The organism is Massilia horti (assembly GCF_004614195.1).
GTDB classification, from domain to species: domain Bacteria; phylum Pseudomonadota; class Gammaproteobacteria; order Burkholderiales; family Burkholderiaceae_D; genus Telluria; species Telluria horti.
The window spans coordinates 1-56,548 of record NZ_SPUM01000152.1; the positions used below are offsets into that span (position 1 = coordinate 1).

The window sequence follows — 56,548 nt, forward strand, 5'->3', positions numbered from 1 at the left end:
AGAAATTCGACAACACGAATTGTACCGGGCGCCGGCATTTATTCACACCCTCGTAGGGTGCGCACCCCGTGCGCACGCGGTCATCGCATGCCGACTTGCGGCTGCCGCTTCTCTGCGCGACGTTCGCGAACCGCGTGCGCACAGGTGCGCACCCTACGGGGGTTTGCATACGCCTCCGTCCTCCAGCGTTTACCGTTTTCGCCACACCTGCCGCGTACCCTCATGCCCGCAATTGACACGCCTTCGCGCGCGGCCTACATTGAACTGAACCGCTAGCGCGGCCGTTTCACGCTTTCCCTTCGATGCATCCGGCATTGACCGGCTCTCACGCACAACAATAAGGAGGAAAAAGTGAGATTCATGCGCATCCTGTTGGCGCTGTGCCTGCTCGTCGCTTCAAGCCTGGCCGCCGCCACCAACTACACGCTCTGGATCAACGGCCGCACCGGCGGCGGCACGGTCGGCGACTACAACAGCTTCACCTACTGGGGCCCGGCGTCGACCGCGGCGGGCGTCAACAAGAAGGCGGTCAACTGGGACGGCTACAGCAGCATCGCCTCGCAAAGTGGCCGCATCCGCGATGCGCTCGACTGCTTCTGCACCGGCGCCAACTGGTGCTACATCGCGACCCACAGCGCGGGCGACCTGATCCTCGGCTACACGCTGGCCAACTACGGCGGCTCGGCACGCGTGAAGAAGGACGCGTCGCCAAATTCCTCGGGCGTGTGCGGCAATGCCGACGGCACCTCGCAGACCGGCTGGAACATCAAGTGGGTGCGCGCTGCGTCGGGCGCGGGCGGCGGTTCGGAACTGGCCGATGGCGGCGCCTGGGCCACCGGCAATGCGATCGACAACGACCTGAAGACCCAGACCGCACGCGCCATGTACAACCACAACCAGACCTACGGCATCTGGTTCTACATGTATGCAGGCGCCAAGGGCACGCTGTACTCGGGCATCCTGCCCGGCCAGGACGACGAGGCGGTGGCCTATCACAGCACCGGCGGGGTCTCGGGCAGCGCCGGCGGGGCTTACTGCAACCCGGCCGACTGGTTCTGCAATGACCTGACGCTGGGCACCGCGCCCAACGAAGGCGGCTCGCTCAAGTGGAGCTACCACTCGGTATCGTTCCGGGACGATGCCGAAGCCTACAACCATTACACCAACGGGAACTGGGCCGGCATCGTATCGGTGGTGCGAAGTGCGATGGTGAACAGTGCCCTCTAGACCTGAACCGGACGGCAAACCGGCGCGCGGCTGGCTGCGCCGTTACTGGCCGGCGCTCGCGCTGGGGCTGGTGGTGGCGATCGCCGCCTGGTTCGGCGCGCGTGGAGGCGACGCGCCGTCTCCCGCCGTGCAGGCGGCCGCCGTGGCGCCGGGACCGGGCCGGCCGTTCTTCGGTCCGGTCGCAGCTGTTCCGGGCCTGCCGCTGCCGGACGATCGCGCACGCCGGCGGCAGGTGCTGGTCGAAAATTACCAGCTGGCGGACCACACACTGTGCAGTTATCGTGAAAGCACCAAGTACCCGGCGCTCTCGCGGCCGATGGCGCAGAACCCGGACCAGGTCTATCCGAATAAGCCGGTCGACGAGATGAACCCGATGCGCAAGCAGGGCGGCGGCACCGATCCCAAGATCCTGCTGCAGACTTCGCAGTCGCGGGTGTACATGGCGGCCGGCGAATCGGTCGCGTTCTCGCTGCGCGCGGTCGACGCCACCGGCAACGTGCTGCCGCTGGTGGTCAAGCGCGCGCTCGCGCAGGGCATCACCTACGGCAGTAACCGGCCCGCGCCGCAGGTGCCGGTTTCTTTTGTGGACGACGGCACCGGCGCCGATCCGGTGCCGAACGACGGCGCCTTTGCCGCGGTGCTCACGCCCGCCCAGACCGGCCTGTCCGGCTTTCACGGCACCATCCGCACCGAGGTGCGCTACAACGTGGGCGGGAGCGACGGTCTGGTACTGTTCGACGTGATCTATTCCCCCGAACTGCCGGCCACCTGGATCGGGCCGGTGCGCGACGCAGTCGAGAACGGCTCACTGGTGTTCTACCTGAAGCTCGACGTGCGCCAGGCGGGACGCTACATCGTCAACGGCCGCGTCGACGATGCGCACGGCAAGCCGTTTGCGCTGGCCACCTTCAACGACCTGCTGGGGCCGGGCCCGAACGACGTGCGGCTGACCGTGTTCGGCAAGCTGATGCGCGACCAGGAAGCGGCGCTGCCGCTCCTTCTGCGCGACGTGGACGGCTATCTGCTCAAGGAAAACGCCGATCCGGACCGGGCGATGCTGCCGCGCCTCGAGGGGCAAGTAGCCACCAGCAAGAGCTACCCGCTGACCCGCTTTTCGGATGCGGAGTGGCAAAGCGAAGAACGGTCGCGCCACCTGACCGAGTTCAACAAGGACCTGCGGCTGGCGAGCGCTGCGCTGCGCGAGTTCGATCCGGACGCGCCCTTGCCACCCAGCGAATGCGGAGCGCGCCCTTCGGTCCGCTAGCTTGTCGCTTTCCTTCGTCTCGCCGCACCAAGCGGTGGGGTCCGCGCCACGCCGCCGCGCGCGCGATTGACGCGTCGGCGGTGCTCCAGCTAGATTGGATATTGCGCCGGCCGGCGGGCTTTTTTCCCCTCAGTCCCACTGCCAAGGAGAGTCCGAATGAGACGTTTCGTACGCGTCATGCGTGCGCTTAGCCTGCCGGGTCTGCTCGCTTTGTCATGCCTGGCGCATGCCACCAATTACACCCTTTGGATCAACGGCCGCAACAACCCGGCCGCGATAGGCCATTACGACGATTTCCGCTACTGGGGCCCGGCCACGGTTGATGCCGGCGTCAACAAGAAGGCCGTCAACTGGGACGGCTACAACAGCATCGGCACCCAGAGCCGCCACATCCGCGACGCCCTCGACTGTTTTTGCACCGGCGAGAACTGGTGCTACATCGCCACCCACAGCGCCGGCGACATGATCGTCGGCTACACGCTGGCCAACTACGGCGGCTCGGCGCGCAGCGTGAAGAACGCGGTCGCCAACGCCGACGGCACGTGCGGCGACGTGGCGGGCGCCCCGCCGCAGACCGGGTGGAACATCAAGTGGGTGCGCTCGGCCGGCGGTTCGGCCGGCGGCAGCGAACTGGCCGATGCCGGCCGCTGGACCACGGGCGAGCCGCTGGTGCACGAACACAAGGTGTCGACCGCGCGTGCCATGTACAACCACAACGCGACCTACAACGTCTGGTTCTACATGTACGCCGGCTCCAATGGCACGCTGTATTCGTGGCTGCTGCCGGGGCAGGATGACGAGGTGGTGGCCTACCACAGCTCGGGTGCGGTGGCGGGCAGCGCCGGGGGCTCCTACTGCAATCCCGGCGACTGGTTCTGCCGGGTCCTGAGCATGGGGGCGGCGGCCAACGAGGGCGGCTGGCCCAAGTGGGCCAACCACTCGGTGGCGTTTCGCGACGACCACGAGCGGTATTCGCATTACATCAAGGGGAACTGGGGCGGCATCACCGGCATGATGCTGCAGGATATCCAGAAGCTGGCGCGCTAGCATCCTGATTTGCCGGTGCGTTGACGAAGAAATGCGGCGAAATCAAGCTGAGACCAGCAACAAGGCACAGCCAGGCCGGGGCCTGGCGCGCCTTCGTGACGCGGTTTCACTCTGCTCGTCGCCGCATTATTTCAACGAGTCGCCTAACCGGCGCGTTCGCCCGCCAGTGCGCGCTTCTCCGCTGCCGTGAGCCGCTTGCCGGTGATGACCACCACCGGCATCGGCGGGCCGTTCGCCACCGCGTCGCGCTCGGCTGGCGCCGCGTTGTCGCGGATGATCCGCGCCGGCGGCTGCAGCAGGCAGGCGGCCGCGCACAGCAGACCGAAACTGAGCAGCAGCGCCACTTCGATGTGCTTGAGCAGGTCCATGGCTCCCTCCTTGGCTGGCGCCCATGGCGGGCGGGTATTTCCAGTTTGCATCGCCAAGCAGGGCGCGGGTTTGCGCTAGATCAAGGATTTCATCCGAAGAAACTTTTTGGGCAGTGCGCTCGGCCGCGCGGGACGGCAGCGTAAAATAGCGGTTTGATCCAGATTTTGAGAGCACAGCATGTCGATTCAATGGTTCCCGGGCCACATGAACGCCGCCCGCAGGGAAGCGGCGGAGCAGATGGAGAACACCGATCTGGTGATCGAGGTCCTGGACGCGCGCATTCCGGAAGCGAGCCGCAACCCGATGGTCGAGGAGCTGCGCACCTTCCGCAACCGGCCCTGCCTGAAAGTGCTCAACAAGACCGACCTGGCCGACCCGGCCGCCACCGCCGCCTGGAAAGCGTTCTACGACGCCCAGCCGGGCGTGGTCGCCTACCCGATGACGACCAAGAAGCCTGGCGATGTCGTGCGCATTCCCGAGATGTGCCAGGCGCTCGCGCCGCACCGCGGGGTGCCGACCAAGCCGCTGCGCATCATGATCATGGGCATACCCAACGTCGGCAAGTCGACCCTGATGAACGCGCTGCTAAAAAAGCGCGTGGCCAAGGTCGGCGACGAGCCGGCCGTGACCAAGACCCAGCAAAAGCTCTACCTGGGCAAGCACATCGTGCTGGTCGACACCCCGGGCATGCTGTGGCCAAAGATCGAGATGGCCAGCGACGGCATGATGCTCGCCGCCAGCCACGCGGTCGGCACCAACGCGCTGGTCGAGGAGGAGGTGGCGGCGTTCCTGGCCGAGATCCTGCTTGAGCGCTACCCGCAATTGTTGAGTGCGCGCTACGGCTTCAAGACCGAGGGACTGGACGGCATTGCGGTGATCGAGAACGTGGCGGCGCGGCGCGGCTTCCGGATCAGGGGCGGCGATTTCGACTACGAGAAAGCGGCGCACGTGCTGCTGCACGACTACCGCACCGGCGCGCTGGGCCGGATCAGCCTCGAGACGCCGGACACGCGCGCGGCGCGCATGGAACAGCACATGGCGGAGGTGGCGGAAAAGGAGCGCATTGCCGAAGAAAAAGCGGCGCAGCGCGCCGCCGACGCTGCGCGCGGCAAGCGCGGCACGTGAGAAGGCGTAGGGGACGCGGGGCCGCCGAGGACCTGTGCGCACGCGGTACGGAGCCAAAACAGAGCAAACGTTCGCGTACCCCCGAAGGGTAGGGTGGGCGGGTCCCCCGCCCACGCGTTCAAACAGAACGTGATTCACCGAACGCATGGAGCGCTGCCCGCGCGGGCTGTACCTCGAGTTCAAACAGAAGGTGATTTAACGAACGCGTGGCACCGTTGCCCGCGCCTGCTGGACGCTGGAGATGCCGGACACGCGCGCAGCAAGCCGGGACGTGAGTGTGGCGTAGGGTGCGCACCTGTGCGCACGCGGTGCGGAGCCAAAACAGAGCAAACGTTCGCGTACCCCACAAGATCGCGAGTGTCGTAGGCTGCACGGAGTTGCGAATGGCGTATTTTGCACGAAGCCAACACTGTGCAAGCGTCCGCGTGCGCACAGGACCCTACGAGAGGAACCCTCTGTGCACCCAAGCAGAATCAGCCCGCCGCCCGTCCAAACCTGAAGCTCGACACCGCCAGATTGCCGAAGAAGTCATCCTCGTGATACACCATCGCGCCCGGTTCATATTCCGCCGCGCCCAGCGCCACCATCAACGGCAACAGGTGATCTTCGTGCGGATGCGCCACCCGTGCCGACGGCGCCGCACTCCAGTTCAGCAGCGCGTCCTTGCGCTCGGCCGGCGGCAGGTCCAGCAGCACGTGCTGCAGCCAGGCGTCGAACTGCTGCGATGCCACCCGTCCGCCCGGCCCGAACTGGCGCAGGTTGTGGTACGACAGTCCGCTACCCACGATCAGCACCCCTTCCTCGCGCAGCGACGCCAGCGCACGCCCGGCCGCCATGTGCACCGCCGGGTCCAGGTCGTGCCGGATCGACATCTGCACCACGGGCATGTCGGCCTCCGGATAAATCGGATACAGCATCGAGAAGGTGCCGTGGTCGAGCCCGCGCTGCGGATCGGTCCCGGCCGTCATCCCGGCCGCACCCAGCAGCTCGGCCACGCGCGCGGCCAGAGCCGGGTCGCCCGGCGCCGGATACTGGATCTGGTAGGTATGCGGCGGGAACCCGCCGTAGTCATAGATCATCCCGGGTGCAGCGCTTGACGAGACCAGGAAATCGCGCGTCTCCCAGTGCCCGGTCACGCACAGCACGGCCCGCGGACGCACGCCGATCTGGCGCTTGATGTCGACCAGCGACGCTTCTAGCTTGTCATAGGCTGGTCCGACACTGTCCTTCATCCAGGGCCAGGGGCCGCCTCCGTGAGAGACAAAATAGGTGGGCAGGCGCTCGGACATGACAGTTCTCCTTGGTTCAGCATCAATCGTGTCATGGTAGCCGATAGCGCCTGTTCCTGCTGGCCGCGCTCAACCCGGCGCGTGTGCTTGCCGCGCGCTGGCCAGCTCCATCAGCGCGACCAGGCGCGCACTGCGCATCCACGCGATCGCGACCACCGCCAGTTGGGTGAGCACGAATGCCGCTGGCACGCCGCCGATGCCCAGCGCAGGCACGTTGATGCGCGCCACGGCCGCCAACGCCGCCAGCACCAGCCCGGCCACCGTGATCGCGACATAAGCGCCGAATGCTGCGAGCGGCTGCGCGCGCAGCAGCGCGAGACCGTTCCACCACGCGGCCACGGCCGACTTGCGGCGGCGGTCAATGGCGAGCATTGCACGGCCCGCGTCCAGGGTCGCGTGCGCCAGCAGCATCAGCAGCCCCGCGCCAAATGTGGCCAACAACGCCGCCCGCTGCGCATCGGCGGGCAGGATCGCTCGTTCGCCATACCGTCCGCCCGCAGCGAGCGCGATGCCGCCAAGCGCGCCCGCAAGCGCAAGCGGAACCAGCGCCCATACCAGCATGCGCAGCAGCCTGCCATACTCCAGCACGGCCCCGGCCACCAGCTTCGGCAACGTTGGCGCCTGCGGCGCGCGCGCCGCCGTGATCGTCGCGCCGGTCAACAGCGGCGAGAGCAGCAGCGTGAGGATGAGGGCGCTCACACTGCCCGTGGCGATGCCGGGGGTGCCCGACAGCGCTACGATGAGGTCGCCGAGCGCGACGCCGTCCAGTTGCCGCGCCAGCGCCTGTGCGTGCACATTGTGGCTCAGGTTCAGGTTCAGCAGGTGCCATACCGGCAGCGCCGCGACCAGCGTGGGCAGCAGCAGTGCGCCGGCCCACAGCGCCAGCAGGCGCCATTGCAGGACGCGGCGCGCCGCGCGCGCAGCCACGCCGGAGCGCAGGCGCACCCGTTGAGCGCGATCGGGCGCGGCTGCCGCCGAAGTAGGGGAATGGGAGCTCATCATACGGTCGCAATCAATGAAAGGATCAGTTGGAACAGCGCGGCATAGTCGCTCGTCCAGCGCAGCGCCGGGCGGTGGTCCGCTGCCAGGGTGCGGCTGTCGTCAAGCTTGCTGACGTCGAGGTAATGGATGCGCTGCGGGTCCAGTTCGGCCGACACCGCCCTGGCCGGCCTGACCCAGCTGAAGCGGTGCCATTTCTCGTCCATGTCCCAGCGCACCGTTTCGCTGCTGCCGTCGGCGAACTTGACGACCAGCGTCTGCGGCACCGGCGCGCCGGAGCGGCGCAGGGTGACAGTTGTACGGAACGGGAACGGCCCCATGCCCGGCTTCGCGTCCGGATGCGCCTTTTTCCACTGCTTGCGCTGTGCATCGATCCGCTCGTCGAGTGCCTTGCCGCCCTGTTCGATCCATTTGCCGCCAGCCTCGCCGGTGCCCGGCTGCGGCAGCTCTTCCACGCTGGTGATCTCGGCCACACGGTCGTCGACCTTCTCGGCCCGGTACATCTGCCGCGCGAAGAAGTCCTCGACTGTCGCGCGCTGGCCGCTCGCCTGGGCCAGCGCCTCGCGCAGGTCGGCCACGCTCGGATGGCGGAACTTCCAGCGCCGGTAGTATTCCTTGAAAGCGGCTTCAAACGCATCCTTGCCGATGCGCGCTTCCAGGTCGTGCAGCACCGTCGCGGTGCGCATATAGATCGGCCCGATTCCCTGCAGGCGGTCATACGCGTTCTGGCCAGGCGCATCGGCCGGCGCATCGCGCGGCGCGGCCATGCGGCTCAACTCGAAGTCCGTGAGCCTTGGCGCCACGCCGATCGCCGCCAGTTTGGACGAAGTGGCGTAAATGAGTTGTCCGCGTTCGCGCAGCAGGCGCCCTTCCCAATATTGGTTCACGCCTTCGTCAAGCATCGGCTCCTCGAATTCGTTGGACGCCAGGATCCCGTAGAAGTAGCCGTGCCCGAATTCGTGAATCGTCGTGATGTCGAGCATGTACTGCGACAGTGTGCCGGGCCGCACTTCGCCGAAGCCGTCGGCGGTGAAGAAGGTCGGGTACTCCATGCCGCTCGCTTCCGACGCGTTCAATGGCGGGATCACGACTGTCAGCGTGCGGTAGGGGTAGGGCCCGAGCGTCTTCGAAAAGTAGGCCAGCGAGTCCTTGGCCGCCTTCATGGTCGGCGCGGCGCTGGCCGCGTATTCGGGCGGGTAGATCACCCTGATTGCAACCAGTGGGCTGCCCGGCCCGGTCCACGTATCCTCCAGCGGCGGCGCGCTGCGGTTGTCCGCGGTCCAGGCGAAATCGTGCACGTCGCCCTGCACGTAGTGGTGGGTCACCATCCCGTCCTTCTCCACCGGCGCACCTTGCAGCTCGCCGGTGGCGCCCACCGTGTAGCCCTTCGGGACCGTGAGCCTGACGTCATAGTTGCCAAAGTCCGCGTAGAACTCTGAGTTAAGATGATACTCGTGCACGTTCCAGCGCGGGGCGGTGGCGCCGCGCTCGCCGGGCAGTTCCAGCACGCCGATCTTCGGGAACCACTGGCCGACCAGATGGAAGCTGCCGAAGTAGCCGGCGCGTGCCACCACGCGCGGCAACTGGGTCACGAAATCGGTATCGATCGTGGTCGACGCGCCCGGCGCCACCGCCTGCGGCAGATCGAAACGCACCACCGTGTGGTCAAGGGCCGGGCCGTTGTCGGGATGGACAAACCACCATGGCACGCGGCTGCCGCCCTGCGTCACGCTCTTGAGCGCGATGTGGCCCCATTCTCCCTCCCGGACCCCCAAGCCGCCGGAACGAAACCCGGTCGCGCGCAACCGCATCTCGGTAAAGAAGGTGCTGTCACCGCTCTCGAAAGCGTTCATGTACAGGTGCAGGTAGATACTGCGCACCGCCACCTTGCTGCGGTTGCGCCAGGTGAGCTGCTGCCTGCCCGTGACGGTGTGACGCACCGGATCGAGCGTGGCCGCGATCCTGTAATCGACCACGCGATCCGACAGCGTCGGTTCAATGCCGGTGCGCGCTCCGCCCCAAGCGTCCGGCGCGCTGGGCACCGTCACCGCCGCGGCCCCGGGCAGTGCCAGTGCAATCCCGTCCAGGCTGGGTGGCACGGCGGCGGAGCCGGGCGGCGGCTCGGCGTTCAATGCGGCCCCCGCCATGAGCAGTGCCATGATCGCCGCTGCGCCGACGATTGCCCACCTGATCGAAAATCCCATGCATGCCTCCGGCGATTGCAGATTGGAATTAACACCTCACTACACTATACGCAGATCAATAATAAAATAGCAAGTTCAGCGAGAAGCCAAATGCGTGGTCTTTGTTAGGTTTATAATCGCGCCGTTCTGGTGCCCGCACGCGTGCTCTGCGCGTGCAGTTAAACGGGAAACACGAAGCCGCCTTATCCAGCAAGGCTGCCAACGTGTGCTGCCCCCGCAACGGTAAACAAGCGTCGCCCTGTGGCGACTGGCCGCCTCGAACGCCACTGTGCTGTGCATAGGAAGGCGAGGCGGTCTGACTTGCGAGCCCGGATACCGGCCAGGACAGGTGGAAGCGCGTGCTGCGTCTTCCGTGGAATCCGGTTTGCGGGGACGCACGCCGGGGACACTTTTCAAAGAAAAAATTCAAATGAGCTCTGCTGTTCTTACGCGCAGCGCGCCGGTCGTCAAACCGCTCGCGCTGGCCTGTGCCGTTTCCCTTTCGTTCATCGCCGCCGGCGCCTTTGCCCAGGACCAGGCCAGCCCGATGGTGGTCATCACCGGTTCGCGCTTCCCCACCGATGCGGGCCAGGCCCCGATCGGCGCCACCGTCATCACCGCAGCCGACATTCGCCGCGCCGGCATCAACGACGTCGACCAGGCGATCCGCAAGGTCGGCGGCGTCTACGGCCGCCAGAGCCTGGACGGCTCGCCCGACTTTGCGCTTGACCTGCGCGGGTTCGGTTCCAACAGCGCCCAGAACATGGTGATCATGGTCGACGGCGTGCGCCTGAACGAAAACGAACTGGCCAGCACGATCCTGGCGACGATCCCGATCGACAGCGTCGAGCGCATCGAGATCAACCGCGGCGGCAGCAGCGTGCTGTTCGGCGAAGGCGCCACCGGCGGCGTGATCCAGATCTTCACCCGCCGTGCCGGCCAGGCCGGGACCCACGGCTCGATGTTCGCCGAAGCAGGGCAGTTCAACCAGCGCGACGCGCGCGGCTCGCTCACGCACCGCGTGGGCAACGTATCGCTGGACGCCGCGGTCCAGAAACAGCAAACCGACAACTACCGCGCCAACAACGACTTCACGCAGACCAGCTTCTCGGGCGGCGCCCAGGTGGCGTACGACGGCGGGCGCGCCGGCCTGCGGCTGGAGTCCGCGCGCCAGGATGCGCGCTTTCCGGGCTCGCTGTCGCTGGAGCAGTTCCAGGCCAATCCGCGCCGGACGACGTCGCCGAACGACTTCGGCTCTCTGGACCGCGACCGCATCGGCGCTTTCGCCGAGTACCGCGTCGGCGGCTTCGAGCTGGCCACCGAGCTGTCGCATGTTAAGCGCGATGTGAAGGCAACCTACGTGTCCGACTTCGGCACCACCCGGATCGCCTACGCCAGCCGCCAGACGCAGTTCTCGCCGCGCCTGCGCCAGTTGAGCGAGATCGGCGGCATGCCCAACGAACTGGTGGCCGGTGTGGACTGGACCCGCTGGCAGCGCAAGACCGATTCCGAGTTTTCGCGTGCCAACGCGCACCAGGACGCGAAGGCGCTGTACCTGCGCGACGAGCTGCGCTTTAACAAAGAGCGCGACGGCCGTGTGGCGCTCGGCGTGCGCCGCGAACTGTTCGACAAGGACTACGCCGACCCGCTCGCCTTCGACCCGGCGCCGGAACGCGGCACGCAGGGCCTGAACGCGTGGGAAGTGGAGGGCAGCTACGGCGTGCTGCCGCAGCTGAATCTGTTCGCGAAAGCAGGGCAGAGTTTCCGCGTCGCGAACGTCGACGAAAACAGCTACCGGGCCAGCAGCGGACTGTTGGCGCCGCAGACCTCGCACGACATCGAGCTCGGCGCCCGGTTGGGCGACGCTGGACGCCAGCTGACCGCGCGTGTGTTCCGCCACAACCTGCGCAACGAGATCTTCTTCGACCCGACGCAAAATGGCGGCTGGGGCGCCAATACCAATCTCGACCCGACCCGGCGCGAAGGCTTTGAACTCGACGGCCAGGCTGCACTGGCTGGCAACCTGCGCGCTAGCGCCCACCTGCAGCATGTGAAGGCCAGGTTCACCGAAGGCCCGAACGCCGGCCGCGAAATGGTGCTGGTGCCGAAGAACGTGGTGACGGCGCGCCTGGCCTGGCTGCCCGGTGACGGCCAGACGGCCGACGTCGGCGCGCAGTGGGTCGACAGCCAGCGCTACGGCAGCGATTTCACCAACGGCTGCGATGCCCGCATCCCGTCGTATACGACCTTCGATGCCCGCTACGCGCGCACGTTCGGTGCGTGGGAGTTCGCGCTGTCCGGCCTGAACCTCGCCGACCGCCGCTACTTCAGCAATGCGTTCGGCTGTAAGGCCGGCATCTACCCGAGCGACGGGCGACAGTTCAAAGTCTCGATGCGCCACGACTTCTGACGCCATGCAAGCAGTGCCCCCAGCCCCCCGCGCACGCGCCATCTCGACACTGATCCTGCTGGTCTCGGTGTCGCTGCTGGTGCTGTTCGGCGCGGCCATCGTCGGCTCGGTGGCGCTGCCGCTGCACGAGCTGCCGCCCGCGCTGCTCGACGTAGCGACCGGCCACGCCGACGGCTTGACTGCGACCCTGCTTGACCTGCGCCTGGGCCGTGCCTGCAGCGCGTTCGCCACCGGCGCCTCGCTGGCGCTGGCCGGGGTGATGATGCAGGCACTGGTGCGCAACCCGCTGGCCGACCCGTACGTGCTGGGCATCTCGAGTGGCGCAGCGGTCGGTGCGCTGGCGGCGCTGGTCGCCGGCGCGGCGCTGTGGGCGGTCGACCTGGGCGCGCTGGCCGGCGCGCTCGGCATTTCGCTGCTGCTGTACCTGCTGGCCCGCCACGACCTTGGCGGCGTTGGGCGCGACAAGATGTCGGGCGACACCACCACCTTGCTGCTGACCGGCGTGGTGCTGGCCTCGGCCTGCATGGCGCTGGTGACCCTGCTGCTGTCGCTGGCGCCCGAGTCGCGCCTGCGGCCGATGGTGTTCTGGATGATTGGCGACCTCGCCGGTGCCGGCTGGCGCAAGCTGCCCTGGGTGGTGCTGCCAGTCGTTCTGCTGCTGGGCTGGCGCCGCGCACGGGCGCTGAACGTGATGGCGCTGCACGCCGATGCCGCCGCCGCGCTGGGGGTGGACGTGGGCGCCTTGCGCCGTTTCCTGTTCATCTGTTCCGGGCTGCTCACGGCCAGCGCGGTGACCACCGGCGGCAGCATCGGCTTCGTCGGCCTGGTGGTGCCGCACGCCTGCCGCCAGGCGTTCGGGCCGGACCACCGGCTGCTGCTGCCGGCGGCGGCGCTCACCGGCGGCAGCTTCCTTGCGCTGGCCGACACGTTGGCGCGCACTGTGGTCGCGCCGCAGCAGTTGCCGGTCGGCGTGCTGACCTCGCTGATCGGCGTGCCGGTTTTTCTGATCCAGCTTCACCAACTGCGACTGCGCCGGCCATGATCGAAACCATCGACCTGACCCTGCGTGTCGGTGGCCGCGTGCTGCTGGAGCGCTTGTCGTGGCTTGCTCGCGAAGGCGAGTGCTGGTGTGTGCTCGGCCCCAACGGCGCCGGCAAGAGCACCTTGCTGCGCACGCTGGCCGGCCTGCGCGTGCCGGATGACGGACATGTGGCGCTGGCGGGCAGGCCGCTGCCGGACTGGCCGCTGCCGGCGCTGGCGCGCGAGCGCGCCTACCTGGCGCAGGCACGCGGCGACGCCTTTGCCTACCGCGTGATCGAAACGGTGCTGATGGCGCGCCATCCTTATCATGCCGACCGCTACTGGGAGGGCACCGACGATCACCTGGCGGCGCAGGACGCGCTTGCCGCGCTTGACGTGGCGCACCTGGCGCAGCGCGACGTGCGCACGCTCTCCGGCGGCGAGCGCCAGCGCGTTGCGATCGCGGCGCTGCTGGCGCAGGATACGCCGCTGCTGCTGCTGGACGAGCCGTCCACCGCGCTCGACCTGGCGCACCAGGTGGCCGTGATGGACCTGCTGGCGCGCCTGGCGCGCGAACAGCGCAAGGCCGTGGTCATGGTCGGGCACGACCTGAACCTGGCCTGGTCTGGCGCGACGCATGCGCTGCTGCTGATGCAGGGAGGCGGCTGGCGCGCCGGCCCGGTGGCCGAGGTGATGACACCTGGCCTGTTGAAAGAGTGCCTGGGCCATCCGATCGACGTGGTCGATTGCGAAGGCAGGACCATTTTCATTCCCGACAGGTTCGGGCGGAGTACAGGATGAAGAAGATTTTGCTGGCGCTGTGCGCCTTTGCCGCCGGCGTGGCCCATGCCGCCATCACCGTGGTCGACGATGCCGGCCGGACCGTCACGCTCGCCCGGCCCGCGCAGCGCGTGATCTCGATGGCGCCGCACGTGACCGAGCTGCTGTTCGCGGCCGGCGGCGGCGCCCGCATCGTCGGCGCCATGAACTACAGCGACTACCCCGAGGCCGCGAAGGCGATCCCGCTGATCGGCTCGAACAGCCAGATCGACCTGGAGCGCGTGGTAGCACTGAAGCCTGACCTGATCATCGTCTGGCAGAGCGGGAACACGGCGCGCCAGATCGAGCAGTTGGCTGGCCTGGGCATTCCCGTGTTTTACAGCGAACCCGTCAAGCTCGACCAGGTCGCCGACAGCCTGCTGCGCTTTGGCCGTCTGCTCGGCACCGAACCGGCCGCGCAGGCCGCCGCCCAAGATTACCGCGCCCGCATCGCCAGTCTGGCCGAGCGCTACGGCAAGCGCCCGACGGTGCGCGTGTTCTACCAGATCTGGGACCGCCCGCTCTATACCCTGAACGGCAAGCAGGTCGCGAGCGATGCGCTGCGCTTGTGCGGCGGCCAGAACATCTTCGCCGACCTCGCCGTGGTGGCGCCGGAGGTCAGCCAGGAAGCGGTGCTGGCCAAGGACCCGGAAGTCATCGTCAACGGCGACCAGTACGCGCCGGGCGACCGCGGTTTGGCGATCTGGAAACCCTATGCCGCGATGACGGCGGTCAAGCGCGGCAACCTGTTCACTGTCGATGGCGACCTGCTGACCCGCCCTGGCCCGCGCCTGGCGCAAGGCGCGGCCGGACTGTGCGAAAAACTGGAACTCGCTCGTCAACGCCGTCCTTAAGATAGCGTTAAAGTGAGGTAACCAATTGCAAAAAACGGCCGAGGCCCTACGAGTCAGGGCCGAAAAGGTGGTAATCTCGCGGTCGTTTGTTCAACCAACAAAGAAGGATAGCCATGCGTTTCCTGCGTTTTGCCCTCGTCGCCGCCAGCCTGATCGCCGGCACCGCTTTCGCGTCGCCGACCAATCCAGTCGACGGTGTTGATTACGTGACCATCAACCCGCCACAGCCGACGCAGGCTACCGGCAAGAAGGTCGAGGTGATCGAGTTCTTCATGTACCACTGCCCGCACTGCAATGCGCTTAACCCAAGCCTGGATCAGTGGGTCAAAAAGCAGGGCGACAACATCTCTTTCCGCCGGATTCACATGCCGGCTACCGGCGGGCCTAACGACCCGGAAGCGCATCTGTACCTGACGCTCGAAGCGATGGGCAAGGCTGACGAATTCCAGCCGAAGGTGTTCAAGGCGATGCATGTCGAACGTTTGCGCCTGAACAGCGACCAGGCGATCATCGACTGGGTCACCAAGCAAGGGGTCGACCGCACCAAGTTCCTCGACACCTGGAACTCGTTCGGTGTGACGACCAAGCTGCGCCGGCTGCCGCAGTTGATGGATGCATACAAGATTACCGGCGTGCCGACTTTGGTCATCGATGGCAAGTACCAGACCTCGCCGTCGCTGGTGTACAACTCGCTCAAGACCAGCAATGAAACCCAGCTGTTCCAGGGTACGTTCCAGGTGGCCGATGCCTTGGTAGCGAAGGCGGCAAAGACGAAATGAGCGACAAAGAACGCAGAATCCTCAAGATGTACGATGGGTCCCTGCCCAACGAGGAGGATTTGTTTGAGACCAGCCATGTGAACCAGCTGGCATGGACGCTGGTGGTGCTGCTCGGCGGCGTGATCGTGTGGCTGTGCATCGCCCTGGTTCACGCGGAAAACCAGCGCTTCGCCCTGGCCAGCAACAAGTGCCAGGATCCTCTGTTCCCTGGCAATGTGGACCACCAGTGCCTGATGACGGTCCAGTCGCGTGACCACTGGTGGCAGCACCTGGGCTACGCGGTCACGCATCTGACGCAGTCGGCGCCGGAAGCGCCGAACATGCGCCGCAAGTAATCCTTCCCTCCCGGCGCGGGCGTTCGGCCCGCGCCTTGGTCCCCTGTTTGCGCTGCCTTGAAAAAATGGTAATCTCGGTTCCCCGAATAACCATTGCCTCAAGGATACTTATGCGCTTCCTGCGGTTAGCTTCCCTCGTGCTTAGTCTGTTTGCCGGTGCGGCGCTTGCCTCGCCGGCCAATCCGGTGGACGGCGTCGATTACACGACGCTCTCCGCGCCCCAGCCGACCCAGGCCACGGGCAAGAAGGTCGAGGTGATCGAATTCTTCATGTACCACTGCCCGGTCTGCAACGCGCTCGAACCGGCGTTTGAGGAATGGGTACGCAAGCAGGGCGAGCGCATCGCGTTGCGGCGCGTGCACGTTCCATACACGGGGCCGAACGATCCGGAAGCGCACCTGTTCCTGACCCTGGAAGCGATGGGCCGGCTTGGCGACATGCACGAGAAGGTGTTCCATGCACGCCATGTCGAGCGCCAGCGCCTGAAGAGCGACGAGGACATGATCAACTGGGCGGCGAAGAACGGGATCGACCGGGACAAATTCGTCGAGGTCTGGAGTTCGTTCGGCGTGACCACCAAACTGCGCCGCCTTAGCCAGGTGATGCAGAACTACGGCGTGGACAGCGCGCCGACCCTGGTCATCGACGGGCGCTACATGACGTCGCCGTCGATGGTCAGAAATGGGGCCAGCGACCAGGCCCAGGTGTTCAGGGCCACCCTGCAGGTGGCCGATGCGCTGGTGGCGAAAGCCGCCCAGTCCAAGTAAAAAACGGGAAGACGACGGGGGCGCCCTTTAGCCCGCCTGCCGGTCCGGCAGCGTGATCACGAAACGCGCCCCGCCCAGGTTTGAGTCCTCGACCCGCAACGTGCCGCCGTGCAGCGCGACCGCCTTGTGCGCGATCGACAGCCCAAGCCCGAAGCCGCCGGTGGCGCGGTCGCGGCTGCGGTCGAGCCGGAAGAACGGTTCGAAGATGCGCTCGCGCTCATGTTCGGGAATGCCCGGGCCGTCGTCCTCCACGGTGATCTGGACGCTATCGGTGGTGGGGCGCCGCGCCGACAGCACGATGTCGTGCGCGGCATACTTGGCGGCGTTGCGTACCAGGTTGCCGACGGCCCGCGCCAGCAGGCGCGGGTCGCCGAACAGGCTGCCCAGATTCGGTGCCAGGTCGCAGCACAATCCGGGCGGGACCGGCTGCACGCTGTCGGCGCAATCGCGCAGCAGCGGCGCCAGCGGGAACAGCGCCATCTGCAGCGCCTGCTCGCTGTCCAGCCGCGCCATGCCGAGCAGTTCGTTCACCAGTTCGTCCAGCTCCGCCAGGTCGGCCCCCATCGCGCCGATGCGCCTTTGCAGCTGCGGGTCGTCGGTCTTCGCTTGCAACAGCTCCAGTCCGAACCCGAGCCGGGCGATCGGCGTGCGCAGCTCGTGCGACACCGAATGCAGCAGGTTCTTCTGCCCCACCATCAGTGCCTCGATGCGGCCGGCCATATGGTTGATGCGCTCGGCCAGCGGATAAATGCTGGCCGAACGCTTCATGTGGGCGCGCGCGGACAGCTTGCCGGCGCCGAATTCGTCGGCCACGTGCGACAGCGCCTGCAGCCCCTGCCAATGCGAGCGCGACCATAACGCGATCGGCACCAGCAGCGCCAGCGCCACGATCACGTAGCGCACCGCCTCCATCTTGAGCGCCAGGCCGATATCGATCGGCAGGTTCTCCGCTCGGAGGACATCAGCCTGGCTGCCGATGTAGCGCTGGCCGGTCAGGTCGACCCGCCGGAACATGGTCTTGTTGGCCGCGTCGAGCACCACCTCGCCGCGCTCGAGCGCCGCGCGCTGCCCGCGCGGCACGCTCTGGAGCGCATCGGCAAGCCCGATCAGGTCGAACCGCACGTCCGACACTTCGCGCACCTTGTTCAGGCGTCCCAGCCACTCGTCGGTGGGCGCCTTGTCCACGTATTGCTCGAGCAGGAAGATCTGGCCCGACGCCTGGCGGCGCGCGATGTCGTCCAGCGGCTCACCGAACAGGAGGCTGATCGCAAAGTAGATCACGAACGTCGCTGCGGTAATCGACAGCATCACGAGCAGGAAGAAGCGGAAAAAGATCCGGTTCACGTGCGCGCTCCGATTGACTTGCAGTTTTCCGTGATTGTGAGATACATTGTTAATTCCATTGCGACATTGTATCGGAGCAGCAACCCCTTCGTGTATTACAAATTGACGATAATTACTCGGCATCTCATGTGGAAAGGATGCATATGAAGACGTTTGGACGCGTGCTTGCGCTTGCCCCACTGGTCGGCGCCCTGGTGCTGGCGGGCTGCGGTGGTGGCGGTAGCTCAACTTCACCAATGCCGAGTCAGCAGTCCGCACAGGGTGTTGCGGTCGGCGAACCGAATCCCAGCGGGCCTGCAGGCGGCTCGACCGGCGGCCCGGCCGACGGCTCCCCGGGTGGCTCTCCGGGCGGTCCGGCCGACGGCTCTCCGGGTGGCTCTCCGGGCGGTCCGGCCGACGGCTCTCCGGGCGGTCCGGCCGACGGCTCCCCAGGCGGCTCAACGAACGACTCCCCGGGCGGCTCGATCATCAGCCCGGCCGTCACTGCCGAGTTCATCAAGATGGCGCAGGCGCGGAACTGCAGTGACGTGAAAAATCGCCTCTTTGTGATCGATGGCAAGCAGATGTTTTGGGATGTTGCCGGCAATTGCGGCGACGCCAGCTATTCCCGGGTGCTGTTCGGCGGCTCGCCTCAGGAGAAGCTGTGCTCGGTAGGCGACTCCATTGCCGGCCCGATCACTCGATGCGAAGATGAAATGTCGCGCGCACTGTTTGACACGATCGTCAAGAACCTGGACAACGCCGACCTCGGCCTGACCGGCCACAAGGTCGAGCAGGTGGCGTTCGTGCCCAAGGCTGGCACTGTCATCCCGTCCCACAACCTGGTCATCGCCCCCATCTCTGGCGTGAGCGACGCCAGGCAGGTCGTGATCAAGGACGCCGCCAGCTTCGCCAAACTGTGGGCCGAGCATGGCAGGAATCGCACCCCTGCGCCGCCGATGCCGTACGTCGACTTCAGCCGCCAGATGGTGCTGGCCGTGTTCGCGGGCCAGAAACCGATACCGTGCTACGGGCTTGCGATCAATCGTGCCGTATCGGATGGCGAAAAGATCGTGGTCGAGTATGACATCTTCCAACTGCAGACCTTTGTGGCTTGCGCCGAAGTGGAGTCGGCCCCGATGGAGATGATTGTTGTGGACCGCAACGACGTACCGGTCGAGTTCATGCGCGTCCGATTTGGCGAGGTGTCGTTCACCAACATCGACCAAACCGCCCATTCGGGCGTGACCGAGCCACGCGCCGAAGTGATCAAGGATATCGACAGCTGGACCAAGCTGTGGGCCGAGCACGCCGGGGCCGACGCGCCGGTGCCGATGGTGAACTTCAGCAAGCAGATGGTGCTCGGCATATTCCTGGGCACGCAGCCCAACGGCTGCTACTCGATCAGCATCGAACACCTGTACAAGTCGGGCAACGCGCTGTCGGTGATCCCCTATATCACGATGCCGGGCCCGGACAAGGTGTGCACCATGCTGATCACGACACCAGCGCAGTTGATCGCGCTTGACCGGAGCGACGGCGAGGTCAAAGTTACTCCAATAGCCGTGCCAGTGAGGTAACCTGATGTGGGAGGAGGGCGTGCAACAACGGGAAAAACTGTTTTCCTGACTCCCACAGCATTTACGATGAATTAGCTTCTCGATGCGCTCGGCCAGCCGATAAAGGCTGGCCGAGCGCTTCATGTGGGCATGCGCCGACAGCGCGCGAGTGCGCCTGCAACCCCTGCCAATGCGTGCGTGAGCCTGATCAGGTCGAAACCCACGTCCCACACTTCACACTTCGCGCATTTTCTTCAGGCGTCCCAGCCACTCGGCGGCCGGCGCCTTGTCCCCGTATTGCCTGAACTGGAAGTTACCGGAGTAGCGGCACGTCCCGGTATTACAAATTGACGACAATTACCCGACATCTCGGTGGGGATTCTAAGGCGGCAAGACCATATGATGAGCCCTGTATCGGGTTTCCGTTTACCCACCTGATGCGTGAAACGTGACGGTGGGTCTTTTTATTCCAGCAGCAATGACGATGGGGCGGCCATGACGCCGCCGTTAATGTAGAAAGGATGCATATGACGATGTTTGGACGCGCGCTTGCGCTTGCCCCACTGGTCGGCGCCCTGGTGCTGGCCGGCTGCGGTGGCGGCGACAGCTCAACAATGCAAAACAAGCAGGCCGGTTTCGCGGTCGGCGAACCAGATCCCTCTGGTGGCTCGATCATCAGCCCGGCCGTCACTGCCCAATTCATCAAGATGGCGCAGGAGCAGAACTGCAGCGACGTGAAAAACCACCTGTTTGTCATCGACGGCAAGCAGATGTTCTGGGATGTTGCCGGCAAGTGCGCCGACGCCAGCTATACCCGGGTGCTGTTCGGCAGCTCGCCTCAGCAGACGCTGTGCTCGGTCAGCGATTCCATCGCCGGCCCGAGAACCCTGTGTGCCGACGACAAGTCGCGCGAACTGTTTGACACCATCCAGAAGAACCTGGACAAAGCCGACCTCGGTCTGACCGGCCACAAGGTCGAGCGGGTAGCGTTCCTGCCCAAGGCCGGCACCGAAATCCCGTTCCAGCTTTTGGCCGCCGACACCATGTCCAGCGTGAGCGAAGCCAGGCAGGTTGTGATCAAGGACGCAGTTAGTTTCGCCAAACTGTGGGCCGAGCACACCAGCCAAATTCCTGCGCCGATCCCGTTTGTCGACTTCGACCGCCAGATGGTGCTGGCCGTATTCGCCGGCCAGAAACCGAATCCGTGCTACGACCTTGAAGTCAATAATGTTGCATCGGCTGGCGACAAGATGGTGGTCGAGTATGCCGTCACCCAGCGCCAGGCCTACCCGGCATGCGCCCAAGTGGTGACCACCCCGATGCAGATGATCGTTGTCGAGCGTAGCGAGGCGCCGGTCGAGTTCGTGCAAACCAGCGACAGCCGGGTGCCGTTCAGCACCATCAGCCTGACCAACAATTCGCATGTGACAGAAGCGCGCAAGGTGGTGATCAAGGATCTCGAGAGCTGGACCAAGCTGTGGATCGAGCACGCGGCTGCCGAGGCACCGGTGCCGCCGGTGAACTTCAGCCAGCAGATGGTGATCGGCATATTCCTCGGCAATCAGCCCGGTGGCTGCTACTCGACCCGCATCAATAGCGTGGGCAAGTCGGGTAACACCCTGGCGGTGTATCACCTCGACAGGATGCCGGCCGCGGGGGTGATGTGCACCGCGCAGGTCGTGACGCCGGCCCACCTGATCGTGGTCGACCGGACCGACGGAGAGGTTCAATTCACAACAGTAGCAATACCAGTGATGTAACCTGATGTGGGAGGAGGGCGCGTTACACCGTAGAATGTTGTTTTTCCGACTCCCACAAAACTGACGATGAAAACGCTTTTCGCCCTCGCGCTGGGCACCATGAGCTGCGCGGCCTGGGCCCAGACCCCGGCGACGAACCCGATGCCCGACGGCAGCCACGACATGTACGTGGGGCTGGGCGCGATCGCGGCGCCGCGCTGGCAGGGGGCGGAGAGCTCGAAGGTATCAGCATTGCCGGTGCTTCAGATCCAATGGAGCACCGGCCTTTTTATTTCGGGGATGAGCGCGGGCATCCACCTGTCGCAAAACCCCACGCTCGAGTTCGGTCCGCTGGTGGCGATCCAGCCGCGGCGCGACGAATCGGGCTTGGCAACCGGCGTGGGAGGCACTGGCGGCTTTTCCGGTGACGTCTCGACGGCCGGGCCCCCGAGTGTGATCGTCGGCACCCGCAATCGGTTGGCGGGCATGAATCCCATCCCGACCCGGCCGATGGGCGGCGGATTCTTCAATTACTATCTGGCTCCCCAGTGGCGCCTGACGAGCAGCATCCTGTACGGCGCCGGTAGCGAGCGTCACGGCGGCCTGCTTGACCTGGGCGTCCAGCGGCTCGTCTCGCCGCTGGCGCAACCGCACAAGTTTTCCTTTTCCGCCGGCGTGTCCGTGGCCAACCGCGCTTACAACCAGTCTTACTTTGGCGTCACCGTCCCTGAGGCGGTGGTCAGCGGCAGACGCGTGTATCCGGCCGCCGGCGGCCTGAAGGACGCGCATCTCGGCGTGCGCTGGAACTGGGCCCTGTCGCCCGAATGGATGCTCACGTCAAATCTGCTGGCGACGCGCCTGCTGGGCAGCGCCAGCAACAGCCCGCTCGTCGAGCGGCCCACCAACGTGACGGTTTCGACCGCCATTGCCTACCGGTTCTGACGATGCGCCTGGCCCGACATCTGATCGCATCCGTCGCCCTGCTGCTCGCAGCCGGGCACGCTGCTGCACAGGGGCACGGCATGTGGGTGAGCTACCGTGATGCGTACCGGGCCATGGTGGTGTTTGAAAAATACGGCGGCCCGAAGAACCTGATTCAGAGCGAGATGCAGGTAGCCCCAAGGGACCGCGATGGCGGCGGCGAGGCCCTGCAGCTCACGCTTACCGGCAAGTCCACCCAGTTGAACCTGCCGCTCGACCCGACTGGCCGCACCAGCCTTCCGCTGCTCAAGGCTGCCTACGACGAGAACGCGGTACTGGTATTGAGTGGCAAGGATCGCGAATTCGTGGTGCGTTCGCGCGTCTCGATCATGGTGCGCCGCGATGGTGTTTACGATGTGGCCGAACTGCGCCAGGCCTGTGAGCAGGCGCTGGGCTACGCGCGCTATGTGGACCGCTCGTTCGGCGGCAGGCAATGCGTTGGGGTGCGTTTCGTGTTCCCCAAAAAAGCCGACGCCAACGTACGCGTGCGCAAGGCGCAAGGGGACGAGATCGCGCTGCCGGTGGGCGAGGGGGTTGCTTTCCAGGGCGACGCGGATGCGGCGTTCCCGATCGTGAGCTACCGTTTCACGGCCGAGCGCGTGCAGTTGGTGACGAGCCGCGCACCGCTCGCGATTGTTCCGCTGTTTGAATAGCTCAGGGGCGCGTGGTCTTTGATGCCGGTGCGCACGCTGTTCGCGAAAGCCGGTAGCGAAACAGCAGTCGTAACGTGAATCAACCGCATGTCGAAGGCGTGACTATGCCTCGCCGAAACATGCGATAAAGAAACGCAAAACGCGATGCAATGTTGGCCAAGCGCCACCGCTGGCGCCTCTAACCGTGAATTGCGCTGCGTTTTGCGTGATTCATCCTACGGGGCGGCACGTCGCTTTGCAATGCCCGTTAGGGTGCGCACTCCGTGCGCACGCGGTCAACGCATACTGACTTGCGGCTGCCGTTTGGCTACGCTCCGTTTGCGAACCGCGTGCGCACAGGGCATCAAAGGCCCCGCGCCCCCTACGATGCTCGTTAGTTCCACGCCGACGGCGAAAACAAATACCCTTCACCCCATACCGTCTTGATCTTTTCCGAGGTGGTATCGTCGAACTTGCGGCGCAGCTTGGAGATGCAATTGTCGATGCTGCGGTCCAATCCGTCGAATTCAATCCCGCGCATTTTCTTGAGCAGTTCATCGCGCGACAGCACGCGTCCTGCCGCCTCGGCCAGCACCAGCAACAGCTTGTATTCGGTATTGCTCAGCACACAGGGCTCGCCGCGCCAGGTCACATTGCGGTCGCTGGTCGAAATGCGCAGGTTGCCAAACTCGAGCACCTGCACATCGCCAGCGGACTTGGCCTGTGTGCGGCGCAGCAGGGCGCGCAGGCGCGCCAGCAGCACGCGAGGCTGGACCGGCTTGTTGACGAAGTCATCCGCCCCCTGTTCGAGGCCGGACACTTCATCGTATGAATCTTCGCGCGCCGTCAGGATCAGGATCGGCACCTCGGACAATTCGCGAATCCGGCGGCAGACCACCATTCCGTCCAGCCCGGGCAGCATGAGGTCGAGCACCACGATGTCCGGGGTGCCCGCCTTGAAGCGCTCCACCGCCTCATCACCGCGCGTGACCAGGTCGACCGCGAATTCATAGCCGGACAGGTATTCGGTGACGAGCTCGGCGAGCCGCGCGTCGTCTTCCACCAACATCACTCGATACATGCTTTTCTCCTCGGGAAGACATTGTATAAGAGGAGTTGTCAATAAGCATATATTTCGACACCGATGGACAATTAATTACAATTTCACGACATTTTCCAGGGCTGAGGGAAGAAGACTGAGCAGTTGGCAGCCGGTCACGAGGATTCCGGCTGCTAGCGATGATCAGGGAATCTTGACCCGGATCGGCATCGGCACCGGTGCCTTCCGGTCTGGCATCGGCGCGCGGTCCGGCGGGGTCAAGCCTGTGACGAGATCCGCGATGCGTACCGAATTCCCAGTTTCAAAGCAACGGTTCGCGGCGATGCCTACCAGGCATGAATAAGCGCCAGCCCGCTCATCGGAAATGCGCTTGAATTTATCCGCCGGCGCATCGCCGAAAATTTCGTCGAGCATGACGTTATCGCCGCCGCCGTGGCCACCCGTACCGACCCAGGGCTCGATGTCGCGGGCGGCCCCGCGCAGCGGAATGATGCGCGTCGATACCTCATTGCTCTTGCTTTGCACCTGGCCCGCGCCTGCCGCCCCGGCCGATTCGACAATGCGGTGTTCCAGACGGCCCTTGGTGCCATTGAAGGCGATGTGATAGCCCTCCCATGCATCGTAGGCCGACAGCGCGTATTTGAGCTGTACGCCGTTGTCATAGCGAACCATCACGTTCATCGTGTCTTCGATATTGATTTCGGGACGCCATATGCATTGGTCGCGGAAGTAGCCGTCGTGCTGTTCGTTATCCAGATACAGTTCCTTCAAACCTGGATCGGCGGCCAGATCGAAGTAGAAATTACACTTGTTTTTTTCCGGGCAGGTCAGGCAGCGCTGGTGATGGCCTTGCAGCCCCATGCGCTTGGCCGTCTCGGGCGTGTAAAACTGACGCGAGCCGAAGGCATGCACCAGCTCAGGTTGCGCGCCCAGCCACCAGTTCACCAGGTCGAAGTGGTGGGTGGACTTATGCACCATCAGGCCACCGGAATTGGCCTTGTTGCTGTGCCAGCGGCGGAAGTAGTCGGCGCCGTGCACTGTATTGAGCAGCCAGGTAAAGTCGACCGACAGCACGTCGCCGATTTCACCGCTCATCAACAGTTCCTTCACCTGAGTACGCGGCGGGGTATAGCGATAGTTGAAGGCCACGCGAATATGCCGGCCGGTGCGCTTGACCGCGTCGAGGATACGCTGCGCCTTCTCGGCCGTTGTCGTCATCGGCTTTTCGGTGATGACATCGCAGCCGGCTTCGAGCGCGCGCACAATGTATTCGTCGTGTGTGGCATCAACCGTGGTGACGAGGACGAATTGCGGCTTCGTTTCGCGAATCATGCGGTCAAAGTCGGCCGCAGCATACGGGCGTGGCTGGCTGGCGCCGGTTTCCGAAATCCGCCTGACGGCACGCGCGACGCGGCCAGGATTGGTATCGCAAACGGCAACGATTTCATTACCGTCACGGTATTTTCCCGTGATGGCGTTCATGTACATCCGTGCCCGGTGACCGACTCCGACCACGGCGTAGCGTTTGCGCGAGGTAGCGGCGTATGCGCCGGTCGCCAGCATCAACCCGGCCGCGCCGGCTGCCTTCAGAACGGTACGCCGATCAATCAGGCCGAAATCTTTATCGCTCATTCTACGTTTCCCTTCACTTTTTAAGTTGTAGGACCGGGGACGGCCGCCGGGTGGTAATGCATCACGGCCATGCATGTCCGATATTTCTCCTCTGAATATGGTAGCCTTGGCGTGATGTGATTGGCAAGACCAATTTCTCAATTGGTTTGACCAGTCAGGCCAAAACGGGTGTCACTCGGCGGTGACCGGAACCCATGCGAAGCCGCCAGCCAGGCGACGCAGGCGGCCCAGTCCGGGCGCGGCGGCGTGGGGGCACACCAGCAGCGCATCGTGTTCGAGCGCCATGCGGAACAGCCAGTCGCGGGTGCGCGGCGTGAGGTCGGGGTCGGTATCGAAACAGCTCACCCACCCGGGATGGGAAAAATGCAACGGATGGTGGCACACGTCGCCAAGATAAATCGCCATGGCGCCCAGCGACTCGATCACGACGCTCATGTGCCCCGGCGTGTGGCCGGGCGTGGGCAGCAACGTCACATCAGGAGCGAGCTGGAGCGCACCGTCCACCAGCGTCAGCCGGCCCGCATCCGCCAGGCTGCGCAAGTTCTGGTCGAAATGGTGGATTTTCCCGTCCGGGCCGCTGAAGCGTTCCCAGTCAGCCCGGCCCAGGTAATAGCGTGCGTTGGGAAACGTGGCGACATGGCGCCGGTTCGCAGCCAGCGTGTTGCGGCTCGTGTGATCGCCGTGCGCATGGGTGTTCACCACGGCGGTCACCTGTTCGCGCCGATAGCCGCTGCGGTGCAATTCTTCGAGCAAGTGGCCGGTGCGGCCACCGTGCGTATCGTCGCCGTAGCCGGTATCCAGCAATATCAAGTCGCCCGCGCAGCGGAGCAGGGCATAGTTGTGACCGACATCGATCTTGCCTGTGGCGTCAGTCGGCACTTCCCGTTGCCATACGTCCGGCGGCACATTCGCAAAAAAATAGCGAGCAGGGAAGGGGAAGCTGCCATCGTCGAGCAGCGTCAACTGAACGCGGCCGACTGCGAGTTGTAGCATCGGACCTCCGGCGAAGTCCAGCTTTGAGGTGGTTTGCCCTGACTGGTTCCGGTTATTATGATCCGGTGACCGCCTGCAGCATTACCAACTGACACCGTACAACGCACATGGATCGACGCCATTTCCTTTCTCTTCTCGCTCTGTCTTTACCGCTCGGTAGCTACGGAATTCCGCTTACTGGCCGAGCTGAGGCGCGACCACGAGTAATCGTTTCGACCGACATCGGAGGCACCGATTTCGATGACTTCCAGTCGCTGGTACATCTTCTGGTATATAGCGATATGATCGACCTCGAAGGCATGATCGCTTCGCCTTGGGGAGAAGGGCGAAACCGCAAACGCCATCTGCTCGCGATCATCTCGGAATACGAAAAGGACTACTCAAATCTGCGCACCTGGTCCGCTCGCTATCCGACCCCTGATCGTCTGCGCAGTATTTCCAAACAAGGTGGTTCGGACCTGGCCGCCCCACCTGGCTGGGGAAAACCAACCGAAGGCTCTGACTGGATTATCGCCAGCGCGCGCCGGGATGATCCGCGGCCGCTGTGGGTTCTGCTATGGGGCGGTTTCGAAGACCTGGCGCAAGCCCTGCACGACGCCCCGGACATCAAATCGAAGCTGCGCGTCTACATGATCGGCGGCCCCAATAAAAAATGGTCCACCGCCGCCTACGATTACATCGCTCGCGAGCACCCGGATCTGTGGATCATCGAGAATAACTCCACTTATCGAGGTTGGTTCACTGGCGGCCAGCAGGCCGGCGATCTCGGCAATGCAAATTTTGTCGCCCAACACGTCAAAGGCGTCGGCGCACTAGGCGACTACTTCGCCAGCATTGCGCCGACGGTGAAAATGGGGGACACGCCTTCGTTCACCTACATACTCGGTTCCCATCCAGAAGATCCAGGTAAAGGCGGCTGGGGAGGGGAATTTGTCCGTGCTTGGACGCGGCCGCGCGTAACCTTCAACTCTTCACCAACGGCGAACGATGTTGTCGAGACCTTTGCCATTGTCGAACTGATTTACCGTCCTGCTGGGGCCGCACCAGCGCAAGCACGTGCCAGCCTGGTGATCGACAAACAAGAATTTGCTGGATACCCAGGGGACGACGGCGCTTGGCATTTCCTGTTTTCTCCCAAGGAGGCGAAAACCTGGTCCTACCGAGTCAGCAGCAATCATCCCGGCCTCGATGGCCAGACAGGAGGTTTCACCTCGCGCATGCCAGCGCCGGAAATGGCGTCGCACCCTTCCGATAAATACCCGAACTGGTGGACCGATAATCCGGCACCCGAGCTCAGCGAAGGGCAGGCTCAAGGCGCGAAGTCCATCAGCCGCTGGCGAGAAGAGTTCCTGCGCGACTTCGCTGCCCGCCTGCGCAGGGCACAAGCCCCGGCATAACCTTAAAAGTTTCTATGTCCGTAGCCGCAAACGATAGGGACCTGGGCGCCTGTAAATTGCTTATTCGTGTTCCACCAGATTCTCGATTCGACGATCGGGGATGAACCACATGATGGCGACCGCGACGTAGGTGGCGAAGCCGAGCCACGGGAGCAAGAACGCCAGGCCGATACCGACCAGGTAGAGGACAAGCGAGAGCTTGCCTTTCCGGTCCGAGCCGATGGCCTCCGCGAGTTTGCGGTTTTCCTGGAGACCGGCCGTCAGGCAGATCTCCAGGATGTTATAGGCGACGGCCGTCATGAAGAGGATGATGCCGTAGGCGGCAACCGGATCTGTGGCGAAGTGATTCTCCCCCATCCACCCAGTAACGAACGGAATGAGCGAGAGCCAGAACAGCAGGTGCAGATTCGCCCACAACACCACTCCGCTGATCCCATGGACGGCATGCAAGAGATGGTGGTGATTGTTCCAGTAGATTCCGATGTAGACGAAGCTAAGCACGTAGCTGAGAAAGACCGGCCACAGCGGAGCGAGCGCGGCCAAATCCGAGCCGCGCGGAACCTTCAGTTCCAGCACCAGGATGGTGATGAGGATGGCGATGACGCCGTCGCTGAAGGCTTCGAGCCGGTTCTTTCCCACTAATTTCCTTACTTAAATAGGTCGATGACCGAATCATCCCATTGGTGACCAAGGCTTGACCACGCTCCATCTATTCGAGCAGGTGGAAATCCTGTTCTGCAGAATCCTTGGCGTGTACTGAAATCAAATACCGCATGGGGATCGTCATTGATGAGAAGAACAACCTTTTGGCTGTCTTTCGACCATCCTATCTTAACCGTCGACGGTCTGCTGCGATCCGTGACGTTAGCGACGTTATAAATGTGAAGCGCGTCTTGAATCTGGTTGTCTTTGGCTTGAGTATCAAGAGCGTAGAAATACCCAGTGTCGCCGTCATCCTCGAATACGGTAGCGAAACGACCGTCGGGGGCTGGACCTTCAACCACGCTCTCTTGTCCGACAAAGACGACTTCTTCAGCAGCAATAATTATTGGCATGATTATCGGTCAGGTTAAACGTATTGAGGGGTAACTCCCATACTGGAGCTTGTTCAGTAGGTTCCGACGTACACAAAGCTGGGCACGTAGCTTAAGAACACAGAGTCGTTTGCCCAGGTTGATTGATCGGCGGTTGCTAAGCCGTGTTAACCATCTGGCGAAACATATGCCCAAAAAAAATTTCCCCAAGAATCATTTACTTAAGATTCTTAGGTCACCGGAGGTGTAAGGAACTCCGACAACACTCTCATAGCGGCCGCAAACGATCGGGAGGAGAGCATCCGTAAATTGCAAGCATAAACGGCATCGCAATAAAGAAAATCAGGGGTAAGAGATCCTTCAAGCCTGTCAGGAACGATTCAAGCCGATGAGTGCTGTGCCATTCGTTGCCGGGGAAGGCCCAGCCCAGGATGGTCAGTACTAACCAAAGGACCAGGGCGCAAGCCACAATATTTTTCAGCGTCAGGCGGCCGCGTTTGAGGAAGGAAGCCGCTACTGGCACACCGACTAGTCCAAGTAGCGGAAGCACATGAATCAGCGAGAGTATTGTCAGGTGAAAGGTCCAGTGGGGAACGATCGACCAGCGTTGCGCCTCCTGCAGGATGCCATCCGTCTCGCGGCCGCTGAATTCCGCGTAGCTGGAAACAAAACTCATGGCCACAAGACCGCAAGCGGCGCACAAGTAGGCAAACGCCAGCGGCTTGATGCCGACCACGGTAAAGATTGGGCCGAGCATTATTCGCCAGATGACGAAAGGGACCACAATCGCCGCGCCTATAAGAGCCAGCCCGGATGCACTTGTCAGCCAGTAAACGACCCAGTCCATTGTCACCCCAGTTTTAGTATGGTTTTTTGATTAACTATACACGCTACAACGAAACCAGGGAAAAAATTGCTGAGCAAGAAGTGATCATCACCATCCATGTATGTGGAGCTTCCCAGGCAAACAGGCCGACGATTGTTCCTGAATCGCGCCCTCGGATTCGCCTTGCGGATAGCTGAAAAACTCTTCCGACAAGTCAACGGATTGCCGTTCATCAACGTTAATTGCGCAGGAGTATCTTTCGTTGGTGAGCGTCTGGCCCGCAGGTGTTCGACTTGCATGGGCTCGGGCATCAGCTGAGCGGACTCCTTTCGCGGGTGCCAGCATAGGGCCGATCGGTCAGACAATGGGGGTGGGTGAGCGCATATTGAATAATTTTCGAAAACACCTGAATTTAAAAAAATAGGCGTAAAAAATAAAGTTTGGAGAAGCAAGTGAAATTTTCTAATTTAAAATTCGGGGTTCGGTTGGGCATCGGTTTTTCTGCTCTGATGTTGTTGACCTGTATTATCGGTATCTTTTCAATGGAGAGAATGTCGTCGATCAATGCTGCGACAAAGGACGTCGCCACGAATTGGCTGACGGGGACAAGGCTCCTGGGTGATTTTCAGGTGAGTATGAACCTGATTCGCCGCGCCGAGGCACAGCACATGATGTCTGTGACCGATGCTCAGTTTTCTGAGCAGGAAAAGCGCATTGAAGACGCGAAAATAAAAGCGGCAGAATTCTTCAAGGCTTACACTGATACAGTAACTTCAGATAAAGAACGCCAGTTGCTCGATGCGATTCGTGTGGCGAAGGAAAATTATCTCGCGGTTCAGGTCGAGCTCTTAAAGTTATCAAGGTCAACGGATGGCGTAACGGATGACTTGCGGGCCTTGTTCGGCGGCGCCTCGCTTAAGGCATTCAACGAATTGCTCGATGTAATTCAAAAGGATGTGGACTTCCAGAGCCAAGAAGCCGATGCGGCATATCGGATGTCCCAGGACGCCTACTCGCAAACGATGACTCTTGTTGTCGGTTTTATTGTCGCTTCACTGGTGATTGGCGCGCTCCTGTCGTGGAAGACCACCCAGTCCGTCACTCAGCCGCTGCATATGGCGGTGCAGTTTGCGGAATCGGTCGCAGCCGGCGATCTCTCTGCGAACATTACGGACGAAAGAACTGACGAGGTTGGGGCCTTGTTGAAGGCACTCTCCAACATGAACTCCAGCTTGTCGAGCGTGGTTAATACCGTTCGTCAAGGTTCAGAGTCGGTGGCCACCGCTTCGGCACAGATTGCCCAGGGCAACCAGGACTTGTCTTCAAGGACGGAGAGCCAGGCAAGCGCGCTGGAAGAAACTGCTGCGTCCATGGAAGAGTTGTCCACGACGGTGAAACAGAATGCCGATAACGCGCGTCAAGCTAACCAGTTGGCATTGCGAGCGAGCCAGGTTGCGCGCGAAGGCGGTGATGTCGTTTCGCAAGTCGTCGGCACGATGAAGGAGATTAGCGACAGCTCGAAGCGGATCTCGGAAATCATCACCGTCATTGACGGAATCGCTTTCCAGACGAATATTCTCGCCCTTAATGCCGCGGTCGAGGCAGCTCGGGCCGGAGAACAAGGTCGTGGGTTTGCCGTTGTCGCAGGGGAAGTACGAAGCCTGGCGAGCCGCAGTGCCGAGGCAGCAAAAGAGATCAAGCAGTTGATCACTGAAAGTGTGGGTCGCGTCGATTCCGGCACGGCGCTTGTTGACCGGGCCGGCAACACCATGACTGAAGTTGTTGGAAGCATTCAGCGCGTAACCGACATCATGGCCGAAATCAGCGCGGCCAGTGTGGAACAAAGCGCCGGGGTCAACCAGGTTGGCGAAGCCGTCGCGAATATGGATCAGGCTACGCAGCAAAACGCCGCTTTGGTGGAAGAAATGGCAGCAGCAGCGGACACATTGCGCGGACAAGCAAGAGACCTGGTGGCTACGGTTGCTGTGTTTAAGTTGGATTCCCAGAGTAGTTCACTGCAAAAAACTGCTTTGGTTCCTAAGCCAACAGCCAACGCTGCGGCGGCAAAGCAGCTGAACTCGCCGAAAGCTGGCAGGGGAGAATCGACGAAGGCTACCGTGAGGAAGGCTGTAGTCATGCCCACTCCCAAGAAAGCAATTCCAGAAGAAGCAGATTGGGAAACCTTTTAAGTAGCCCAATGGGCCCGCCGCAACTTGTTTCATAAGCGGCGGGCTCTTTGCTAATTCAACCTATCCGCTCGACCGTTCCTTTTTTTGGCGTTGCTTGTTCATGAAACAAGTCTGCCAAGTATTCTGACAATTCGTCTTCTGCAATGTCAGATGGAACAATGAAGTCGGCCGGCCTTCGTTTTCCATCCGCGCCCAAATGAAACGCTTGCCAGGCTCCTGCCGAGCCAGTTATGGCAATCAGTGTTCCAAAAACATTAAAACGAAACTCTCTCATCTCGCATTCTCCGATCCAGGCCCAGCACAGAGTAGACGTCTTCGCAAGCCCGTGTGTCAATTTACATCGGCTGCCAACCCCATTAGAGTGGACGTGCGTGCGGGGCCACCTGTGGAAGCAAGCCGTGCTCCTCCGGTGGCAACCGATGCCAGCGCGCTCGCTCGCGTGATGCCTCATGCCGGGCCGGCGTGGACCGGGCCTGAAAATGCCAGGTACTGGAGACTGATAATGCGAGGTAGCGAACCTCTCGATTTCCTGCCGCTGTGGGGTCTCTTCATCACTATCCTGGTGCTCCTGCTGATTTCAGTGGAAGCGGGCTATCAAATTGGAAAATTCAGGGGAAGCCGGGTACAGGAGCACGAAACGCCCGTTGGCGAAATGGTCGGGACCATTCTGGGCTTGCTTGCCTTTATTCTTGCATTCACTTTTGGGCTGGCTGCAACGCGCTACGATACCAGACGACAGCTCGTGGTCGACGAAGCAAACTCCATTGAAGCAACTTACTTGCGTGCAGGGATGCTCCCCGGGCAGCGCGAAGAAATCCGCGCGCTGCTGCGGGAATACGTGGACATTCGTCTCGCAACTGTCCGGTCAGGCAAAATTGCGGAAGGAATCCGTAAAGCCGAGGATGTGCAAAAGGAGTTGTGGGAACAAACGGTTCCGCTTGCGGAGAAAAACCCGAATTCGATCGTAGTCGGTCTATTCGTCCAATCGCTCAACGAGGTTATCGATATGCGTGGGAAGCGGGTTGCAGCTGGCGTAAGAAACCGAATTCCCCTTGCCATCTGGGTAGCGCTTTATGGCGTCGCCGTCCTTTCTTTTGCTGCGCTGGGCTACCATTCGGGTCTGATTCTAACCAGCAGGTCACCCGCAATCCTTGCCGTCGTCATTACATTCTCGGTGGTATTAGGGTTGATTGCGGATCTGGACCGGCCACAGGAAGGCACGCTTAAAGTGAGCCAGCAGCCGCTTGTCGAGCTACGGCAGTGGATGAATACACTTAACTGATTCACCGCGGGATTTAAGTGCTCTAGCGTTCCCCCCACCGTATGGGAGTTTTCCCGGATGAGCATAACGCTGCCCCCCTCCTGTGACCGCGCGCTCGCCGGCGCAGTGGGGGCGCGCGCGCCTGCCGATGTGCGACCGCACTGGGTGCTCGTTACCACGGTACTTGCGTCCAGCCTCGCCTTCATCGACGGCTCGGTCGTCAATGTTGGCCTGCCTGCAATCGGCCGCAGCCTCGGTGCCGCGGGCGCCGACTTGTCGTGGGTGGTGAACGGCTATCTTCTCCCACTGAGCGCGCTGCTCCTGATCGGTGGCGCCGCCGGCGACCGATTCGGCCGCCATCGCATGCTCAGGTTTGGCATCGGCTTGTTTGCGCTGTCCTCGCTGATGTGTGCGCTCGCCTCCAACCTTTACTGGCTGGTCGCCGGACGCGTGCTGCAGGGTGTAGGCGCGGCGCTGCTGATGCCCAGCAGCCTGGCAATCCTCGGCTCCGCCTTCAGCGGTGAGGCGCGCGGCCGTGCGATCGGAATCTGGGCTGCGGCGGGGGCAGTGGCGGGCGCTCTCGGACCGCTGTTGGGCGGATGGCTGATCGACCTGGCGGGCTGGCGCCTGATTTTCCTGATCAATTTGCCGATCGCCTCGCTCGCGCTGTACTTCGATGGCCGCTGCCTGCATGACAAGCCCGATCCCGCGCGCCCTGCGCTCGACCTGGCCGGCGCCACCCTCGCGGTGCTCGGGCTGGGATGCGTAACCTGGGGCTTGACGGTGGCGTCCGCCAGCAAGAGCGGCGATTGGCTTGGCCTGGCCGTACTGGCCGCCGGTATCGTGCTCCTTTACCTGTTCCTCGGTGCCGAGCATCGCGCGCGCGACAAGGCGATGCTGCCGCTGTCGCTGTTTGGTTCGCGCAATATCGTCGGGCTGAACCTGCTCACGTTCTTCCTGTACGGCGCATTCGGCGCGGTCCTGGTCATGGTGCCATTCGTGTTGATCAAGGTGGCCGGTTACTCGGCCACGGGCGCCGGGGCGGCACTGTTTCCGCTGCCGGTTGTGATGGCACTGGCGTCGCCGCTGCTGGGGCGTGTCGCCGGCAAAATCGGACCGCGCCTGCCGCTCACGTTTGGCCCGCTCATCGTTGCCGCCGGATTCTTGCTCGCAACTCGCATCGGCCCCGACAGCCGGTACTGGACTACCACGCTGCCGGTGGTGCTGGTCATTGCGCTGGGTATGGCTGCCGTGGTTGCGCCGCTCACCACCGCCGTCCTATCGACGGTGGAGCCGCGCTACACCGGGATTGCCTCGGGATTTAACAGCGCGGTCGCGCGTACCAGCGGCCTGGTCGCGACCGCGCTGCTGGCGGTGATTTTTTCACGCCAGGGCCACGCGCTGGTTGTCGCTTTCCATGCTGCGGCGCTGGTTGCCGCGCTGGCCGCGCTGGTGGCGGCCGTGTGCGCTGTCATGTTGATCGAACCCCCAGCCGTGCACGGGTAACGGTTACAGCTTTATTTCCAGGTTAAGGCCGGTGCGAGTATAGTCCGGCTGGAAGCTGGTTTGGCGGGAAAGGCCCTCAGCATTTTGATAAAGCCGTTCCGACGTATTTCTCGTGTTGAGGATGTTCGCAAGCGACAGCCGCAATTGGACGCGCGAATCGAATTTCCACAGCGCGTAGGCGTCCAGGGCACGCTTCGACTGTTGCCTCTGGCTTTGAAACTCGGAGATTTGCACCCAGCCACCTCCCTGATAAGCCAGGCTGGTGCCCAGGCTCAGGTCGCCCTTCTTGTTCTTGTAATCGACGCCGAGACTGGCAGACATCGGCGTCTGCGCATCGAGGCGGTTGTTGGGGCCGGGAACGGTGGACACCTGCGACCAGTTGCGGTGCACGCTCGCGCGCAAATCGACTCCGGGCGCTGTCGGGCTCAAGGCCTTGAGAGGGAATTTGAGCTCCGCTTCGAGCGAACGTACCTCGGCTGCTCCGTCGTTAAGCGGATGATACAGCCAGTGGTCTGGTGCATCCTCCTCCAGCTTGGTGCGAATGTAATCGGTAATCGAGCGCTTCGAAGCATTGATCGAAAATAGTGCGCCCGGCGCCCAGAAATGTTCATACGTAATATCGATGCCGTTCGCCAGTTCCGGCCGCAAGTTGGGATTGCCGCTGGAATCGGGGGCGAAACGGGTATTGAGCGGTGACTCGTAACGCTTGGCGGTGAGTTGCTCCAGCGTGGGCGCCTTGTACGTGCGTGTCAGCGCCAGCCGAAGCTGCCGGCCGCTTTTGCCGGGAAGCTTGTACAGCGTTTGTGCCACGGGGCTGAGCACGTGATTACGTGAGCTGGTGTTGGCAAGGCCCGTGCCTTGGCTGTCGGTTTGCACCCCTTCCCAGCGAGTGCCCAGGTAAATCGATAATTGCTTGTTTATGCTCCATTCGTCCTGCACAAAACCAGCCAGGCGCGTGATTTTTGGTTCGAAAGTCTCGACGAGATGGGTTGGCGCGGCGGTCCCCGACTGTTCGTTGCGAATGCGAGTTTCGTCGTTTTTTTGAATACTGGTATCAAGACCCGTCACGAGCGAGTGGTCCTCGAACAGGCTGCGGGTGAATTTGCCGCGCAGGGCATAGCGACTGATTCGGGTTGTGGTGTTCCAGTCCCGCTCCAGGCGCAGCGTCCGGTCTTTCGTAAACATTTCGCTTGGCTGATCATTTTCATTACGGCTGCGTTCGGCGGACATGGTGAGGTCCAGCTTTCCACCGACCGGCTTGGTGATCCAGTTGACTTCACCCCTGTACATCAACTGGCCGTTGGACGACCGGCTTTGACCCTCCACCCAATCGGGCGAGGGGAAAGTGCCAACCAGATTGTTGTTGCGCCAGCTGTATTCCGAGTGAGGGCGTACTGCCTGGAGACCGACCTGCACATTCAACTCGTCCCCGTTATCGCGCTTCCACGTTACGCGCGGGAACAAGCTTATACCTTCATATCTGAAATTTCCCTCGTCGGTGCTCTCGCGAGACTGAGACAATGTGCCGTCCGGCAGCACGAACTGGCTCGTACCGCGGGACCAGAAGTCACTGCGCCCCGTGAACGCGGCACCGTTCAGGAAATACGACAGGTTGCCAATTTTCTGTGCCCAGGTGCCGCTGGCGTTGTCGTGACGGCCTTGTGGCGTGCGCGACGTGCTAATGCGGACGTCTCGCTGCGGCTTGGCCACCACATTGCGCAGGATGATGTTGATCGTCCCGGCGATAGCCTGCATTGAATATTCCGCACTGGCCGCACGCACGATCTCGATCCGCTCGATCTGATCGGGCGAAAGGTTGTCCAGCGAGAATCCGGGGGGAGGGCGGTCGCCATTGACCAGGATTTGGGTATAACCGCCGCCCAGCCCGCGCATGCGAATTGAGTTGCCGGTGACGGTAACGCCGGGTGCGCGCTTGAGCACGTCGAAGACGTTGGTGTCGCCGTATTTCCGGATTTCTTCGGCATTCATCACCGTCTTGCTGGCGGTATCGTCGCGGCGCGGGTCGTAATCATTGGCCGAACCCTTGACCTCGACCGTCTGCATCGGCGGCTCGTCCTTGGATTGATCGGCTTCGTTGGCCGGCTTGGCGTCCTTCTGTTCCGAAACTGGCGTGGCGGGCTGTTCCTTTGACTGCGCCATTAAAACCGACGGCGAAAGAAGAAGCACGGCAAGGGCGATACGGGTTGGCTGGAAAGGCATTATTTACGGACCCAATGTATTGACCCCGTAGGTTAATTCAATATTAAAAGTCGGGCCATATTAATTGCTCTCTTTAAATAATTGATCAACAGGTTGAGCAGTTATTGCAGGATCTCGTTTTGGGGTAATCCGTTAACTTATGGAAAACGCTGAAACGAATTGGCGCGAAAGCTGTCTCACTCGCACAAGTTTGTTTGGAAGGTCAGGATAGATAAGAGTCGCAAGAAATAAGGTCCATGATGAGCGATCCAACCAGCCCACCGTCCTACCTCGGCCCCGAGGCTGCCAGCAGGTGGCACCAGATCTTTCCTACGCTCGACGCAGCGCAGCTTGCCCTGCTGCGCGAATACGGCCCACTCCGGTCGTACAAGGCCGGAACCGTGCTTTACAAGGAAGGTGACCGTCATACGCCGATGTATGTCATCGTGTCCGGCCAGATTGCGATCGAACGTAATACCGTCGACGGGACGCACCTGATTGCGACGGCGGGGCCCGGCATGTTCACTGGCGACATCGGCACGCTGGCCGGCCGCGCGCGGCTGGCGGACGGACGTGTGGTCGAAGACTGCGAGGCCATTGCGATCGATGAGGCTGCCCTGCACACGCTGGTAGTGGCCCAGGCCGAGCTCAGCGAGACGATCATGCGCGCCTTCATCCTGCGTCGCGTCCAGATCCTCGAGGACCCATTGGGCGGCGGCATCATCCTGATTGGATCGCGTCAAAAAAGCGATACGCTGCGCCTGCGCGAATTTTTTCACAGGAACGCCCAGCCGCTTGCCTATTTCGATATCGACCAGCATGCCGCCGCCGAGAGCCTGCTGGAGCGCTTCCATGTCACCGCAGCCGATCTTCCCGTGCTGGTTTCGGGGCAGGACCAGGTGCTGAAGAACCCTTCCAACCGGCTTGCCGCGGATGCTGCCGGCTTCAGCCCCGAGCGCATGCACGGCAAGCGGTACGACCTGGTCGTGGTGGGCGCGGGCCCGGCCGGGCTGGCAGCCGCGGTCTATGCTGCATCGGAAGGCCTCGCGGTAGCGGTGCTCGATGCCAATGCGCCGGGCGGCCAGGCCGGCGAGAGTTCGAAGATCGAAAACTACTTTGGATTTCCGACCGGGATCTCTGGGCAGGCGCTGGCCGGGCGCGGCCTGTCGCAGGCGCGCAAATTCGGTGCGGAGGTTGCGGTGCCGGTGGAAGTCATGGGGCTCGAATGCGCAGGCAGCGAGGAACCGCGTTACGCGATCAGGCTCGACACAGGCGAGCGCATCGATGCGCGGGCCGTCATCGTCGCGACCGGCGCGCGTTACCGCAAGCCCGATCTGGCGCGGCTGGAATCGTTCGAAGGATGTGGCGTGTACTATGCGGCGTCATACATGGAGGCGGCGTTCTGCACCGGGCAGGAGGTAATCGTCATCGGCGGCGGGAACTCGGCGGGGCAGGCGGCAGTGTTCCTGTCGCGGCATGCGCGTCACGTGCATGTGATGGTGCGCGGTCCGGGGCTTGCCGCCAGCATGTCGCAATACCTGATCCAGCGCCTGCAGGCCGCGCCCAATGTGACCATCCATCTGCAAACCGAAATTGTTGAGCTCATCGGGGACAAGGAACTGCAGTGCGTCCGTTACCGCCACGCGGGCAGCGCCGTTCAGGAGAGTGCGATCGCACACGTGTTCCTGTTTCTCGGCGCCGAGCCGAATACCGGCTGGCTGGATAAGAGTGTTGCGCTTGATGACAAGGGCTTTGTGCTGACCGGACCAGCGTTGCCTTCCGACAGATGGAAACTCGCTCGCGCACCGTATTTTCTTGAGACGAGCCGCCCGGGCATCTTCGCGGTGGGCGACGTACGCAGCAATTCAGTCAAACGCGTGGCGACCGCAGTCGGAGAAGGCGCGGCCGCGGTGCAATCGCTGCACGAGGTGTTGTCGTTCCAGAGCCGCGTGCACTAGCGACAGGGCGCGGCGGCAGTCCGTTCACTATTTGGGAACGTGTTCGCGCGCCTGCCTTCGCGCGAACAGGTTTCTGCTTGACTATTATTTCGAACCAACTATTCTGACTTTGTTCGGCTGGCAAGAGTGCCTAAGATGTCGTCTTGCGGCATCGCGAAGTTCGTCATAACAATCACGAGCGGGGGCAGCATGACAGTGCAAAGCAAAGCAAGCAAATTTGTCGCGGCCGTTCTCATCAGCTTGGCTTATGCAAGCGCCCTTGCGGCAGGGGTGGTCCTTCCGAAATACAACGTCAGCGTCAACAGTGTTTCTGTATCCGGATTTTCTTCCGGTGCCCACATGGCGGCGCAAATGCACTTTGCGTATTCAAAGACGATCAGGAAAGGCGCAGGCGTCGTGGCCGGCGGTCCTGTTTACTGCTCGCAAGGCAATGTCGCCATCGCCGCGGGACCCTGCATGGCAAATACCGCCTCGCGCAATCTCCCATACCTGGTTTCCGTGATCAATACCTGGTCTGGCAATGGCTACATCGACCCGACCAGCAATCTCGCTGCGTCAAAAGTGTATTTGCTGTCGGGAACGCTCGATTCCACCGTCAGGCAACCGGTGATGGACGATTTGAAAGCGATGTACGTGAATTACATCGCCGCCGCCAACGTCAGCTATAAAAACAATCTCGCGGCCGAGCATTCGATACCCACCGACTTTTTTGGAAACGGCTGCAGCATCAACGGCACACCTTACGTCAATAACTGCAACTTCGATACCGCAGGCGAAATCCTTAAATGGATCTATGGTTCGCTGAACGCGAAGAACGTGGGGCCTTTGAGCGGAAGTTTTATCAATTTCGACCAGGCTGTCTTCTGGGGCAATTTCAATCCCAACACACATGGCATGTCCAGCACCGGTTATGCCTATGTTCCGTCAAGCTGCGCGGCGGGGCAGGCGTGCAAGCTGCACGTTGCCTTCCATGGATGCCTGCAGAATGCTTCCACGGTGGGAACCGCGTTTTACGAGGATGCGGGATACAACCGATGGGCCGATACGAACAATATCATCGTCCTGTACCCGCAAGCGGCGCCGACCGCTGCAAATGCGGGCGGGTGCTGGGACTGGTGGGGCTACGATGACTTTAATTTTCCTGCCAAAAGTGGCGGGCAGATGGTGGCCATCAAGACGATGATCGACCGGATCGTCAGCGGCGACGCAGCGGCGCCATACACATGCAGCCATTGGTACGACAGCAATTACTGGCACGTCTATTATGGGCGGGCCTATATCGGCGGCGATGGGCAGGTCTACGCCGTCAATTCGAATCAGTACCTCGGCTATTATTCGACCCTGGCCTATACCGATGTGAGGAGAACGTCCGCTGGCTACTATGCCTACGGAAGTTGTTCATAGAACCGTTTTGGGAGCGTGAACAGGCCTGCAAGAAAAAAGGGGAGCGATTTGCTCCCCGGACCATCAGTAATGATAGCGACACGAAATGATCAAAAGTTCGTCATCAAAAATCGTGTAGACGAGGCTGTTATTCTCATCAATACGCCGTGACCAACAGCCGCTAAGGCTATGTTTCAACGGCTCAGGCTTGCCTTTCCCTGCAAAGGGATCTTTTTGGGCATCCTTGATCAGATCGTTGATGCGTTTGAGAGTTTTCTTGTCTTGTGATTGCCAGTAGATGTAGCTGTTCCAAGCTTCATCCGTGAACTTCAGGTTTCGCATGTTGCGGTTCCTCAGCGTCGGAAATGTTGATTAATTCCCGATGCTGCGCTTGACCGGATTGCGCCTGGGCGAGCGATTTGGCAAGGTGGGCTGCATTTGCAGGCGAACCCAACAAGTGCACAGTCTCCATGAGGCTGCTGTAGTAATCGAAGGACATGACAACCGCATCTGGCGCATCCCGACGCGCGATCACGGTTACATCTGCATCTTCAACAACCTGGTCGATAACAGCCCGAAGACTGTTGCGAGCATCGGAAAAGTTGATGATTCTCATTTGTTACTCCGTTCATTGATACTTTTTGAATTTTCGTAGTTGCCGTGTCGTCGTGTTGTCGTAGTCGTCGGTTTCTCGTAAGGGCCGGTTTGCGGTAGTTGTCGTTGTCGTCGGTTGGTCGTAGTCGTCAGTTTTCGAGTGTCAGCCTTGCAACATGAACGGTGAGACATGTACGATTACTCGTACAAGTGAGGTATAGCCCAACTAACGCAGTTTGCAAGCGTAGTTAGTAGAAAGCGAGCTGTGCTTGAGTACTACAGCTAACTTAAGCAAGGGCCAGGGGGCGGTCGCAAGCCAAGTACGAAGGTAGGCAGCGCTGAGCTGGCCTTGAATGCCGATATGTTTGTCCATGAAAAACAACGGCCCGCAAGAAGCGGGCCGCGAGATCAGACGTGGTGTTCCGACCTTTATTAAGCTGTTCCGAACTTAATTAAGGCGGGACATTGCCATGCTTAGGCAATGTTCTGGTTCACAAAGTCCCAGTTAACCAGGTTCCACCAGTTCTCCAGGAACTTGGGACGGGCATTGCGGTAGTCGATGTAGTAGGCATGTTCCCACACGTCGCAGGTCATCAGCGGCTTGTCGCTGGTGGTCAGCGGGGTGGCGGCATTGGAGGTGTTGACGATGTCGACACTGCCGTCGGCCTTCTTTACCAGCCAGGTCCAGCCGGAACCGAAGTTGCCAGCGGCCGACTTCGAGAACTCTTCCTTGAACTTGTCGAACGAGCCCCACTTGGCGTTGATTGCGTCAGCAACCTTGCCAGTCGGTGCGCCGCCGCCGTTCGGCTTCATGCAGTTCCAGAAGAAGGTGTGGTTCCACACCTGGGCGGAGTTGTTGAAGACGCCGCCCGACGACTTCTTGATGATTTCTTCCAGCGGAAGATTTTCGAACTCGGTACCCTTGATCAGGTTGTTCAGGTTGGTCACATAGGCTTGGTGATGCTTGCCGTAGTGGTATTCCAGGGTCTCTTCCGACATGTACGGCTGGAGAGCATTTTTGGCGTACGGCAGCGGTGGCAGAATATGTTCCATGTTTTGTCCTTGATTGGTTGGAAACGAGTTGCTTCTTCCGAAACGGCGCCTATTCTAAACCGGTTGGCGCAACGTTGCATATTTGGCTTCGCGTTCGACCGGCGGCACCGTGCCCGGAGCCGTTAGACCTCACTCCAGCAGACTTTGCACACCCGCCACGTTGACCTCGGCGCTGCCCTCTGCCAAGCGCACGTGCAGCTGCTGGTTCACCTTGATCTGGCCGGGCGCGCGCAGCACGCGGCCTTTGGCGTCGCGCACGATCGCGTAGCCGCGCTCGAGCGTGCGCTGCGGGTTCAGCAGTTCCAGCTGCGCCGCCAGTGCCTGCAAGGCGTCGCGCCGCTGCTTGATCTGGTTGCACAGGCTCGCGTTCAGATGGCGCTGCTCGGATGCGATCTTTTCGCGCAGCGCACGCACGTCGGGCCGGTGGCGCATCCAGCGCTGCTGCAACTGCGCAAGCACGATGCCCTGGCGTGCGAGCGGCGCGCGCACCGCATGGGTCAGCGCCGCCGCCATCGATCCGAGTTTCAGGCGCTGGTGCGCGATCTGGGCCGACGGGCTGAGCAGCCGCCGGCTGTAATTGTCCAGGTTCTGGTTGGCGTCGGACAGGATGCGCTCCATCGCCCGCTTGAGGTCCCACGCGTCCGTCTCGAGCGAGGCCAGCCAGTCGGCGCGCGCGGTGGCGGCCAGCTCCGCCGCCGCGGTCGGCGTGGCGGCGCGCATGTCGGCGGCAAAGTCGGCGATCGTGAAGTCGGTCTCGTGGCCGACTCCGGAAATCACGGGTATGCGGCAGGCGACGATCGCGCGCGCCACGCATTCCTCGTTGAAACACCACAGGTCTTCGATCGAGCCGCCGCCGCGGCACACCAGCAGCAGGTCGACCTCGGCCCGGGTTGAGGCCAACATAATCGCCTCGGCGATCTTGTCGGCTGCGAACTGGCCTTGCACGGGAGCAGGGTAGAGCACGATGTTCACGTGCGGCGCGCGGCGGCGCAGCGCGGTGAGCACGTCGCGCAGCGCGGCGGCCTGAGGGCTGGTGACAATGCCGATGCTGCGCGCGAACAGCGGCAGCGCGCGCTTGCGCTCCTGGTCGAACAGGCCTTGCGCTGTCAGCTTGTCCTTCAGGCGCAGGAAAGCTTCATACAGCTGGCCGACGCCGGCGCGCCGGATCGCCTCGACGTTGATCTGGTAGTCGCCGCGCGCACCGTACAGGGTGACCAGCGCGCGCACTTCGACCTTGTCGCCTTCACGCGGGATGAAGCCGGCGAACTGGGCGCGGCCGCGGAACATTACCGCGCGGACCTGGGCCGCCTCGTCCTTGAGCGTAAAGTACCAGTGCCCGGACCCGGCGCGGGTGAAGTTGGATATCTCGCCGCCGATCCATACCAGCGGGAACGAGCGCTCGAGCAGCCGCGCCACCTGCTGGTTCAGGGCGGTGACGGTGAGCACCGGCGGCGCGGTGTAGGAGGGATCGGCATCGGTTTGGGTCTGCATAGGGCTGGGTCCGGTTGTAAGCTGTCCACATGCGCGGGCGAGCGCAGGCGTGCGGCCATGCTTATGGCACAACTGGCGTAAAACGACAAGCGCTTTTCGTAAACAACTGATTTTCAAGGAAAAGTTGAGCTGCACTATTTCCGTGCAGAAGCAAAAAATCCTTTTGGATCAAGGGCTTCGGCGCGAGTCTTCACACTTGGCCACAATGTTATCCACAAAAGCTGTGTGAAACTCGTGATTGTTCGATACGCTGCGCGCTGCCTAAAAATCGGGCTGTCATGGTATTTCCTAATGGAATCAAGTACTTGGTTTGCGCTTGCCTGCCTTGCTCACAACGTTTTCCACAAAATGTGTGAAAAGTGGCGCGGAGCAGTCGTCCTGGCGTGCCGGAACAGGGGACAAGCGCCGGGATCGGGGCCGGGAGGGGGCGGAGACCTCGAACAACCTGACCATGCTGAAAATTTCAGCGCATCAATTTTTCCCTTTGGAATCAAAGGCTTTGTCCGGTCACAAGACCCTTGCGCACAATTTTGTCCACAAAAAATGTGAGAAACAGCTCGTTGACTGGGTGATGGTCGAGGGATTTGCCGGGTGCTCAAAAATCGGGCGAGCACATCAATTCCGAAACAAATCAAGCACTTGCGCCCCAGTTTCGATGCTTGCTCACACTGTTTTCCACAATTTGTGTGAAAAGCAGGACGACTTATCCAAGAAGCTGGCGAATCGGCAAGAAAACCGCCTGGGAACGGTGTGTCTGGGGATAAAAGCTGTGGAAAAGCCCGGTCTGATTAAAATTTGAGCAGGAAATTTTTCCCCTTTGAAATCAAGGACTTTTCCTCTGATCAAGGCCCTTGCTCACAAAATTGTCCACAAAAAATGTGAGAAACGGCACGTATGGAGTGAGGTCAAGGAAGCTCAAAATCGTGCCATATTTTTCATCGGAGAAAAATTTTCGAACAATATCAAACACTTGCAATCGTGTCTGGTGCCTTTCTCACAAATTTATCCACAGAATTTGTGTGCAAGTGGGGAGAAGTCAGGGGCATCGGACTGCCGGGATGTTGGCCGCGACAAACAAATATTTCGATCCGCGCCATTGCCTTATTTTTAAGCATCAAAAAATTTCCTTTATGAATCAATATACTTGCTGACCGACAAGGCATTTTGACACAATCTTATCCACAGAAATTGTGAAGAACTCTACTTGCCGCCGCGCTGCCAACACGCTACATTGCCGGATTAACTTGTAACCCATCAGGAGTTCGTTTTGCTCGCCATCCTACAAGCGGCCGGCTGGCCCATCTGGCTGTTGCTCATCGCGTCGATCGTTGCCCTGGCGCTGATCATCGAGCGCCTGATCTACCTGCGCCGCGAAAAGATCCTGCCGCGCCAGTTGCTCGAGGAAGTCATCCGCGTCTATCAGCATGGCAAGGTCACGCCCGACATCGTCGACAAGCTGGAACAGAATTCCCCGCTGGGCATGGTGCTGGCCGCCGCGCTGCGCAACGTCAACGCGCCGCGCGATGTGATGAAAGAGTCGATCGAGGAAGCGGGCAGGGGCGTGGCCAACGCGCTCGAACGTTTCCTGACCACGCTGGGCACCGTCGCCTCGCTCGCGCCGCTGATGGGGCTGTTTGGCACCGTGGTGGGCATGATCGAGATCTTCGGCGCCCAGAACGCCACCGGCACCAACCCCGCCCAGCTGGCGCACGGCATTTCCGTGGCGCTGTATAACACCGGCTTTGGCCTGGCGATCGCGATGCCGGCCCTGGTGTTCTACCGCCACTTCCGCGCGCTGGTCGACAGCTTCATCCTCGACATGGAACTGCAGGCCGTGAAGTTCGTCGACGTCGTGCACGGTGCCCGCAAATGATCGACTTTCGCCGCGGCCGCAAGCGCGAAGATCCGGAAATCAACCTGATTCCGTTCATCGACGTGCTGCTGGTGGTGCTGATCTTCCTGATGGTCACCACCACTTACAGCAAGTTCACCGAACTGCAGATCACGCTGCCGACCGCCGATGCCGAAAAGGCGCTTGAAAAGCCGTTCGAGATCAACGTGACGGTCGATGCCAAGGGCAATTACACGGTCAACAGCGTGCCGGTGTCCTTCCATAGCGTGCAGGGGCTGGCCGAGGACCTGAAGGCGGCCACGCGCACCGGCGCGGACGGCCAGCCGCTCGCCACGCCTGCCGCCAGCCCGGTGGTGGTGGTCAATGCCGACCAGTTCGCGATGCACCAGATGGTCATCAACGTGCTGGAAGCGGCGCGCCTGGCCGGCATGGACAAGCTGACTTTCGCCGCGCAGACCGGCGGCAAGAAGTAAACTGCGGCTCGGAGATCCGCCAACCCATCTAATGCCTGCAACCCGATCCCTCGAATCGACGCTGACCCGTGCCTGGATGCACCGCGGCCCGCTGGCCTGCGCGCTGTGGCCGGTCTCGCTGCTGTTCCGGCTACTATCAAGCCTGCGCGCCCGCCTGTACCGCTCTGGCCTCTTCAAGGCCGAGCGGCTGCCGGTGCCGGTGATTGTCGTCGGAAACATCTTTATTGGCGGTACCGGCAAGACGCCGCTGACGATCTGGCTGGTCGAAGCTTTGCGCGCACGCGGCTTTACCCCCGGCGTGATTTCGCGCGGCTACGGCAGCAGCGCCGACAGCGTGCGCGAGGTGGGCGCCACATCCAGCGCGCAGGAGGTGGGCGACGAGCCGCTCCTGATCGCGCGCCGCGGGCAGTGCCCGGTCATGGTCGGGCGCGCCCGCGCCGCTGCCGCGCGCGCCATGCTCGCGGCCCATCCCGGGGTCGATGTGCTGATCGCGGACGATGGCCTGCAGCACTACGGACTGGCGCGCGACATCGAGATCGTGCTGTTCGACGCCCGCGGCGTGGGCAACGGCTGGCTGCTGCCGGCTGGCCCCTTGCGCGAATTGCCATCGCGCCGGCGCGACTTTACCGTGGTGAACGCGCCCGCGCTGTCCTCGCGCCTGGCCCGGGACGTGGGAGGTGCGCCGTTTCGCATGCATTTGGCCGGCCGCTATGCCGAGCGCCTGGCGGCGCCAAGCGAGCGCGTCACGCTGGCCGAGCTGAAAGGCCGGCGCATCGTGGCCGCCGCCGGTATCGGCAATCCGGGGCGCTTTTTCGCCATGCTCGACGCCGCCGGCCTGGAGTTTTCCGCGTTGCCACTGCCTGATCACCATGACTTTCTCGACGCGCCATTCGACGGGCTCGATGCCGACGCCATCCTGATCACTGAGAAGGATGCAGTAAAATGTAGGCAGATAGAAAACCTGAAGAACGATCCGCGGCTGTGGGTCGTCCCGGTGACGGCGCAGATCGACGCCGCGCTGGCCGAACAAATTGTGGAGAAATGTCGTGGACGCTCGACTGCTTGATATCCTGGTCTGCCCGCTGTGCAAGGGACCGCTCGAATACGATAAAAAGGCGCAGGAACTGATCTGCCGCCCGGACCGCCTGGCATTCCCGATCCGTGACGGCATCCCGATCATGTGGGCCGACCAGGCGCGCAAGGTCGAACCGTCCGTATGAGTTTTACCGTCATCATCCCGGCGCGTCTTTCCTCGACCCGATTGCCGAACAAGCCGCTGGCCGACCTGGGCGGCAAACCGATGGTGGTGCGCGTGGCCGAACGCGGGCTTGAATCCGGCGCTGCGCGCATCATCGTCGCCACCGACCATGCCGACATCGCCGCCGCCTGCGCCGCGCATGGCGTAGAGGCATGCATGACGCGCGCCGACCACCCGTCCGGCACCGACCGCATTGCCGAGGTCGCTCAGAAGATCGGGCTGGCGGACAACGAGGTAGTGGTCAACCTGCAAGGCGATGAACCGCTGATCGACCCGGCCCTGCTTGCCGCCTGCGCCGCGCGCATTGCGCCAGGCGTGCCGATGGCCACCTGCGCCCATCCGATCGATTCCGCGGCCGACGCCTTCAACCCGAACGTCGTCAAGGTCGTGCTCGACAAGGCGGGCAGGGCGCTGTACTTCTCGCGCGCCACGATTCCCTGGCACCGCGACGGGTTTGCCGCCGCGCGCGATGTGCTGCCGCCCGGCTACACGCCGCTGCGCCACATCGGTCTTTACGCATACAGCAATGCTTTCCTGCAGCGTTATCCGAGCCTGGAGCCGTCGCCCCTCGAGTCGGTCGAAGCGCTCGAACAGTTGCGCGTGTTGTGGCACGGCTACCCGATCGCGGTACACGTGACCGGCAGCGCCCCGCAGGCGGGCGTGGACACCCCGGAAGATTTAGCAAGGGTAAGACTCCACTTCGCATCTTGATCCGGGCGGAAATATCTGCCTCCCGTTTCTGCGCTAGCTCAATTGATCAAATGGCAATCATTCCGAAATTGGCGTTTCAGTTAACTTTTGTGGTAAGTTTCGTACCAGGATAGTCAGATATGCATCAATTACGGTTGTCTGCCAACACAATATTCGTCTTCAACAAAAATCCGTTTTAGGAAACACTTCATGCGTCTCATTCTGTTAGGAGCGCCCGGGGCCGGCAAGGGTACCCAGGCTAACTTCATCAAGGAAAAATACAATATCCCGCAGATTTCGACCGGCGACATGCTGCGTGCTGCGATCAAGGCCGGCACCGAGCTGGGCCTGGCTGCGAAAAAGGTGATGGATGCGGGGCAACTGGTGTCCGACGACATCATCATCGGCCTGGTGAAGGAGCGCCTGCAGGAACCGGATTGCGCCAACGGCTACCTGTTCGACGGTTTCCCGCGCACCATCGCCCAGGCGGACGCGATGAAGGACAATGGCATCCAGGTCGACTACGTGCTGGAAATCGACGTACCGGACGAGCTGATCGTCGAGCGCATGTGCGGCCGCCGCACGCACCAGGCATCGGGCCGCGTCTACCACGTCAAGTTCAATCCGCCGCAAGTGGCGGACGTGGACGATGTCACCGGCGAGCCGCTGATCCAGCGCGATGACGACAAGGCCGAGACGGTGGCCAAGCGCCTGGCGGTGTATCACAACCAGACCGAAGTACTGCTCGGCTACTACAACAAGTGGGCCCAGTCGGGCCTGCCAGGCGCGCCGAAGTATCGCAAGATTTCCGGCGTGGGACCGGTAGAACAGGTCCGCGACGCGGCATTCGCTGCGCTTTCCGAATAAGCGACGACAAGCGGACCCGAGGGTCCGCTTTTTTGTCGGCCGGGATGACGCCCGCCGTCCGCCGCAGCTCGTTTTGAATCAATGTTTTGCAGTACGCAGTAAGGTTGGCTGACTGCCCATAAGGGCAGCGGTCTTTCGAAGTGTGTGTTTGTGTTACTTGATCTAGAACTAAGGGGACGAAATGGCTGCAAATCTGTTGGGTTTTGCGATGGCCTGCGGCATCATCGCGGTGATCTACGGGCTCTGGTCGCGCAGTTGGATCCTGCGCCAGGACCAGGGCAACGAGCGCATGCGTGAGATTTCGCTGGCGATCCAGGAAGGCGCCGCGGCTTATCTGGCGCGCCAGTACACGACTATCGGCATGGTTGGCGTTGTGCTGCTGATCGCCATCTACCTGCTGCTCGGATGGCCTACGGCGCTCGGCTTTCTGATCGGCGCGGTGCTTTCAGGCGCCTGCGGTTTCATCGGAATGAACGTGTCGGTGCGCGCCAACGTGCGCACCGCACAGGCCGCCTCCAAGGGCATGAACGAGGCGCTGGCGGTGGCCTTCAAGGGCGGCGCCATCACCGGCATGCTGGTGGTCGGGCTGGGCCTGTTGGGCGTGACCGGCTTCTTCTGGATGCTCACCAAAGGCGGCGCCAGCATCAATTTGCATGACGCGATCAAGCCGCTGGTGGGCCTGGCCTTCGGCGCGTCCCTGATCTCGATCTTCGCGCGCCTGGGCGGCGGCATCTTCACCAAGGGCGCCGACGTCGGCGCCGACCTGGTGGGCAAGGTCGAGGCCGGCATCCCCGAGGACGATCCGCGCAACCCGGCAGTGATTGCTGACAACGTGGGCGACAACGTCGGCGACTGCGCCGGCATGGCCGCCGACCTGTTCGAAACCTATGTCGTCACCCTGATCGCGACCATGCTGCTCGGCGCTCTGATGGTGGCCGGGGCCGGGCTCGAGGCGGTGCTGTATCCGCTGATGCTGGGTGGCGTATCGATCATTGGCTCGATCGTCGGCTGCTCAATGGTCAAGGCCAAACCCGGCAAGAAAATCATGTCGGCCCTGTACACCGGGCTGTGGTGGGCCGCCGGCCTGTCGCTGATCGGCTTCGTGATCGTCACCTGGATGCTCTGGACCGAGCCGGAGATGCGCTACCGCATGCTCGGCTGTTCCATCGTCGGCATCGTGCTTACCGGGCTCATGGTGTACATCACCGAGTACTACACCGGCACCGAGTTCAAGCCGGTGCGCCATATCGCACAGGCCTCGACCACCGGCCACGGCACCAACATTATCGCCGGCCTGGGTGTGTCGATGAAGGCTACCGCGTACCCGGTGCTGGTCGTATGCGCCGCGATCCTGGTGGCCTACCAGATGTACGGGCTGTACGGGATCGCGGTGGCGGCCACCTCGATGCTGTCGATGGCCGGCATTATCGTCGCGCTCGACGCCTACGGACCGATCACCGACAACGCCGGCGGCATTGCCGAGATGAGCGGCATGCCCGAATCGGTGCGCGCCATTACCGATCCGCTCGATGCGGTCGGCAACACCACCAAGGCCGTGACCAAGGGTTATGCCATTGGCTCGGCAGGGCTAGCGGCCTTGGTGCTGTTCGCTGACTACACCCACGCGCTCGAGTCGGTCGGCAAGACCATGTCGTTCGAGCTGTCCAACCCGATGGTGATCGTGGGCCTGTTCATCGGCGGGCTGGTGCCCTACCTGTTCGGTGCGCTGGCGATGGAGGCGGTGGGACGCGCGGCCGGCGCGGTGGTGGTCGAGGTGCGGCGCCAGTTCCGCGACATCGTTGGGATCATGGCCGGCACCGGCAAGCCGGAATATGACAAGGCGGTCGACATGCTGACCGCCTCCGCCATCCGCGAAATGGTGGTGCCGTCGCTGCTGCCGGTGGTGGTGCCGATCCTGGTCGGCATGCTGCTCGGACCGGCCGCGCTGGGTGGCATGCTGATGGGGACCATCATCACGGGCCTCTTCGTGGCGATCTCGATGACGACCGGTGGCGGCGCCTGGGACAACGCCAAGAAATACATCGAGGACGGCAACTTCGGTGGCAAGGGTTCCGAGTCGCACAAGGCGGCGGTGACCGGCGACACCGTGGGTGACCCGTACAAGGATACGGCCGGCCCGGCGGTGAACCCGCTGATCAAGATCATCAACATCGTGGCCTTGTTGCTGGTGCCGCTGCTGCCCGCCACCGGGTGGATCGCGGTGACCGTGCCCGAGATCGCCAAGGCGCCGGCACCGGTGGTCAGCCAGGCCAAGCCCGCACCTGCGGCTGTGGTGGAGGCGGCGGCGCCGGCGCACTGACCTCGGAGGTAGGGGGGTAACCGGGAGAGGCGACAGCGCGTCGCCTCAACGACGTAGGGTGCGCACCTGTGCGCGCGCGGTACGTGTGCGTACCCGAGTCAACGATATTCAACCGTACCGCGTGCGCACTGGTCCTCGGCGGCCCCGCGCCCCCTACGGCCTGCCCGTTGCCGCTGCCGCAGAGAGCGCTTGCGCCAGCGACGGCGCATCGTAGCGCCCTTCATAGTGTTCGCCATTGATGAAGAACGTCGGCGTGCCCGCCGCGCCGCTGAGCACCGCCCCGCGCAGGTCTTCCCTGATTTTCGCCAGAAACCGGTGGCTGCGCATATCCTCGACGAAGCGCGTCATGTCGAGCACGAACGGGTCGGCCAGCGCCGCGAGCATGTCGGCGCCGAGCGTGTCCTGGTTCTCGTAGATTGCGTCATGCACCGGCCAGAACTGGCCCTGCGCGCCGGCCGCCTCCGCAGCCTCGGCCGCAAGTTCCGCCAGGGGATGGACCTGGATCAGCGGCATGTTGCGGAACACGAGTCGCATCTTGTCACCCAGCACCGTCTGTACCTCCTTGATCACAAAATACGCTGCTTTGCAGTACGGGCATTGGTAATCTCCATACTCGACCAGCGTGGCCGGGGCATCAACGTGTCCCTGAATGTGATCGCTCTCATTGACTGGAATTGCCAGGCTCATGATTTTTCCTTCCCAATCTGGATCCGGAGACTAGGACGCTCCCAACATGCCCAGGTTCGCTGCTGACCGGGAGGTTTCGCAAGAAGGTCAAGCGCCTGCGTGCGCCCGCTTGAAGTCGCAGGACCGGAGCATATACTGCGCATGCGGTGTGGCCATCCAGGGAGGGCGTCATGGCACGCAAATATATCGATTGCCGCGAAGTTCCGAGCGAAAAGAAATGCAGCATCACGATTTCCGCTGACAGCGAGGAGGAACTGCTCGAGGCCGCTGCGCAGCACGCCGTGGCCGTGCACGGGCACCAGGATACGCCCGAATTGCGCAGCCAGTTAAAAGGCGCGATGCACGAAGGGCGCCCGCCCGAATGACAACTGGTGCACCTGGAAAATGACCACCCGACGCCGTCTCCTGCAAACCTCGATCGCTGCCAGCGGACTATTGGCTGGCTCGTCCAGCGGTTTCGCCGGCGCGGCGGAGCGGGAAAAGACAGTCACCGCGAACGAAGACCTGATGCGCGAACACGGCGTGCTGCGGCGCGCCCTGCTTGTGTATGGTGCGGTAGCCGATCGCCTTATGCGCGACGCGGCATCGGTGCCGCCCGCGCCTTTGCTCCGGACTGCGCGGCTGTTTCGCCAATTTGGCGAGGACTACCACGAGCGCCGCCTCGAGGAAAAATACATTTTCCCCGCCGTGCGCAAGCTTTCCGGACCGGCAGCGCGCTATCCGGACGTGCTGGAGATGCAGCACAACCGCGGCCGCGAATTGACCACTTACGTGATGCAGCTCGCACGCCAGGAACGGATTCCCGCGGCGCAGGCCCGTCCGCTGGCGACGGCTCTACAGCAATTCAACCTGATGTACGAGAATCACACCGCGCGCGAGGACACGATTGTTTTCGTCGCATGGAAGGACTCGCTTTCCGGCACCGCCTACAAGGAAATGGGAGAACGGTTCGAAGCGATCGAAAAGCAGGTGTTCGGGCACGACGGCTTTGAAGACGCGGTCAAGACCATTGGCGAGATTGAAGGCGAGCTGGGGCTGACCGACATCGCGCAGTTCACGATGCCGGCTCCGCCACGGATTTGATGCATCTTACGCGATTTGGATCTCGACCCGTTTCCCCAGCGCGTTGGCCGCCTTTTCGATCAGTGAAATGTCGGTTGGCCGTTCCAGCTCGAACAGGCGCTCGACGTCATCGATCGGCCGCCCGAGCCGCCTTGCCAGCTCGGCAATTCCGATATCGCTGGCCAGCATCGCATTCCACAGCAGGATCTTGGCGGTAGGGAGAGCGCCGAGCAGCACGCCCGGCTGGTCGTTGTTGGTGCGCGATGGGAGCGGGACCGGGCGCCCATCGCCGATGCACAATTCCAGGGCGTGTTCCAGTGCGCCTTTGGCGCGCGACAGAACGTCCTCGCGGTCCTGGCTACTGACCGCAGCCAAGGGAACGTCGGGAAAACCGACCTGTAGCGTACCATTAGGGTCGGAGGTGACGGTAATCGGATAATTGAGCATGATGTCGTAGCCTTGCAGGTAACACGAACTGCATCGCGAAACCGGGCGCGCAGGAATGCTGGCGAGCCCGCCGTACTTCATCAATTTGCTTTGTACCATGAACCCGGCGTCAGGCGAAGCCCCCCGGCAACAAAAAGTCGGATTTTTTCCCTGCGCCCAATCCTTCTCGCGGGCAGGGAATGGATTTTGGAATCGAGGTGGGCGATGAATCCTGCAAAACCGCTTGCAGCCGTTCTCCTGGTCCTGGCGGGACTGGCGGCTGCCCTGGCACAGGACGAACAGGGGACGGCCAAGCCGACCCCGGTGGCGCCAGCGGACAGCGCGACGACTGTGGAGCAGGCCGCCAAGCCGCCGCAGCAACGAAAAAGTCCGCCGCGCCGTCGTTCGGTGCAGCAGATTGTCGGCCCCGAGCCGCGCGTTTCTGCCGAACCGCCGCCGGCACTGACCTACGGTCCCGCGCCGTCAGGCTTCCCTGGCGCCCCGCCCACCAGTCCGGCGCCGGTCACGCCAGCGCCGGTTCCCCTCAACAGCTGCAACGGCAATTTCTGTACCGATGCCAATGGCGGCACCTACAACGCAGGCGTGGGCGGTGCCGCTGTCAACAGCCAGGGCAAGCTGTGCAACCGCGTCGGCAACACGATGCAATGCTTTTGAACACCTCTTAACGTAACCGTGGTGTTTCTGGCCAAAAGTTCGCTACAATCGGCGCGGTTGACGTTTACGTAAACGTTAAAAGAACCTGAGAGAGGAGAACCATGGACATTCGCAACAACGTATTCATCGTGACCGGCGGGGCATCGGGCCTGGGCGCCGCCACCGCGCGCATGCTCACCGAGGGCGGCGCCAAGGTCGTGCTGGCCGACGTGCAGGTCGAAGCGGGCGAGGCGCTGGCGCGCAAATTGAACGGGCGCTTCGTCAAGTGCGACGTCACCAGCGAGGCCGATGGCAAGGCGGTGGTCGAGGCGGCGCTGGCCCTGGGCACGCTGCGCGGCCTGATCAACTGCGCCGGTGTCGCGCCGGCGGTCAAGACGGTCGGCAAGGACGGCCCGCATCCGCTGGACGTGTTCCAGCGCACGGTCAACATCAACCTGGTCGGCACTTTCAACATGTGCCGCCTGGCTGCCGACGCGATGTCCAAAACGGAAGCCACCGTCACCGGCGAACGCGGCGTTTTGATCAACACCGCCTCGGTCGCGGCCTTCGACGGCCAGATCGGCCAGGCGGCCTATGGCGCGTCCAAGGCGGCCGTGGCCGGCATGACGCTGCCGATGGCGCGCGACCTGTCGCGCAACGGCATTCGCGTGATGACCATCGCCCCCGGCATTTTCGAAACCCCGATGCTGATGGGTATGCCGCAGGAGGTGCGCGATTCGCTGGGCAAGATGGTGCCGTTCCCGCCGCGCTTGGGCATGCCGGGCGAGTACGCGCAACTGGTGCGCGCGATCATCGAAAACGTCATGATGAACGGCGAAACCATCCGCCTGGACGGCGCGATCCGCATGCAGCCGAAATAAACGCTGCCGTACATTTTGACAATTTGATGTAGGATGCCGGATGGTATCGGGCGCACGGCCTCGGCCGTGCGCCTTTTTGTTTCCGGAGAATCCATGATCAAGTTGAAGCTGCTCGCGCTGGCGACGTCCCTTGCCGCAGCGCTTGCCATACCGTCGTTCGTCGCGCCCGCGTGGGGCCAGGACACCGCGCAGCGCGCCCCAGAAGTTGCCACCGGCTATGTCGACAAGCCCGGCTGGCCTGCGCGCAAGTACATGGTGGCGGCCGCCAATCCGCTGGCGGTCGACGCGGGCTACCAGATGCTCAAGAAGGGCGGCAGCGCGATCGACGCCGCGATCGCCACCCAGATGGTGCTGACCCTGGTCGAGCCGCAGTCTTCCGGCATCGGCGGCGGCGCCTTCCTGGTCCATTACGACGGCAAGAAGGTGCAGGCGTTCGACGGCCGCGAGACCGCCCCGGCCAAGGCCGACGAGCACCTGTTCCAGCACCCGGACGGCACGCCGATGTCGCGCACCGAAGGCATCGTCGGCGGCCGCTCGACCGGAGCGCCGGGCGTGCTGCGCATGCTGGAGCTGGCGCACAAGCAGCACGGGCGGCTGCCGTGGAAGACGCTGTTCGAGCCGGCGATCCGCTTGGCCGAAGACGGCTTCGCGGTCAGCCAGCGCCTGAACGGCCTGCTGGCCTGGGACCCGTATATCCGGAAGGATCCGGCAGCAAGCCGCTACTTCTACGACCCGGCCGGCAAGCCCTGGCCGGTCGGCCACATCCTGAAGAACCCGGAGCTGGCTCGTACCCTGCGCGAGATCGCCGATGGCGGCGCGGACGTCTTCTACAAGGGCCGCATCGCGCGCGACATCGAAGCCAAGGTCCGCTCGCATCCGACCAATCCGGGCCTGCTCACGGCGAGCGACATCGCCAACTACCGGCCGAAGGAGCGCACGCCCGTGTGCACCGACTACCGCGTCTGGACCGTGTGCGGCATGCCGCCGCCATCCTCGGGCGGCATCGCGGTGGCGCAGATGCTCGGCATCCTCGAAACGAAGAACATCGCGGCGCTCGCGCCTGCCAACGGCATCCCGGGCGCCGAGGCGGTGCACCTGTTTTCCGAGGCCGGGCGCCTGGCCTACGCCGACCGCGACCGCTACGCGGCCGACACCGATTTCGTGCCGCTGCCCGGACGCGGCGTGCCGGCCCTGCTCGACAAGTCCTACCTGGCCCAGCGCGCCAGCCTGATCGGCCCGCGCGCGATGGGCGTGGCGCCGCCGGGCAACCCGCCGGGCCTGGATGTCGCCTGGGGCATGGACAACTCGATCGAGGCCCATTCGACCTCGCACATCTCGGTCGTCGACGCCTACGGCGAGGGGCTGGCGATGACCACCACCGTCGAAGACGCGTTCGGCTCGCGCCAGATGGTCGACGGCTTCATCCTGAACAACCAGCTGACCGACTTTTCTTTCGATTCGCGTGACGCCAACGGGCCCATCGCCAACCGGGTCGAGGCCGGCAAGCGCCCGCGCAGCGCGATGAGCCCGACCGTGGTGTTCGACAAAAAGACCGGGCAGCTGGTGCTGACCGTCGGCTCGCCCGGCGGACCGGCGATCATCAACTACGTGGCCAAGGTCCTGGTCGGCACCCTCGACTGGCGGCTGGACGTGCAGCGCGCGATTTCGCTGCCCAATTTCGGCAGCCGCAACGGTCCGACCGAGCTCGAAGCAGGGCGCTTCCCGGCCAGCGAAATCGAGGACCTGAAGGCGCGCGGCCACAAGGTGCGCCTGACCGAACAGAACTCCGGCCTGCACGGCATCGAGCGGCTAGGGATCGACGGCGTGCAACTGTGGTTTGGCGGCGCCGATCCGCGGCGCGAAGGCATCGCCAAGGGCGACTGAGAGCAATAATTTCCCGCAAGATCGGCAGATTTTGCTACGCTTGCGGGATGGTTATTGAACGGAAGACGGGGCTGATCCTGACGGGAGGCGGTGCGCGTGCCGCCTATCAGGCAGGGGTGCTGGCAGCGATCGCCCGCATCCTTTGCGAGGCCGGTTGGCCCTCAACCAAAATTCCGTTTGACATCATCTGCGGCACC

The 56,548-nt window shown here is 62.6% G+C and carries 54 protein-coding genes and 1 riboswitch (1 of these 55 cut by a window edge); of the genes, 35 read left to right on the forward strand and 19 right to left on the reverse strand.

Features of this window, described 5'->3' with window-relative positions; translation table 11 throughout:
* The first annotated feature begins 360 nt into the window (after positions 1-360).
* The 3 genes from E4O92_RS24225 to E4O92_RS24235 all read left to right on the forward strand — a co-directional run bounded on the left by E4O92_RS24225 (position 361) and on the right by E4O92_RS24235 (position 3,538).
* A complete protein-coding gene (locus tag E4O92_RS24225) occupies positions 361-1,227 on the forward strand; it encodes a hypothetical protein (protein ID WP_135192255.1) in 867 nt (288 codons plus the stop codon).
* Positions 1,217-2,491, forward strand: a complete 1,275-nt coding sequence (locus tag E4O92_RS24230; protein WP_135192205.1) for a choice-of-anchor X domain-containing protein — start codon at positions 1,217-1,219, stop codon at positions 2,489-2,491. Before E4O92_RS24225 ends, E4O92_RS24230 begins: the two co-directional genes overlap by 11 nt.
* A 156-nt stretch (positions 2,492-2,647) precedes the next feature.
* A complete protein-coding gene (locus E4O92_RS24235; protein WP_206076937.1) occupies positions 2,648-3,538 on the forward strand; it encodes a hypothetical protein in 891 nt (296 codons plus the stop codon).
* Between the two features lie 143 nt (positions 3,539-3,681).
* On the opposite strand, the gene E4O92_RS24240 is transcribed toward E4O92_RS24235, so the two are convergent.
* On the reverse strand, positions 3,682-3,906 hold the full coding sequence (locus tag E4O92_RS24240) for a hypothetical protein (RefSeq protein WP_135192206.1): 225 nt from the start codon (positions 3,904-3,906) through the stop codon (positions 3,682-3,684).
* Positions 3,907-4,084: 178 nt separating this feature from the next.
* Between E4O92_RS24240 and ylqF the strand changes: the two genes are divergently transcribed.
* Positions 4,085-5,032: a ribosome biogenesis GTPase YlqF gene (ylqF, locus tag E4O92_RS24245; RefSeq protein ID WP_135192207.1), complete on the forward strand. Its 948-nt coding sequence runs from the start codon at positions 4,085-4,087 to the stop codon at positions 5,030-5,032.
* 473 nt (positions 5,033-5,505) lie between these two features.
* Here the strand turns inward: ylqF and E4O92_RS24250 are convergent, their stop codons facing one another.
* From E4O92_RS24250 to E4O92_RS24260, 3 genes are all read right to left on the reverse strand, one after another.
* Positions 5,506-6,321 carry a DODA-type extradiol aromatic ring-opening family dioxygenase gene (locus E4O92_RS24250; protein WP_135192208.1) on the reverse strand — a complete coding sequence of 272 codons (816 nt, stop codon included), beginning with the start codon at positions 6,319-6,321 and terminating at the stop codon, positions 5,506-5,508.
* Positions 6,322-6,390: 69 nt separating this feature from the next.
* Complete coding sequence (locus tag E4O92_RS24255) at positions 6,391-7,323, reverse strand: hypothetical protein (RefSeq protein ID WP_135192209.1); 933 nt, start codon at positions 7,321-7,323, stop codon at positions 6,391-6,393.
* Positions 7,320-9,524, reverse strand: a complete 2,205-nt coding sequence (locus E4O92_RS24260) for a M1 family metallopeptidase (protein ID WP_206076938.1) — start codon at positions 9,522-9,524, stop codon at positions 7,320-7,322. Before E4O92_RS24260 ends, E4O92_RS24255 begins: the two co-directional genes overlap by 4 nt.
* 110 nt (positions 9,525-9,634) lie before the next feature.
* Positions 9,635-9,862, forward strand: a riboswitch (cobalamin riboswitch).
* Between the two features lie 71 nt (positions 9,863-9,933).
* Here E4O92_RS24260 and E4O92_RS24265 point away from each other — a divergent pair.
* The 7 genes from E4O92_RS24265 to E4O92_RS24295 all read left to right on the forward strand — a co-directional run bounded on the left by E4O92_RS24265 (position 9,934) and on the right by E4O92_RS24295 (position 16,487).
* Positions 9,934-11,913 carry a TonB-dependent receptor family protein gene (locus tag E4O92_RS24265; RefSeq protein WP_135192210.1) on the forward strand — a complete coding sequence of 660 codons (1,980 nt, stop codon included), beginning with the start codon at positions 9,934-9,936 and terminating at the stop codon, positions 11,911-11,913.
* Between the two features lie 4 nt (positions 11,914-11,917).
* On the forward strand, positions 11,918-12,955 hold the full coding sequence (locus E4O92_RS24270; RefSeq protein ID WP_135192211.1) for a FecCD family ABC transporter permease: 1,038 nt from the start codon (positions 11,918-11,920) through the stop codon (positions 12,953-12,955).
* Positions 12,952-13,734 carry an ABC transporter ATP-binding protein gene (locus E4O92_RS24275; protein WP_135192212.1) on the forward strand — a complete coding sequence of 261 codons (783 nt, stop codon included), beginning with the start codon at positions 12,952-12,954 and terminating at the stop codon, positions 13,732-13,734. The genes E4O92_RS24270 and E4O92_RS24275 overlap by 4 nt, the downstream gene beginning before the upstream one ends.
* Positions 13,731-14,606 (forward strand): cobalamin-binding protein, encoded by an 876-nt coding sequence (locus tag E4O92_RS24280; protein ID WP_135192213.1) that lies wholly within the window; start codon positions 13,731-13,733, stop codon positions 14,604-14,606. The genes E4O92_RS24275 and E4O92_RS24280 overlap by 4 nt, the downstream gene beginning before the upstream one ends.
* Before the next feature lie 113 nt (positions 14,607-14,719).
* Entirely contained in the window at positions 14,720-15,385 is a 666-nt protein-coding gene (locus E4O92_RS24285; RefSeq protein WP_135192214.1) for a thiol:disulfide interchange protein DsbA/DsbL, read from the forward strand.
* Positions 15,382-15,720, forward strand: coding sequence for a hypothetical protein (locus tag E4O92_RS24290; RefSeq protein WP_135192215.1), 339 nt, complete (start codon positions 15,382-15,384; stop codon positions 15,718-15,720). Before E4O92_RS24285 ends, E4O92_RS24290 begins: the two co-directional genes overlap by 4 nt.
* A gap of 137 nt (positions 15,721-15,857) precedes the next feature.
* Entirely contained in the window at positions 15,858-16,487 is a 630-nt protein-coding gene (locus E4O92_RS24295) for a thiol:disulfide interchange protein DsbA/DsbL (protein ID WP_307721764.1), read from the forward strand.
* A 27-nt stretch (positions 16,488-16,514) separates the two neighbouring features.
* Here E4O92_RS24295 and E4O92_RS24300 read toward each other — a convergent pair whose 3' ends face one another.
* A complete protein-coding gene (locus E4O92_RS24300; protein ID WP_135192217.1) occupies positions 16,515-17,831 on the reverse strand; it encodes an ATP-binding protein in 1,317 nt (438 codons plus the stop codon).
* Between the two features lie 143 nt (positions 17,832-17,974).
* Between E4O92_RS24300 and E4O92_RS24310 the strand changes: the two genes are divergently transcribed.
* The 4 genes from E4O92_RS24310 (at position 17,975) to E4O92_RS24325 (ending at position 22,742) form a co-directional block, all read left to right on the forward strand.
* A complete protein-coding gene (locus E4O92_RS24310; protein ID WP_206076939.1) occupies positions 17,975-19,390 on the forward strand; it encodes a protease complex subunit PrcB family protein in 1,416 nt (471 codons plus the stop codon).
* 506 nt (positions 19,391-19,896) lie between these two features.
* Complete coding sequence (locus E4O92_RS24315; RefSeq protein WP_135192220.1) at positions 19,897-21,129, forward strand: protease complex subunit PrcB family protein; 1,233 nt, start codon at positions 19,897-19,899, stop codon at positions 21,127-21,129.
* A gap of 66 nt (positions 21,130-21,195) precedes the next feature.
* Positions 21,196-22,050, forward strand: coding sequence for a MipA/OmpV family protein (locus tag E4O92_RS24320; RefSeq protein WP_135192221.1), 855 nt, complete (start codon positions 21,196-21,198; stop codon positions 22,048-22,050).
* A gap of 2 nt (positions 22,051-22,052) precedes the next feature.
* Positions 22,053-22,742: a hypothetical protein gene (locus E4O92_RS24325; RefSeq protein ID WP_167759874.1), complete on the forward strand. Its 690-nt coding sequence runs from the start codon at positions 22,053-22,055 to the stop codon at positions 22,740-22,742.
* A 373-nt stretch (positions 22,743-23,115) separates the two neighbouring features.
* Here the strand turns inward: E4O92_RS24325 and E4O92_RS24330 are convergent, their stop codons facing one another.
* The 3 genes from E4O92_RS24330 to E4O92_RS24340 form a co-directional block, all read right to left on the reverse strand.
* Complete coding sequence (locus E4O92_RS24330) at positions 23,116-23,802, reverse strand: response regulator (protein ID WP_135192222.1); 687 nt, start codon at positions 23,800-23,802, stop codon at positions 23,116-23,118.
* A gap of 162 nt (positions 23,803-23,964) precedes the next feature.
* Positions 23,965-25,413 (reverse strand): Gfo/Idh/MocA family protein, encoded by a 1,449-nt coding sequence (locus E4O92_RS24335; RefSeq protein WP_135192223.1) that lies wholly within the window; start codon positions 25,411-25,413, stop codon positions 23,965-23,967.
* 171 nt (positions 25,414-25,584) lie between these two features.
* The gene (locus E4O92_RS24340; protein WP_135192224.1) at positions 25,585-26,406 is read right to left on the reverse strand and encodes an MBL fold metallo-hydrolase; all 822 of its coding nucleotides are present in this window, start codon (positions 26,404-26,406) and stop codon (positions 25,585-25,587) included.
* A gap of 107 nt (positions 26,407-26,513) precedes the next feature.
* Here E4O92_RS24340 and E4O92_RS24345 point away from each other — a divergent pair, with 107 nt between their 5' ends.
* Positions 26,514-27,803 (forward strand): nucleoside hydrolase-like domain-containing protein, encoded by a 1,290-nt coding sequence (locus E4O92_RS24345; protein ID WP_135192225.1) that lies wholly within the window; start codon positions 26,514-26,516, stop codon positions 27,801-27,803.
* A gap of 60 nt (positions 27,804-27,863) precedes the next feature.
* Here the strand turns inward: E4O92_RS24345 and E4O92_RS24350 are convergent, their stop codons facing one another.
* The 3 genes from E4O92_RS24350 to E4O92_RS24360 form a co-directional block, all read right to left on the reverse strand.
* Positions 27,864-28,442, reverse strand: coding sequence for a TMEM175 family protein (locus tag E4O92_RS24350; protein WP_135192226.1), 579 nt, complete (start codon positions 28,440-28,442; stop codon positions 27,864-27,866).
* A gap of 8 nt (positions 28,443-28,450) precedes the next feature.
* Positions 28,451-28,858 (reverse strand): DUF2251 domain-containing protein, encoded by a 408-nt coding sequence (locus tag E4O92_RS24355; protein ID WP_135192227.1) that lies wholly within the window; start codon positions 28,856-28,858, stop codon positions 28,451-28,453.
* Positions 28,859-29,105: 247 nt separating this feature from the next.
* Positions 29,106-29,684, reverse strand: coding sequence for a hypothetical protein (locus tag E4O92_RS24360; protein ID WP_135192228.1), 579 nt, complete (start codon positions 29,682-29,684; stop codon positions 29,106-29,108).
* Positions 29,685-30,115: 431 nt separating this feature from the next.
* On the opposite strand from E4O92_RS24360, the gene E4O92_RS24365 reads away from it, so the two are divergent.
* Positions 30,116-31,852, forward strand: a complete 1,737-nt coding sequence (locus E4O92_RS24365; RefSeq protein ID WP_167759875.1) for a methyl-accepting chemotaxis protein — start codon at positions 30,116-30,118, stop codon at positions 31,850-31,852.
* Between the two features lie 55 nt (positions 31,853-31,907).
* Here E4O92_RS24365 and E4O92_RS24370 read toward each other — a convergent pair whose 3' ends face one another.
* Positions 31,908-32,126, reverse strand: coding sequence for a DUF7661 family protein (locus E4O92_RS24370; protein ID WP_135192230.1), 219 nt, complete (start codon positions 32,124-32,126; stop codon positions 31,908-31,910).
* A gap of 228 nt (positions 32,127-32,354) precedes the next feature.
* Here E4O92_RS24370 and E4O92_RS24375 point away from each other — a divergent pair, with 228 nt between their 5' ends.
* Both E4O92_RS24375 and E4O92_RS24380 read left to right on the forward strand, forming a co-directional pair.
* Entirely contained in the window at positions 32,355-33,134 is a 780-nt protein-coding gene (locus E4O92_RS24375) for a bestrophin-like domain (RefSeq protein WP_167759876.1), read from the forward strand.
* Between the two features lie 57 nt (positions 33,135-33,191).
* Entirely contained in the window at positions 33,192-34,619 is a 1,428-nt protein-coding gene (locus E4O92_RS24380; RefSeq protein WP_135192232.1) for an MFS transporter, read from the forward strand.
* Positions 34,620-34,622: 3 nt separating this feature from the next.
* On the opposite strand, the gene E4O92_RS24385 is transcribed toward E4O92_RS24380, so the two are convergent.
* On the reverse strand, positions 34,623-36,839 hold the full coding sequence (locus tag E4O92_RS24385; protein WP_135192233.1) for a TonB-dependent receptor plug domain-containing protein: 2,217 nt from the start codon (positions 36,837-36,839) through the stop codon (positions 34,623-34,625).
* 236 nt (positions 36,840-37,075) lie between these two features.
* Here E4O92_RS24385 and E4O92_RS24390 point away from each other — a divergent pair, with 236 nt between their 5' ends.
* On the forward strand, positions 37,076-38,776 hold the full coding sequence (locus E4O92_RS24390) for an FAD-dependent oxidoreductase (protein WP_370660027.1): 1,701 nt from the start codon (positions 37,076-37,078) through the stop codon (positions 38,774-38,776).
* 189 nt (positions 38,777-38,965) lie between these two features.
* Positions 38,966-40,180: an extracellular catalytic domain type 2 short-chain-length polyhydroxyalkanoate depolymerase gene (locus E4O92_RS24395; RefSeq protein ID WP_135192234.1), complete on the forward strand. Its 1,215-nt coding sequence runs from the start codon at positions 38,966-38,968 to the stop codon at positions 40,178-40,180.
* A gap of 63 nt (positions 40,181-40,243) precedes the next feature.
* Here E4O92_RS24395 and E4O92_RS24400 read toward each other — a convergent pair whose 3' ends face one another.
* The 4 genes from E4O92_RS24400 to xseA form a co-directional block, all read right to left on the reverse strand.
* A complete protein-coding gene (locus E4O92_RS24400; protein WP_135192235.1) occupies positions 40,244-40,501 on the reverse strand; it encodes a Txe/YoeB family addiction module toxin in 258 nt (85 codons plus the stop codon).
* A complete protein-coding gene (locus E4O92_RS24405) occupies positions 40,476-40,775 on the reverse strand; it encodes a type II toxin-antitoxin system Phd/YefM family antitoxin (protein WP_135192236.1) in 300 nt (99 codons plus the stop codon). Before E4O92_RS24405 ends, E4O92_RS24400 begins: the two co-directional genes overlap by 26 nt.
* A 452-nt stretch (positions 40,776-41,227) precedes the next feature.
* Positions 41,228-41,806 carry a superoxide dismutase gene (locus E4O92_RS24410; protein WP_135192237.1) on the reverse strand — a complete coding sequence of 193 codons (579 nt, stop codon included), beginning with the start codon at positions 41,804-41,806 and terminating at the stop codon, positions 41,228-41,230.
* A 129-nt stretch (positions 41,807-41,935) separates the two neighbouring features.
* Positions 41,936-43,297, reverse strand: coding sequence for an exodeoxyribonuclease VII large subunit (xseA, locus tag E4O92_RS24415; protein WP_135192238.1), 1,362 nt, complete (start codon positions 43,295-43,297; stop codon positions 41,936-41,938).
* Between the two features lie 451 nt (positions 43,298-43,748).
* On the opposite strand from xseA, the gene E4O92_RS24420 reads away from it, so the two are divergent.
* The 8 genes from E4O92_RS24420 (at position 43,749) to E4O92_RS24455 (ending at position 50,757) form a co-directional block, all read left to right on the forward strand.
* The gene (locus E4O92_RS24420) at positions 43,749-44,096 is read left to right on the forward strand and encodes a hypothetical protein (RefSeq protein WP_167759877.1); all 348 of its coding nucleotides are present in this window, start codon (positions 43,749-43,751) and stop codon (positions 44,094-44,096) included.
* A gap of 468 nt (positions 44,097-44,564) precedes the next feature.
* Positions 44,565-45,170: a MotA/TolQ/ExbB proton channel family protein gene (locus E4O92_RS24425; RefSeq protein ID WP_135192240.1), complete on the forward strand. Its 606-nt coding sequence runs from the start codon at positions 44,565-44,567 to the stop codon at positions 45,168-45,170.
* On the forward strand, positions 45,170-45,622 hold the full coding sequence (locus tag E4O92_RS24430) for an ExbD/TolR family protein (protein ID WP_167759878.1): 453 nt from the start codon (positions 45,170-45,172) through the stop codon (positions 45,620-45,622). Before E4O92_RS24425 ends, E4O92_RS24430 begins: the two co-directional genes overlap by 1 nt.
* A gap of 31 nt (positions 45,623-45,653) precedes the next feature.
* Complete coding sequence (gene lpxK / locus E4O92_RS24435) at positions 45,654-46,688, forward strand: tetraacyldisaccharide 4'-kinase (protein ID WP_135192242.1); 1,035 nt, start codon at positions 45,654-45,656, stop codon at positions 46,686-46,688.
* A complete protein-coding gene (locus tag E4O92_RS24440; RefSeq protein ID WP_135192243.1) occupies positions 46,669-46,842 on the forward strand; it encodes a Trm112 family protein in 174 nt (57 codons plus the stop codon). Before lpxK ends, E4O92_RS24440 begins: the two co-directional genes overlap by 20 nt.
* A complete protein-coding gene (kdsB, locus tag E4O92_RS24445) occupies positions 46,839-47,591 on the forward strand; it encodes a 3-deoxy-manno-octulosonate cytidylyltransferase (RefSeq protein WP_135192244.1) in 753 nt (250 codons plus the stop codon). The genes E4O92_RS24440 and kdsB overlap by 4 nt, the downstream gene beginning before the upstream one ends.
* A 189-nt stretch (positions 47,592-47,780) precedes the next feature.
* Positions 47,781-48,437: an adenylate kinase gene (gene adk / locus E4O92_RS24450; RefSeq protein ID WP_135192245.1), complete on the forward strand. Its 657-nt coding sequence runs from the start codon at positions 47,781-47,783 to the stop codon at positions 48,435-48,437.
* 181 nt (positions 48,438-48,618) lie between these two features.
* Positions 48,619-50,757 carry a sodium-translocating pyrophosphatase gene (locus tag E4O92_RS24455; protein WP_135192246.1) on the forward strand — a complete coding sequence of 713 codons (2,139 nt, stop codon included), beginning with the start codon at positions 48,619-48,621 and terminating at the stop codon, positions 50,755-50,757.
* A gap of 153 nt (positions 50,758-50,910) precedes the next feature.
* On the opposite strand, the gene E4O92_RS24460 is transcribed toward E4O92_RS24455, so the two are convergent.
* Positions 50,911-51,444, reverse strand: coding sequence for a DsbA family protein (locus tag E4O92_RS24460; RefSeq protein WP_135192247.1), 534 nt, complete (start codon positions 51,442-51,444; stop codon positions 50,911-50,913).
* 170 nt (positions 51,445-51,614) lie between these two features.
* Here E4O92_RS24460 and E4O92_RS24465 point away from each other — a divergent pair, with 170 nt between their 5' ends.
* Together E4O92_RS24465 and E4O92_RS24470 are read left to right on the forward strand one after the other, a co-directional pair.
* The gene (locus E4O92_RS24465) at positions 51,615-51,809 is read left to right on the forward strand and encodes a DUF1059 domain-containing protein (protein WP_135192248.1); all 195 of its coding nucleotides are present in this window, start codon (positions 51,615-51,617) and stop codon (positions 51,807-51,809) included.
* Between the two features lie 19 nt (positions 51,810-51,828).
* Complete coding sequence (locus E4O92_RS24470) at positions 51,829-52,527, forward strand: hemerythrin domain-containing protein (protein WP_135192249.1); 699 nt, start codon at positions 51,829-51,831, stop codon at positions 52,525-52,527.
* Between the two features lie 6 nt (positions 52,528-52,533).
* Here E4O92_RS24470 and E4O92_RS24475 read toward each other — a convergent pair whose 3' ends face one another.
* Entirely contained in the window at positions 52,534-52,953 is a 420-nt protein-coding gene (locus tag E4O92_RS24475) for a type II toxin-antitoxin system HicB family antitoxin (RefSeq protein ID WP_135192250.1), read from the reverse strand.
* A gap of 204 nt (positions 52,954-53,157) precedes the next feature.
* Between E4O92_RS24475 and E4O92_RS24480 the strand changes: the two genes are divergently transcribed.
* The 4 genes from E4O92_RS24480 to E4O92_RS24495 form a co-directional block, all read left to right on the forward strand.
* Positions 53,158-53,607 (forward strand): hypothetical protein, encoded by a 450-nt coding sequence (locus E4O92_RS24480; RefSeq protein ID WP_135192251.1) that lies wholly within the window; start codon positions 53,158-53,160, stop codon positions 53,605-53,607.
* A gap of 101 nt (positions 53,608-53,708) precedes the next feature.
* Positions 53,709-54,467 carry a 3-hydroxyacyl-CoA dehydrogenase gene (locus tag E4O92_RS24485; protein ID WP_135192252.1) on the forward strand — a complete coding sequence of 253 codons (759 nt, stop codon included), beginning with the start codon at positions 53,709-53,711 and terminating at the stop codon, positions 54,465-54,467.
* A 93-nt stretch (positions 54,468-54,560) separates the two neighbouring features.
* Positions 54,561-56,351, forward strand: a complete 1,791-nt coding sequence (gene ggt / locus E4O92_RS24490; protein ID WP_135192253.1) for a gamma-glutamyltransferase — start codon at positions 54,561-54,563, stop codon at positions 56,349-56,351.
* A 47-nt stretch (positions 56,352-56,398) separates the two neighbouring features.
* Positions 56,399-56,548: the 5' portion of a patatin-like phospholipase family protein gene (locus tag E4O92_RS24495; RefSeq protein ID WP_135192254.1), read on the forward strand. Its footprint extends 1,020 nt past the window's final position; only the first 150 of its 1,170 coding nucleotides appear in the window; its start codon is at positions 56,399-56,401; its stop codon lies off the right edge, out of view.

Coding starts and splice junctions, on each gene's coding strand:
- E4O92_RS24225 (WP_135192255.1), top strand. CDS start 361: ATGCGCATCCTGTTGGCGCTGTGCCTGCTCGTCGCTTCAAGCCTGGCC.
- E4O92_RS24235 (WP_206076937.1), top strand. CDS start 2,648: ATGAGACGTTTCGTACGCGTCATGCGTGCGCTTAGCCTGCCGGGTCTG.
- E4O92_RS24240 (WP_135192206.1), bottom strand. CDS start 3,906: ATGGACCTGCTCAAGCACATCGAAGTGGCGCTGCTGCTCAGTTTCGGT.
- ylqF (WP_135192207.1), top strand. CDS start 4,085: ATGTCGATTCAATGGTTCCCGGGCCACATGAACGCCGCCCGCAGGGAA.
- E4O92_RS24250 (WP_135192208.1), bottom strand. CDS start 6,321: ATGTCCGAGCGCCTGCCCACCTATTTTGTCTCTCACGGAGGCGGCCCC.
- E4O92_RS24255 (WP_135192209.1), bottom strand. CDS start 7,323: ATGATGAGCTCCCATTCCCCTACTTCGGCGGCAGCCGCGCCCGATCGC.
- E4O92_RS24260 (WP_206076938.1), bottom strand. CDS start 9,524: ATGGGATTTTCGATCAGGTGGGCAATCGTCGGCGCAGCGGCGATCATG.
- E4O92_RS24265 (WP_135192210.1), top strand. CDS start 9,934: ATGAGCTCTGCTGTTCTTACGCGCAGCGCGCCGGTCGTCAAACCGCTC.
- E4O92_RS24270 (WP_135192211.1), top strand. CDS start 11,918: ATGCAAGCAGTGCCCCCAGCCCCCCGCGCACGCGCCATCTCGACACTG.
- E4O92_RS24275 (WP_135192212.1), top strand. CDS start 12,952: ATGATCGAAACCATCGACCTGACCCTGCGTGTCGGTGGCCGCGTGCTG.
- E4O92_RS24280 (WP_135192213.1), top strand. CDS start 13,731: ATGAAGAAGATTTTGCTGGCGCTGTGCGCCTTTGCCGCCGGCGTGGCC.
- E4O92_RS24285 (WP_135192214.1), top strand. CDS start 14,720: ATGCGTTTCCTGCGTTTTGCCCTCGTCGCCGCCAGCCTGATCGCCGGC.
- E4O92_RS24290 (WP_135192215.1), top strand. CDS start 15,382: ATGAGCGACAAAGAACGCAGAATCCTCAAGATGTACGATGGGTCCCTG.
- E4O92_RS24310 (WP_206076939.1), top strand. CDS start 17,975: ATGAAGACGTTTGGACGCGTGCTTGCGCTTGCCCCACTGGTCGGCGCC.
- E4O92_RS24315 (WP_135192220.1), top strand. CDS start 19,897: ATGACGATGTTTGGACGCGCGCTTGCGCTTGCCCCACTGGTCGGCGCC.
- E4O92_RS24320 (WP_135192221.1), top strand. CDS start 21,196: ATGAAAACGCTTTTCGCCCTCGCGCTGGGCACCATGAGCTGCGCGGCC.
- E4O92_RS24325 (WP_167759874.1), top strand. CDS start 22,053: ATGCGCCTGGCCCGACATCTGATCGCATCCGTCGCCCTGCTGCTCGCA.
- E4O92_RS24330 (WP_135192222.1), bottom strand. CDS start 23,802: ATGTATCGAGTGATGTTGGTGGAAGACGACGCGCGGCTCGCCGAGCTC.
- E4O92_RS24335 (WP_135192223.1), bottom strand. CDS start 25,413: ATGAGCGATAAAGATTTCGGCCTGATTGATCGGCGTACCGTTCTGAAG.
- E4O92_RS24340 (WP_135192224.1), bottom strand. CDS start 26,406: ATGCTACAACTCGCAGTCGGCCGCGTTCAGTTGACGCTGCTCGACGAT.
- E4O92_RS24345 (WP_135192225.1), top strand. CDS start 26,514: ATGGATCGACGCCATTTCCTTTCTCTTCTCGCTCTGTCTTTACCGCTC.
- E4O92_RS24355 (WP_135192227.1), bottom strand. CDS start 28,858: ATGCCAATAATTATTGCTGCTGAAGAAGTCGTCTTTGTCGGACAAGAG.
- E4O92_RS24360 (WP_135192228.1), bottom strand. CDS start 29,684: ATGGACTGGGTCGTTTACTGGCTGACAAGTGCATCCGGGCTGGCTCTT.
- E4O92_RS24370 (WP_135192230.1), bottom strand. CDS start 32,126: ATGAGAGAGTTTCGTTTTAATGTTTTTGGAACACTGATTGCCATAACT.
- E4O92_RS24375 (WP_167759876.1), top strand. CDS start 32,355: ATGCGAGGTAGCGAACCTCTCGATTTCCTGCCGCTGTGGGGTCTCTTC.
- E4O92_RS24380 (WP_135192232.1), top strand. CDS start 33,192: ATGAGCATAACGCTGCCCCCCTCCTGTGACCGCGCGCTCGCCGGCGCA.
- E4O92_RS24385 (WP_135192233.1), bottom strand. CDS start 36,839: ATGCCTTTCCAGCCAACCCGTATCGCCCTTGCCGTGCTTCTTCTTTCG.
- E4O92_RS24390 (WP_370660027.1), top strand. CDS start 37,076: ATGATGAGCGATCCAACCAGCCCACCGTCCTACCTCGGCCCCGAGGCT.
- E4O92_RS24395 (WP_135192234.1), top strand. CDS start 38,966: ATGACAGTGCAAAGCAAAGCAAGCAAATTTGTCGCGGCCGTTCTCATC.
- E4O92_RS24400 (WP_135192235.1), bottom strand. CDS start 40,501: ATGCGAAACCTGAAGTTCACGGATGAAGCTTGGAACAGCTACATCTAC.
- E4O92_RS24405 (WP_135192236.1), bottom strand. CDS start 40,775: ATGAGAATCATCAACTTTTCCGATGCTCGCAACAGTCTTCGGGCTGTT.
- E4O92_RS24410 (WP_135192237.1), bottom strand. CDS start 41,806: ATGGAACATATTCTGCCACCGCTGCCGTACGCCAAAAATGCTCTCCAG.
- xseA (WP_135192238.1), bottom strand. CDS start 43,297: ATGCAGACCCAAACCGATGCCGATCCCTCCTACACCGCGCCGCCGGTG.
- E4O92_RS24420 (WP_167759877.1), top strand. CDS start 43,749: ATGCTGAAAATTTCAGCGCATCAATTTTTCCCTTTGGAATCAAAGGCT.
- lpxK (WP_135192242.1), top strand. CDS start 45,654: ATGCCTGCAACCCGATCCCTCGAATCGACGCTGACCCGTGCCTGGATG.
- kdsB (WP_135192244.1), top strand. CDS start 46,839: ATGAGTTTTACCGTCATCATCCCGGCGCGTCTTTCCTCGACCCGATTG.
- adk (WP_135192245.1), top strand. CDS start 47,781: ATGCGTCTCATTCTGTTAGGAGCGCCCGGGGCCGGCAAGGGTACCCAG.
- E4O92_RS24455 (WP_135192246.1), top strand. CDS start 48,619: ATGGCTGCAAATCTGTTGGGTTTTGCGATGGCCTGCGGCATCATCGCG.
- E4O92_RS24460 (WP_135192247.1), bottom strand. CDS start 51,444: ATGAGCCTGGCAATTCCAGTCAATGAGAGCGATCACATTCAGGGACAC.
- E4O92_RS24465 (WP_135192248.1), top strand. CDS start 51,615: ATGGCACGCAAATATATCGATTGCCGCGAAGTTCCGAGCGAAAAGAAA.
- E4O92_RS24470 (WP_135192249.1), top strand. CDS start 51,829: ATGACCACCCGACGCCGTCTCCTGCAAACCTCGATCGCTGCCAGCGGA.
- E4O92_RS24475 (WP_135192250.1), bottom strand. CDS start 52,953: ATGCTCAATTATCCGATTACCGTCACCTCCGACCCTAATGGTACGCTA.
- E4O92_RS24480 (WP_135192251.1), top strand. CDS start 53,158: ATGAATCCTGCAAAACCGCTTGCAGCCGTTCTCCTGGTCCTGGCGGGA.
- E4O92_RS24485 (WP_135192252.1), top strand. CDS start 53,709: ATGGACATTCGCAACAACGTATTCATCGTGACCGGCGGGGCATCGGGC.
- ggt (WP_135192253.1), top strand. CDS start 54,561: ATGATCAAGTTGAAGCTGCTCGCGCTGGCGACGTCCCTTGCCGCAGCG.